General features: G+C 53.8%; 54 protein-coding genes and 3 pseudogenes (2 of these 57 running past the window's edge). 29 read left to right on the forward strand and 28 right to left on the reverse strand.

All coding sequences use genetic code 11. From position 1 onward, the window contains the following. Positions 1-818 carry the 5' portion of a substrate-binding domain-containing protein gene (locus OJ965_RS00275; RefSeq protein ID WP_140029295.1) on the reverse strand. Its footprint begins 199 nt before the window's first position, so the window shows 818 of its 1,017 coding nt (coding positions 1-818); the start codon lies at positions 816-818; its stop codon lies beyond the left edge, outside the window. Between the two features lie 367 nt (positions 819-1,185). On the opposite strand from OJ965_RS00275, the gene OJ965_RS00280 reads away from it, so the two are divergent. Continuing rightward, positions 1,186-1,380, forward strand: coding sequence for a hypothetical protein (locus OJ965_RS00280; RefSeq protein ID WP_009092769.1), 195 nt, complete (start codon positions 1,186-1,188; stop codon positions 1,378-1,380). 431 nt (positions 1,381-1,811) lie between these two features. Here OJ965_RS00280 and OJ965_RS00285 read toward each other — a convergent pair whose 3' ends face one another. The 4 genes from OJ965_RS00285 to OJ965_RS00300 form a co-directional block, all read right to left on the reverse strand. Further along, entirely contained in the window at positions 1,812-2,066 is a 255-nt protein-coding gene (locus OJ965_RS00285) for a biofilm/acid-resistance regulator YmgB/AriR (RefSeq protein ID WP_009092770.1), read from the reverse strand. Between the two features lie 162 nt (positions 2,067-2,228). Further along, the gene (locus OJ965_RS00290) at positions 2,229-2,525 is read right to left on the reverse strand and encodes a hypothetical protein (protein WP_046102816.1); all 297 of its coding nucleotides are present in this window, start codon (positions 2,523-2,525) and stop codon (positions 2,229-2,231) included. 176 nt (positions 2,526-2,701) lie between these two features. After that, positions 2,702-2,947 (reverse strand): regulatory protein YcgZ, encoded by a 246-nt coding sequence (gene ycgZ, locus OJ965_RS00295; protein WP_009092772.1) that lies wholly within the window; start codon positions 2,945-2,947, stop codon positions 2,702-2,704. A gap of 245 nt (positions 2,948-3,192) precedes the next feature. Then, positions 3,193-3,486 carry a hypothetical protein gene (locus OJ965_RS00300; protein WP_009092773.1) on the reverse strand — a complete coding sequence of 98 codons (294 nt, stop codon included), beginning with the start codon at positions 3,484-3,486 and terminating at the stop codon, positions 3,193-3,195. Between the two features lie 458 nt (positions 3,487-3,944). Here OJ965_RS00300 and OJ965_RS00305 point away from each other — a divergent pair, with 458 nt between their 5' ends. From OJ965_RS00305 to OJ965_RS00320, 4 genes are read left to right on the forward strand one after another with little or no spacing between them, the layout of a single operon-like run. Next, entirely contained in the window at positions 3,945-4,859 is a 915-nt protein-coding gene (locus tag OJ965_RS00305) for a metal ABC transporter substrate-binding protein (RefSeq protein ID WP_265135416.1), read from the forward strand. Beyond that, entirely contained in the window at positions 4,856-5,671 is an 816-nt protein-coding gene (locus OJ965_RS00310) for a manganese/iron ABC transporter ATP-binding protein (protein ID WP_265135417.1), read from the forward strand. The genes OJ965_RS00305 and OJ965_RS00310 overlap by 4 nt, the downstream gene beginning before the upstream one ends. 2 nt (positions 5,672-5,673) lie before the next feature. Next, on the forward strand, positions 5,674-6,534 hold the full coding sequence (gene sitC / locus OJ965_RS00315) for an iron/manganese ABC transporter permease subunit SitC (RefSeq protein WP_046102811.1): 861 nt from the start codon (positions 5,674-5,676) through the stop codon (positions 6,532-6,534). Continuing rightward, complete coding sequence (locus OJ965_RS00320; RefSeq protein WP_058957274.1) at positions 6,534-7,394, forward strand: metal ABC transporter permease; 861 nt, start codon at positions 6,534-6,536, stop codon at positions 7,392-7,394. The genes sitC and OJ965_RS00320 overlap by 1 nt, the downstream gene beginning before the upstream one ends. A 132-nt stretch (positions 7,395-7,526) precedes the next feature. Here the strand turns inward: OJ965_RS00320 and OJ965_RS00325 are convergent, their stop codons facing one another. The 5 genes from OJ965_RS00325 to OJ965_RS00345 form a co-directional block, all read right to left on the reverse strand. Continuing rightward, positions 7,527-8,825, reverse strand: coding sequence for a c-type cytochrome (locus OJ965_RS00325; RefSeq protein WP_265135418.1), 1,299 nt, complete (start codon positions 8,823-8,825; stop codon positions 7,527-7,529). A gap of 12 nt (positions 8,826-8,837) precedes the next feature. Beyond that, positions 8,838-10,613, reverse strand: a complete 1,776-nt coding sequence (locus OJ965_RS00330) for a GMC family oxidoreductase (protein WP_265135419.1) — start codon at positions 10,611-10,613, stop codon at positions 8,838-8,840. Then, positions 10,610-11,314, reverse strand: a complete 705-nt coding sequence (locus tag OJ965_RS00335) for a gluconate 2-dehydrogenase subunit 3 family protein (RefSeq protein WP_265135420.1) — start codon at positions 11,312-11,314, stop codon at positions 10,610-10,612. Before OJ965_RS00335 ends, OJ965_RS00330 begins: the two co-directional genes overlap by 4 nt. Positions 11,315-11,718: 404 nt before the next feature. After that, on the reverse strand, positions 11,719-15,750 hold the full coding sequence (locus OJ965_RS00340) for an Ig-like domain-containing protein (protein WP_265135421.1): 4,032 nt from the start codon (positions 15,748-15,750) through the stop codon (positions 11,719-11,721). A gap of 498 nt (positions 15,751-16,248) precedes the next feature. Next, positions 16,249-16,674, reverse strand: coding sequence for a VOC family protein (locus OJ965_RS00345; protein WP_265135422.1), 426 nt, complete (start codon positions 16,672-16,674; stop codon positions 16,249-16,251). Between the two features lie 316 nt (positions 16,675-16,990). Here OJ965_RS00345 and OJ965_RS00350 point away from each other — a divergent pair, with 316 nt between their 5' ends. Next, positions 16,991-18,241 (forward strand): MFS transporter, encoded by a 1,251-nt coding sequence (locus OJ965_RS00350; protein WP_265135423.1) that lies wholly within the window; start codon positions 16,991-16,993, stop codon positions 18,239-18,241. 181 nt (positions 18,242-18,422) lie between these two features. Here the strand turns inward: OJ965_RS00350 and OJ965_RS00355 are convergent, their stop codons facing one another. Then, a complete protein-coding gene (locus OJ965_RS00355; RefSeq protein ID WP_265135424.1) occupies positions 18,423-18,686 on the reverse strand; it encodes a hypothetical protein in 264 nt (87 codons plus the stop codon). Between the two features lie 185 nt (positions 18,687-18,871). Here OJ965_RS00355 and OJ965_RS00360 point away from each other — a divergent pair. Together OJ965_RS00360 and OJ965_RS00365 are read left to right on the forward strand one after the other, a co-directional pair. Beyond that, positions 18,872-19,947: pseudogene (locus OJ965_RS00360) on the forward strand (replication endonuclease); the annotation flags it as partial. 313 nt (positions 19,948-20,260) lie between these two features. Next, positions 20,261-20,422, forward strand: coding sequence for a hypothetical protein (locus tag OJ965_RS00365; RefSeq protein WP_265135606.1), 162 nt, complete (start codon positions 20,261-20,263; stop codon positions 20,420-20,422). Here the strand turns inward: OJ965_RS00365 and OJ965_RS00370 are convergent. Further along, positions 20,407-20,670: a hypothetical protein gene (locus OJ965_RS00370; RefSeq protein WP_265135425.1), complete on the reverse strand. Its 264-nt coding sequence runs from the start codon at positions 20,668-20,670 to the stop codon at positions 20,407-20,409. The two genes, OJ965_RS00365 and OJ965_RS00370, sit on opposite strands and share 16 nt — an antisense overlap. A 434-nt stretch (positions 20,671-21,104) precedes the next feature. On the opposite strand from OJ965_RS00370, the gene OJ965_RS00375 reads away from it, so the two are divergent. The 3 genes from OJ965_RS00375 to OJ965_RS00385 are packed head-to-tail and all read left to right on the forward strand — an operon-like array spanning position 21,105 to position 24,419. Beyond that, complete coding sequence (locus OJ965_RS00375; RefSeq protein WP_265135426.1) at positions 21,105-22,211, forward strand: PP2C family protein-serine/threonine phosphatase; 1,107 nt, start codon at positions 21,105-21,107, stop codon at positions 22,209-22,211. Positions 22,212-22,245: 34 nt separating this feature from the next. After that, the gene (locus tag OJ965_RS00380; RefSeq protein ID WP_265135427.1) at positions 22,246-23,313 is read left to right on the forward strand and encodes a protein kinase family protein; all 1,068 of its coding nucleotides are present in this window, start codon (positions 22,246-22,248) and stop codon (positions 23,311-23,313) included. Beyond that, positions 23,310-24,419, forward strand: coding sequence for a serine/threonine-protein kinase (locus tag OJ965_RS00385; protein ID WP_265135428.1), 1,110 nt, complete (start codon positions 23,310-23,312; stop codon positions 24,417-24,419). The genes OJ965_RS00380 and OJ965_RS00385 overlap by 4 nt, the downstream gene beginning before the upstream one ends. A gap of 42 nt (positions 24,420-24,461) precedes the next feature. Here the strand turns inward: OJ965_RS00385 and OJ965_RS00390 are convergent. After that, positions 24,462-25,377 (reverse strand): annotated as a pseudogene (locus OJ965_RS00390) (phage portal protein). 66 nt (positions 25,378-25,443) lie between these two features. Between OJ965_RS00390 and OJ965_RS00395 the strand changes: the two are divergent. Further along, positions 25,444-25,671, forward strand: coding sequence for a hypothetical protein (locus OJ965_RS00395; RefSeq protein ID WP_186806406.1), 228 nt, complete (start codon positions 25,444-25,446; stop codon positions 25,669-25,671). A 314-nt stretch (positions 25,672-25,985) separates the two neighbouring features. Continuing rightward, positions 25,986-26,150, forward strand: coding sequence for a tail fiber assembly protein (locus tag OJ965_RS00400; protein WP_265135429.1), 165 nt, complete (start codon positions 25,986-25,988; stop codon positions 26,148-26,150). A 64-nt stretch (positions 26,151-26,214) separates the two neighbouring features. Here the strand turns inward: OJ965_RS00400 and OJ965_RS00405 are convergent, their stop codons facing one another. Together OJ965_RS00405 and OJ965_RS00410 are read right to left on the reverse strand one after the other, a co-directional pair. Then, positions 26,215-26,655 (reverse strand): WapI family immunity protein, encoded by a 441-nt coding sequence (locus OJ965_RS00405; protein ID WP_265135430.1) that lies wholly within the window; start codon positions 26,653-26,655, stop codon positions 26,215-26,217. 355 nt (positions 26,656-27,010) lie between these two features. After that, positions 27,011-27,343 carry a hypothetical protein gene (locus tag OJ965_RS00410; protein WP_265135431.1) on the reverse strand — a complete coding sequence of 111 codons (333 nt, stop codon included), beginning with the start codon at positions 27,341-27,343 and terminating at the stop codon, positions 27,011-27,013. A gap of 161 nt (positions 27,344-27,504) precedes the next feature. On the opposite strand from OJ965_RS00410, the pseudogene OJ965_RS00415 reads away from it, so the two are divergent. Together OJ965_RS00415 and OJ965_RS00420 are read left to right on the forward strand one after the other, a co-directional pair. Next, a pseudogene (locus OJ965_RS00415) lies at positions 27,505-27,839 on the forward strand (phage tail protein); the annotation flags it as partial. 385 nt (positions 27,840-28,224) lie between these two features. Further along, on the forward strand, positions 28,225-28,863 hold the full coding sequence (locus tag OJ965_RS00420) for a LysE family translocator (RefSeq protein ID WP_265135432.1): 639 nt from the start codon (positions 28,225-28,227) through the stop codon (positions 28,861-28,863). Here the strand turns inward: OJ965_RS00420 and OJ965_RS00425 are convergent. Then, positions 28,834-29,652, reverse strand: a complete 819-nt coding sequence (locus OJ965_RS00425; protein ID WP_265135433.1) for an AraC family transcriptional regulator — start codon at positions 29,650-29,652, stop codon at positions 28,834-28,836. The genes OJ965_RS00420 and OJ965_RS00425 overlap by 30 nt on opposite strands. A gap of 266 nt (positions 29,653-29,918) precedes the next feature. Next, positions 29,919-30,059: a hypothetical protein gene (locus OJ965_RS21305; RefSeq protein ID WP_420874780.1), complete on the reverse strand. Its 141-nt coding sequence runs from the start codon at positions 30,057-30,059 to the stop codon at positions 29,919-29,921. 176 nt (positions 30,060-30,235) lie between these two features. Here OJ965_RS21305 and OJ965_RS00435 point away from each other — a divergent pair, with 176 nt between their 5' ends. The 4 genes from OJ965_RS00435 to OJ965_RS00450 all read left to right on the forward strand — a co-directional run bounded on the left by OJ965_RS00435 (position 30,236) and on the right by OJ965_RS00450 (position 33,053). Beyond that, positions 30,236-30,556: a transcriptional regulator gene (locus tag OJ965_RS00435; protein WP_150029207.1), complete on the forward strand. Its 321-nt coding sequence runs from the start codon at positions 30,236-30,238 to the stop codon at positions 30,554-30,556. Between the two features lie 43 nt (positions 30,557-30,599). Then, positions 30,600-31,889 carry an arsenic transporter gene (locus OJ965_RS00440; RefSeq protein WP_058957056.1) on the forward strand — a complete coding sequence of 430 codons (1,290 nt, stop codon included), beginning with the start codon at positions 30,600-30,602 and terminating at the stop codon, positions 31,887-31,889. Between the two features lie 12 nt (positions 31,890-31,901). Continuing rightward, positions 31,902-32,327 carry a glutaredoxin-dependent arsenate reductase gene (arsC, locus tag OJ965_RS00445; protein WP_009092793.1) on the forward strand — a complete coding sequence of 142 codons (426 nt, stop codon included), beginning with the start codon at positions 31,902-31,904 and terminating at the stop codon, positions 32,325-32,327. A 159-nt stretch (positions 32,328-32,486) separates the two neighbouring features. Then, complete coding sequence (locus OJ965_RS00450; protein ID WP_265135434.1) at positions 32,487-33,053, forward strand: GNAT family N-acetyltransferase; 567 nt, start codon at positions 32,487-32,489, stop codon at positions 33,051-33,053. A gap of 107 nt (positions 33,054-33,160) precedes the next feature. Here the strand turns inward: OJ965_RS00450 and OJ965_RS00455 are convergent, their stop codons facing one another. From OJ965_RS00455 to OJ965_RS00485, 7 genes are all read right to left on the reverse strand, one after another. Continuing rightward, positions 33,161-33,457 carry a hypothetical protein gene (locus OJ965_RS00455; RefSeq protein ID WP_265135435.1) on the reverse strand — a complete coding sequence of 99 codons (297 nt, stop codon included), beginning with the start codon at positions 33,455-33,457 and terminating at the stop codon, positions 33,161-33,163. Positions 33,458-33,760: 303 nt separating this feature from the next. Then, positions 33,761-34,030, reverse strand: coding sequence for a hypothetical protein (locus OJ965_RS00460; RefSeq protein ID WP_265135436.1), 270 nt, complete (start codon positions 34,028-34,030; stop codon positions 33,761-33,763). 723 nt (positions 34,031-34,753) lie between these two features. Beyond that, a complete protein-coding gene (locus OJ965_RS00465) occupies positions 34,754-36,178 on the reverse strand; it encodes an alpha,alpha-trehalose-phosphate synthase (UDP-forming) (protein WP_265135437.1) in 1,425 nt (474 codons plus the stop codon). 118 nt (positions 36,179-36,296) lie between these two features. Next, positions 36,297-36,845, reverse strand: coding sequence for a GNAT family N-acetyltransferase (locus tag OJ965_RS00470; RefSeq protein WP_150029188.1), 549 nt, complete (start codon positions 36,843-36,845; stop codon positions 36,297-36,299). Positions 36,846-37,024: 179 nt separating this feature from the next. Continuing rightward, positions 37,025-37,711 carry an anti-sigma factor gene (locus tag OJ965_RS00475; RefSeq protein WP_265135438.1) on the reverse strand — a complete coding sequence of 229 codons (687 nt, stop codon included), beginning with the start codon at positions 37,709-37,711 and terminating at the stop codon, positions 37,025-37,027. Beyond that, the gene (locus tag OJ965_RS00480; RefSeq protein WP_265135439.1) at positions 37,708-38,256 is read right to left on the reverse strand and encodes a sigma-70 family RNA polymerase sigma factor; all 549 of its coding nucleotides are present in this window, start codon (positions 38,254-38,256) and stop codon (positions 37,708-37,710) included. The genes OJ965_RS00475 and OJ965_RS00480 overlap by 4 nt, the downstream gene beginning before the upstream one ends. A 61-nt stretch (positions 38,257-38,317) precedes the next feature. Further along, complete coding sequence (locus tag OJ965_RS00485) at positions 38,318-38,878, reverse strand: fasciclin domain-containing protein (RefSeq protein ID WP_265135440.1); 561 nt, start codon at positions 38,876-38,878, stop codon at positions 38,318-38,320. Positions 38,879-39,146: 268 nt separating this feature from the next. On the opposite strand from OJ965_RS00485, the gene OJ965_RS00490 reads away from it, so the two are divergent. The 6 genes from OJ965_RS00490 to OJ965_RS00515 all read left to right on the forward strand — a co-directional run bounded on the left by OJ965_RS00490 (position 39,147) and on the right by OJ965_RS00515 (position 46,020). Next, on the forward strand, positions 39,147-40,061 hold the full coding sequence (locus OJ965_RS00490) for an alpha/beta hydrolase (RefSeq protein ID WP_265135441.1): 915 nt from the start codon (positions 39,147-39,149) through the stop codon (positions 40,059-40,061). A gap of 486 nt (positions 40,062-40,547) precedes the next feature. Then, a complete protein-coding gene (locus tag OJ965_RS00495) occupies positions 40,548-41,012 on the forward strand; it encodes a (2Fe-2S)-binding protein (RefSeq protein ID WP_009092803.1) in 465 nt (154 codons plus the stop codon). Next, complete coding sequence (locus OJ965_RS00500; RefSeq protein ID WP_265135442.1) at positions 41,009-42,001, forward strand: FAD binding domain-containing protein; 993 nt, start codon at positions 41,009-41,011, stop codon at positions 41,999-42,001. Before OJ965_RS00495 ends, OJ965_RS00500 begins: the two co-directional genes overlap by 4 nt. Next, positions 41,998-44,382, forward strand: a complete 2,385-nt coding sequence (locus OJ965_RS00505) for a xanthine dehydrogenase family protein molybdopterin-binding subunit (protein ID WP_265135443.1) — start codon at positions 41,998-42,000, stop codon at positions 44,380-44,382. The genes OJ965_RS00500 and OJ965_RS00505 overlap by 4 nt, the downstream gene beginning before the upstream one ends. Before the next feature lie 91 nt (positions 44,383-44,473). Continuing rightward, entirely contained in the window at positions 44,474-45,040 is a 567-nt protein-coding gene (locus tag OJ965_RS00510) for a nucleotidyltransferase family protein (RefSeq protein ID WP_265135444.1), read from the forward strand. Beyond that, on the forward strand, positions 45,037-46,020 hold the full coding sequence (locus OJ965_RS00515; protein WP_167428548.1) for an XdhC family protein: 984 nt from the start codon (positions 45,037-45,039) through the stop codon (positions 46,018-46,020). The genes OJ965_RS00510 and OJ965_RS00515 overlap by 4 nt, the downstream gene beginning before the upstream one ends. Here OJ965_RS00515 and OJ965_RS00520 read toward each other — a convergent pair. Further along, positions 46,009-47,145 (reverse strand): ABC transporter substrate-binding protein, encoded by a 1,137-nt coding sequence (locus tag OJ965_RS00520; RefSeq protein ID WP_167428549.1) that lies wholly within the window; start codon positions 47,143-47,145, stop codon positions 46,009-46,011. The two genes, OJ965_RS00515 and OJ965_RS00520, sit on opposite strands and share 12 nt — an antisense overlap. Further along, positions 47,132-49,255: a TonB-dependent siderophore receptor gene (locus tag OJ965_RS00525; RefSeq protein ID WP_154928884.1), complete on the reverse strand. Its 2,124-nt coding sequence runs from the start codon at positions 49,253-49,255 to the stop codon at positions 47,132-47,134. The genes OJ965_RS00520 and OJ965_RS00525 overlap by 14 nt, the downstream gene beginning before the upstream one ends. A gap of 469 nt (positions 49,256-49,724) precedes the next feature. On the opposite strand from OJ965_RS00525, the gene OJ965_RS00530 reads away from it, so the two are divergent. Then, on the forward strand, positions 49,725-50,615 hold the full coding sequence (locus tag OJ965_RS00530; protein ID WP_154928883.1) for a MurR/RpiR family transcriptional regulator: 891 nt from the start codon (positions 49,725-49,727) through the stop codon (positions 50,613-50,615). A 176-nt stretch (positions 50,616-50,791) separates the two neighbouring features. Beyond that, entirely contained in the window at positions 50,792-52,765 is a 1,974-nt protein-coding gene (locus OJ965_RS00535) for an autotransporter outer membrane beta-barrel domain-containing protein (protein ID WP_265135445.1), read from the forward strand. Between the two features lie 95 nt (positions 52,766-52,860). Here the strand turns inward: OJ965_RS00535 and sfnG are convergent, their stop codons facing one another. Continuing rightward, positions 52,861-53,949, reverse strand: a complete 1,089-nt coding sequence (gene sfnG, locus OJ965_RS00540; protein ID WP_154928881.1) for a dimethylsulfone monooxygenase SfnG — start codon at positions 53,947-53,949, stop codon at positions 52,861-52,863. 268 nt (positions 53,950-54,217) lie between these two features. On the opposite strand from sfnG, the gene OJ965_RS00545 reads away from it, so the two are divergent. Both OJ965_RS00545 and rluF read left to right on the forward strand, forming a co-directional pair. Further along, entirely contained in the window at positions 54,218-54,688 is a 471-nt protein-coding gene (locus tag OJ965_RS00545; RefSeq protein ID WP_154928880.1) for a GNAT family N-acetyltransferase, read from the forward strand. Between the two features lie 93 nt (positions 54,689-54,781). Then, positions 54,782-55,660, forward strand: coding sequence for a 23S rRNA pseudouridine(2604) synthase RluF (gene rluF / locus OJ965_RS00550; protein ID WP_058957070.1), 879 nt, complete (start codon positions 54,782-54,784; stop codon positions 55,658-55,660). Between the two features lie 61 nt (positions 55,661-55,721). Here the strand turns inward: rluF and OJ965_RS00555 are convergent, their stop codons facing one another. Next, positions 55,722-56,646: the 3' portion of an SDR family oxidoreductase gene (locus tag OJ965_RS00555; protein ID WP_154928879.1), read on the reverse strand. It continues 128 nt past the right edge of the window; only the last 925 of its 1,053 coding nucleotides appear in the window; its start codon lies off the right edge, out of view — the gene reads right to left on this strand; it ends in the stop codon at positions 55,722-55,724.

Here is a 56,646-nt window from a genome sequence, read left to right on the forward strand (position 1 = left end):
ATGAAGGCGTTCAGCGTGCGCTTCTCTCCGGCAAAAGCGCGCAGTATGCCGGGATTCCCGCCGCCCACGGTATAGACCGCATCTGCATCCGGATGCTGCTGCAAAAAGCGCGTCACCGACTGATGCATCCGGTCATCAATCCCATATCCGCCAGCGACCACGCTCACCTGATGCTGAGGAGCAAACTGCGCTATTGCACGCTGAAAACCGTCGATTCGCTCCCTTTCGCCGATGAAGTCATGGCTGCCGGTCACTGCCAGGATGTGCGAACGGGTCACCCGCAGCCATTTTGACATCAGAAAGGCCGCCACCTTTCCGGCATCAAAATTATCCATACCGATGTAGCGCAGGCGCGCGCTGCCGGGCAGATCGCTCATCATGGTGACCACCGGCACACGCTGTTTCAGCAGGGCTTCAAGGGTAGGGTAGAGCGCTTCAGCGCAGGCGGCTTTAAGAATGACCCCGTGACTGTGAAGCGCATTCTTATTCAGCAGCGCGTTAATCCCCTCTGTTGTGAGATTTGCCCCGAGGTGAAAACGCAGCTGAAGTTTAAACGCGGCAAAGCTGGCGATCTGGCTGCTGAGAGCCTCACGGATCAAAGGCTGGAACCGGTCAGGGGTATGCATGATGACGTCAAAATAGATCGTCCGTCCTCTGGCGAGTCCCGCTTTGTGCATCAGTTCCAGGTCGGCTATTGCCTGCTGAATGCGGTGTTCTGTGCGGGCATGCACGTTGCCGCGCTGATGCAGCGCGCGATCGATGGTTGCCAGACTCAGTCCCGACTGGGCAGCGATCTGTTTCAGGGTGAATTTTGCCATGTGCCCGCCCGTTAGCCGGAGAATAAAGTCTGTTTTATCATACTGCATGATATTACCCGAATGGGTTATGTTGAAGTATGAGAGGTGGTGCAGGCTGGCAGGGAAATGAATAAGCCGGAAACGTGTAAATAAGCTGTTCAGCCAGGGCTTTATCGCCTGAATATAAGCAAAGCGCTAACCCTTGTGCCGCCTTTGCTATTCAAAACGCCGTTGTTATCTTAGCCGGAAATAATGGCCGGGAGGTTTCTGATGTTGGCTAAATAATAGACACTCTGCCGCTTCGCTTATATTTCCGCTGTAACGGCTTTTTTGTTTTTTAGTTCTCGCTAATGATAGACTGTACATTCATACACCGTTGGGAGGTCGTGTGAAGTACGACAACGATAGCGAGATCCGTGCACTGGTTGGCGCGGTAGTCAGTGATTTAATCAAGGCGGGAGAGCCGGTTAATTTTCACGACATCACGGACGCGCTGTTTCGCCTGAGCGAAGAGACGCGTGACAGCCGGCTGAAAGCACTGTGTCTGGAAGCAATAAGCTTCTTTACCCGCAAAATGCATTAAGGCTGATGGCACCAGTCAGGGGTGCCATCTCCAGCCTCATTTCTATTCTGACCCCGCCACCTTTACCTGGCCTGAAAATATCCGGCAAAGTATTCAGCGATTAATCTGAAAGGGCAGTCTGACCATTCTCACCTGTTATTAGATATCTGATTATCACGCTGCGGTAACTTTTGCCGCAGAGAGGCTCTATTTCAGGCTACCTGTTCTCTGCATCATTATATTTGCAGCGCTCATAATCATTCATTCTGCCTTACCGGCTTCACAGGATAGGTGAAAGCGATACGATAATTAATATCAATTGTATTTTCATAAAGTCATCCGCTCTGACATGCCGTCAAAGGGAGTAATAATGAAAAGCCAGGAATAATCAATAATCAGCGATGGGGGAGAATGAGATACCCTGCGCTACCGATGCAGCGCAGGGCCGCCTGTCAGATGCCCGCATCGTCAGGTGTGCGGCCTACCACAATTTCCAGTGTCTTACGCAACACATCACCCCTGACTACGTCAGAAGTGCATTCCAGCTCTGCAATCAGATAGAGGATGATGGCTTTATTTGTTACGCGTCCCTGGTCAGCCACAATGTCGCGAATGATTGCGCCCAGCAGTTCAGTTTCCTGAGCAAGCAGATCGCCTTCACTACGGAAATACTCAATGATGGATGAATCTGTTGAAGAGTGTTGCATGGTTATTCTTTCTCTAAAGAAAAGGAGTCAGACGCAATGGTTGAAGTCAAAAACGAGTGTAGACGCTGTTTTCGTTTTGCCCAGCCGGCCTAAAATTTTTTTAATGTGGCTGCCGCTTCGCTTAAAGTCAGCCGCGCACATCAAATACGCAACATTTTTCAATCAGTGTTTTTTGGAGCCGTCAGGCGGCCCGTCACTGTTCATACGATGTGCAGTATTTTCACGTTCGGTAACGTCACTCTTCACACGTTTGCGTGCTGCAACCATACCGTTACGGACTTCAATGATAGCTTTGCGAATAATCGAAACCTTCGCAGCATCATCATTGGCAGCAGCGGCCATCACTTCAAGCTGTGCGATCAGGGCATTGCTGGATACCGGTTTGTCTGACTTGAGTAATGTCAGAACGGCTTCGCCGATCATGACATCTGTCAGTTTCTCGTCTTCACTTCTGTACATACTGGCTTCTCTGATTACGAATCAATGGCCATGCTGCGGGCCCGTATCCGTCAGGAGGTGCGATTGCGGGCACCTGATACGGGGAGGCAGTGCTGGGCTTCTTAACTAAACTGAATCTTCCTGAACGAGGGCTGAAAGCAGACGTCCTGAGTTACTCTGCGGGCCGTGGTAGGGCATTAATCTTCGCGGCGAAAAAGCATCGCGATCAATTCATGCAAATGATTCTCTTGTTCTGGTGTGGCGGCGAACTCGAGGCGACGCAGAAGCTTGCTACAGATCGCTTTGCGACTGAGACTTTGACCTGCGCGCAGAATTTCAACGACAACCGATCCCAGTGTCTCCTGTTGGGAAGGTGAGCTGGCCTGATTGAAGTAACGGGCAATATCGCTGATCGTTTCCGGGCTTTGACCGTTCTGACGCATGTTGATGTCCTCGAGTGATTAAAAATGCCACGCTCTGGATATGCAAATTATACACCTTTCCAAAACTTGTACAGGATTTTGAATTTTTAGCGTTATTTTTTTTGTGCAAAAAATGCTATCGCTTTTAAAACAGCATGTTACGAGGATGTCAGGCGAGGTAAAAATTGTACCAGAATTTTGTATCGATATCACCCCCGGACGCTCCGACCTGTACAAGCAGGCCGGCAGGGAGATAAGTACTATGCTCAGTGTTTAATGACGATGTCATCCGCCGGGGCGGGAATGGCTGACTCTTTACCGAACGATCGGGAAAGCCAGTTTGCCGGGGCATTGCCGCGCGAACCGATGGTTTTAAAGCCCATCAGCCACTGACGCGCACATTTCAGTTTTTCAAGGCGAATCTCATTAACTTCCGAGTTAGCCATGACCTGTAGCTCATTTATCAGCAGTTCAACGTTGACTTCCTGACCGGCAGTAAACAGGTTCATTGCAGCTTCGCCAATGATGACATTTGCTTTTTCATCGCTGGAAAAATACACAATATCCTCCTGGGTGATTGCGGTAAGTAACTTTAACTGTAGCAAAAAAAATTAAGAAACTTAATCAATTCAGCCTATCGATAAGATAATATTAATTGTCCATTTCCTGAACGGATAAAGCGTTCTGACGCTCGTGTCATGACGGGCGATATCCGGCTGAATCGCCTATTCCGAATCAACTTATTTTTGCCGATTCGCTTATCCCGCTCTCCATTTAAAGCGAAACGGCATAAACAGCCTGTTTTCTGCCCGCGTCATTCTCACTGACTGACCCCGGGGTGCAGAAATAAAGCATTGTGTTTCATTATCTTAATCATGATATTTACATAACTTCACATCTGGCACCCGCCGCTGAAGAAACTTCACACAGGTGAGCTTTCGCACAGGTATAGCCTGTGCTATAAAAAATAGCTCAGGCTATTTGTGTTCTGTTTTTCACCACCTCCGGAGAGTGCCGTATGGCCCCATTCAAAAAAATCACCGCGATATTACTGAGTGCGCTGCTGACCACACTGATGGCCACCAGCAGTAATGCTGCAGAAAAATTTAAGGTCGTGACGACGTTCACTGTCATCGCGGATATGGCGAAGAACGTGGCGGGTGAGGCTGCGGAGGTGACCTCAATCACTAAACCGGGGGCTGAGATACATGAGTATCAGCCCACCCCGGGCGATATAAAACGCGCGCAGGGCGCACAGCTCATCATGGCGAACGGCCTCAATCTGGAGCGCTGGTTTGAGCGGTTTTATCAGCACCTGGAGGGGGTGCCGGAGGTGATTGTTTCTGCCGGCATCACGCCAATCGGGATCGGCGAGGGGCCTTATAACGGTAAACCGAATCCACACGCCTGGATGTCACCGGACAATGCGCTGATTTACGTCGATAACATTCGCGATGCGCTGGTGAAATATGATCCGGCGAACGCGGAAACCTATCGCCAGAATGCCGACGCCTACAAGCAGAAAATCAGTGCTGCGATCGCGCCTCTGCGCCAGCAGATAGCCGGGATCCCGGAGAACAAACGCTGGATGGTGACCAGCGAAGGGGCCTTTTCTTACCTGGCTCGCGATCTGGGGATGAAAGAGCTCTACCTGTGGCCGGTCAATTCTGACCAGCAGGGGACGCCGCAGCAGGTCAGAAAAGTGATCGACCAGGTCAGGAAGCAGGGCATCCCCGCAGTGTTCAGTGAGAGTACCGTCTCCGACAAGCCTGCCCGTCAGGTCGCCAGAGAAACCGGCGCACATTATGGTGGGGTGCTTTACGTTGACTCCCTGAGTCAGGCTCAGGGGCCGGTGCCAACCTATCTGGATCTGCTCAGCGTGACGACGGAGACGCTGGTGAAGGGCCTTAAAGCCGGGGAGTCCGCGCAATGAAAGAGACTATCGTGGTGTCCGATGTTACCGTCACCTGGCGCAACGGCCATACCGCGCTGCGGAATGCCAGCTTCAGCGTGCCGGGTGGATCGATTGCGGCGCTGGTGGGTGTGAATGGCTCGGGGAAATCCACCCTGTTTAAAGCGCTGATGGGATTTGTCCGGCTCGCCAGCGGCAGCATCTCGATTCTGGGCATGCCTACCCGCCAGGCGCTGCGTCAGAGTCTGGTGGCCTATGTGCCGCAGTCGGAAGAGGTGGACTGGTCTTTTCCGGTGCTGGTAGAGGATGTGGTGATGATGGGGCGTTACGGTCATATGGGTCTGCTGCGTCGCCCCAAAGCGCACGACCGGCAGAGTGTGACGGAGGCGCTGGCGCGGGTGGATATGCTCGAATACCGGCATCGCCAGATTGGTGAACTTTCCGGTGGCCAGAAGAAGCGGGTCTTTCTGGCGCGCGCTATTGCCCAGCAGGGCAGTGTGATCCTTCTGGACGAGCCTTTTACCGGCGTGGATGTTCAGACCGAGGCCAGAATCATCAGCCTGCTGGGCGAACTGCGCGATGAAGGTAAGACCATGCTGGTTTCCACGCATAATCTGGGGTCGGTGACCGCATTCTGCGACTACACCGTGATGGTAAAAGGCACCATTCTGGCCAGCGGCCCGACGGAGACGACGTTCACGGCGGCTAACCTCGAACGCGCATTCAGCGGCGTGCTGCGTCACGTTATGGTGAAAGGGCTGGATGATCAGATCATCACCGACGATGAGCGTCCCTTTATTGCGCCGCGCGGTGCACACCAGGAGGTGCGCTGACCATGGAACTGTTGCTGGAGCCCTTCAGTTACCACTATATGCTCAATGCGATGTGGGTCTCCGCCATGGTCGGGGGACTCTGCGCTTTTCTCTCCTGTTATCTGATGCTGAAAGGCTGGTCGCTGATCGGTGATGCGCTGTCGCACTCCATCGTCCCGGGCGTGGCGGGCGCCTATATGCTGGGCCTGCCCTTCGCACTGGGGGCGTTTCTCTCCGGTGGCCTGGCGGCGGGCAGCATGCTGTTGCTGAATCAGCGCACCCGCCTGAAGGAGGATGCGATCATCGGTCTGATCTTCTCCTCCTTTTTTGGTCTTGGCCTGTTTATGGTGTCGCTCAACCCGACAGCGGTAAACATTCAGACCATTGTGCTGGGCAATATTCTGGCCATTGCGCCTGCGGATATCCTGCAGCTGGCGCTGATTGGCGGCATCTCGATCGCGGTTCTGCTGGTTAAATGGAAGGATCTGATGGTGACCTTCTTTGATGAGCAGCACGCCCGGGCGATTGGTCTGCAGCCTGAACGGCTGAAAATCCTTTTCTTTATCCTGCTGGCGGTCTCAACCGTGGCGGCACTGCAGACGGTCGGCGCGTTTCTGGTGATCTGTCTGGTGGTGACGCCGGGGGCAACGGCCTGGCTGCTGACCGACCGCTTCCCGCGTCTGCTGGTTATTGCGGTGGCAATTGGCAGCCTTACCAGTTTTCTCGGCGCATGGGCGAGTTACTACCTGGATGGCGCGACGGGCGGCATCATTGTGGTCGCCCAGACGCTGCTCTTTCTGCTGGCATTCATCTTTGCACCGCGACATGGTCTGCTGGCTAACCGGCGCCGTGGCCGGCATCAGGCTAAAAAGGAGGCAGGCTGATGTGGATAGCTGAACCTTTTCAGTTCGCATTTATGAACAATGCGCTGCTCATCGCGCTGGTGGTGTCTATACCCTGTGCGTTGCTGTCGGTGTTTCTGGTGCTGAAAGGCTGGGCGCTGATGGGCGATGCCATGAGTCATGCGGTCTTTCCCGGCATTGTGCTGGCCTGGATGGTGGGGGCACCGCTGGCGGCAGGCGCGTTTGTGGCGGGGCTGTTCTGTGCCGTCGCCAGCGGCTTTTTGCAGGATAACAGTCGTATAAAGCAGGATACGGTGCTGGGGATTGTGTTCTCAGGCATGTTTGCGGTGGGGCTGATTCTTTATGTCGCGGTGAAACCAGAAGTGCATCTCGACCATATTCTGTTCGGGGACATGCTCGGTATTAACAGAGCGGACCTCATTCAGACGCTGATTATCGCCGTGCTTATCGTGCTGGTGATTGTGGTGAAATGGCGCGATTTTATGCTGTTCAGCTTCGACCCGCAGCAGGCACAGGTAAGCGGTCTGCCCGCGCGCTGGCTGCATTACGGCTTACTGTGTATGGTCTCGCTGACCATTGTCGCTACCCTGAAAGCGGTGGGGATTATTCTGTCGATCTCACTGTTGATTGCGCCCGGCGCGATCGCGATTCTGCTGACCCGGCGCTTTTCACATGCCCTGCTGGTGGCAACCGGGGTATCCGTGCTGGTGTCGCTGAGCGGGGTTTATCTCTCGTTCTTCATCGACAGCGCCCCCGCGCCGACCATTGTGGTGCTGTTTGCCGCGGTATTTATCGTGGCGATGGTCGTGACAGGCCGAAAAACACGGCAGCGCGAGCGTCTTAAAGGTCATCATCACGGCAGCGATGCGGAAACGGGCTGATGCTGAACCGGCCAACATCCGGGGGCGAATCTGTTCGGGAGCGTTGTCGGTTGCAGACGGCAGCAGATCAGTGCAGGTGCCTGTAAACAAAAACGTCGCGCCCGGAGGGGACGCGACGTTTTTTATTGCTGCTTACTGATTCCGGTTTTCAGGGGTGGACTTTGACGGTTCGGGCAACTCTTTGCGTAGTTTTTCGACCTGTTCCGCTTTCACCGGTGGTGCCTGATTACCCCAGCTATTGCGGACAAACGTCACCAGGTCAGCCACCTCCTGGTCGCTGAGACGCCAGGCAAAATCTGGCATCGCCAGCCCGGTTACCGCATCCTTTGTAACCGCCATTTTGCCTCCTCGCAGCACAATGCTGATAACCGACGAAGGGTCATCACTCAGGACCGCAGAGTTACCGGCAAGGGAAGGGAAGGTTTTTGCATACCCCCTGCCATCAAGGCGGTGGCAACCAGAACAGTTATCCATATAGAGTCTGGAACCCGGCATGCTGACATCGCCCCTGATGAGTGCGGCGGTTGTCGCATCTTTGCGGGGTGCAGGAGGCGTTTCAGACGCCGATGACCCGATTGATTTCAGATAGGTTGCGACCGCATTGAGATCGGACTGGCTCCAGTATTGCGTACTGTGCTCAATCACGTCGGTCATCGAACCAAAAGCAGCCGAGGTGTTGGTGCGACCTGTTCTCAGGAATAGCGCGATATCCTCCTTCGACCAGCCGCCCAGCCCCGACTTAACACTTCCCGTCAGGTCGGGCGCGTGCCAGCCTTCCAGTGTTCCGCCGGTCAGATAACTTTTCCCCTGCTGATCCAGCGCTTTCTCCTGAAAAGCAATGCCGCGCGGGGTATGACAGGTGCCACAGTGACCCAATCCCTGAACAAGGTAGGCACCCCGGTTCCACGCGTCGCTTTTCGTGGTGTCAGGCGCGTAAACCTTATCGTCGTGAAAAACGCTGTTCCATATGGCCAGAGGCCAGCGCATATTCAGCGGCCAGGGAATGTCGCTTTTTATGTTCTGCTGGTGGACGGGTTGAACGCCATGCAGCATATAGTCATATAAGGCATGCATATCCTCATCATTGATTTTGGCATAGGCCGTGTAGGGCATCGCCGGATAAAGATGACGTCCATCTTTCGCAATGCCCTCGCGTAAGGCCTTGGCAAAATCGTCGTAGGAATAGTCACCGATGCCGGTTTCTTTATCGGGGGTGATATTGGTTGAGTAGATCGCGCCAATTGGCGTCGACATCTTCAGCCCCCCGGTAAAGCTCGCCCTGCCCGCAATGGAGTGACAGGCAACGCAGTCGCCCGCTGTAGCAATATATTTCCCCTTGCTGATGTTATCCGGCGCAGTCTCTTCCGCAGCAGAGGCGAAGCTAAACAATAAAGTTAATAAGGGCAGTAACTTTACACAGGTTATCTTCATCGTCTTATTCCTTTAAGCCTGAACCATCGGGCCGGGGTTCTTCAGGTAGATCGTTTTTATGGCGTTCGCTGAAAAGAGCGTGGTCGCGCCGACGATTCCGGTTGGGTTATAGGCATGGTTTTGCGGGAAGCAGCTTGCGCCGGCCACGAAAACGTTGGAAACGTCCCAGCACTGAAGATATTTATTCACCACGCTGGTCGCCGGGCTGTCTCCCATGATGGCGCCGCCTGTGGTGTGAGTGGACTGATAAGGGCGAACGTCGTAGTGGGCAGAGAGGGACTTGAACCCCATATCGTAAGAGTCAGGTCCGATCGCTTTGACGATATTTTCCGTTTTGCCCGCCATGAACTGGGTCATCCTGAGTTCATTCTGCTGCCAGTCAAAGGTCATCCTTAACAGCGGCAGTCCGTAACCATCTTTGTAGGTCGGATCGAGGTCGAGGTAGCACTGTTTATAGGGCATGACGGAGGAGCTGACGCCAATGCTCATATTGTGTAAATAGCTGTCCCGGATGGCCTTTTTCCAGCCGGTTCCCCACTTGGGCGCGCTCTTTGGCGTGACCGTCTGTTCAATCGGCCGGCCACCGGTCACATGGCCAGAGACGGTGCTGCCGCCGATAAAGCCCACTCCGGGGTGATCGAAGTTTTCACTGTTGTAATTGTCTATATAGGCCCCTGAGGCACCGGTAGCGGCAAAGTGGTTAAACCACGTCTTTTCATTGAAGAAGAGTTTGGCGCCACCCAGCATCTGATAGGCATAATTTTTTCCAACCACGCCTTCGCCGGTTTCCGGATTGTAGGGTTGGCCAATCTTAGAGAGCAAAAGCAGCCGGACGTTATGGAGCTGGAAGGCACTGAGAATGACAACGGACGCGGGCTGCTCGACCTCACGGCCATTTTCATCGATATAGGTGACGCCGGTGGCCAGTTTGCCCGAACTGTCTTTGTTGACGCGTAACACATGCGATTTACAGCGCAGCTCAAAGTTGTCGTACTGCCTGAGCGCCGGAATAATCGTGGTCTGCGGTGACGCTTTTGAATAGTTGTAGCAGCCAAATTTTTCACAAAAACCGCAATAGTTGCAGACGCCCAGTGCGACACCATAGGGGTTGGTGTAGGCTTCGGTGCATATCGCCGCCGGGCCGGGGAAGGGGTTATATCCCATCTCTTTCGCAGTTTTTTCAAACAGCATGGCGGAGTACTGATAAAGCAGCGGTTTGGTCGGGAAAGGATTCGCACGCTGCGCTTCGAACGGGTTACCGCCGTCAATGCGCTCTCCATTAAGATTTCCGGCCTGGCCTGAAGCCCCGCAGATCCGCTCAAACTTATCGAAATAGGGTTCCATTTCACTGTAGGTGAAAGGGTAATCCTGCAGGGTCATATCTCCCGGAATAAAGCTGGCACCATATTTCTCAGTGACGACCGTTTTCAGTCTGAGATCGGCTTCCAGAGGACGCCACAATAACCCATTCCAGTGAACGCCCGCTCCGCCGACACCATCGCCCGGCAGGAAAGAGCCCATACGGCGATAGGGCAGAGCCGTATCTTTAGTGGTATGCCTGACCGTGACACTCTCTTTTGAGATGTTCTGAAAGAGTTTAAGTCTTACGCCGTAGGTTAACTCATCAACGATGCGCGGATAGGCGAAATCAGGATAAGTGTCCCGTTGCTCACCCCGTTCAAGCGCGACAATCTTCAATCCCGTTGACGCCAGTTCCATCGCCATCAGCGAGCCCGCCCAGCCAAAGCCAACAATGACTACATCAACCGGTTCTTTTTTAATTGTCATTTTAATGCACCATACTTACCAGAAATACTGACCGGGCCTAAGGGATAAGGTTTGTCCGGATTCTCCATCACCTGAATAAAATCCGCGCGTGCGCCCGGAAAACCGATCAGTTTCCAGGATGCCATGGTCTGATTACCGCCATGCACGGGATCGGCTAAATAGCCCTCTTTGGTGTTTTGTAATAACTGAGAGAAAAAGAGTTTTCCGGAGAGAGCGTCGAGGCTTAATTTGCCGGCATCCAGGTCATGTAAAATGGCTTCCTGTTTGTCTCTGGCTAAATCGGCAAAATTATGCCGAAGATTATCGCGGCAATATTTATTCAGGCTGGCGATCCCTCTGCGGTAAATATCACGCGGCACCAGATTAGTCTGGTAGCCCATTTCCGGAATCGACTCCTGGAAAGGGGGGCTCATATACCAGAGGTAGCCATGACCGTAGGGGAGTTCCATCTGTCTGTCGATGTAGACCGGGACACCTTCACTTACCGCACCGGGGCCGAACTCATCCTCAGGGATCAGCAGGTCGGTAGCCGCTAAAATGAACCGCCACTCGTCGTTATTAAAAAATACCGGGACGTAATGAAACGTTTCCCCTTTTTCTTTGGCCGATGCGACCGCGCTGACTGCTGTTGTTCCCGCGACCGCGGCAATGGGAATGAGTGAAAATGTTTTCCGAAGAAATGATCGTCTGGATGACTTCATCTGGCGCTCTTTTAAAATTTAACCCGATTCTTCCTGAGCACAGAGATATTCCTTTCTGTACCCGTTTCCTTTGCTCGCCCTTATCTGAAAAAGGACATAATTAATAACGTTGCGTAATTTTTGTTGTGCAATCATCAACTTCAGATTGTGTCTGAGCCTTCCTGGCGGACATAAAAATGAATCCCTGCTGTTTCCATTGATTTTATCCAGTAAAACACCGTTTCGCCTAGTGAAACAGGTGAGTTTTGTTATACACAAGTTTAACAAAGATGTTTTTTTGTTATTAATGTTGTCATTTTGTTGCGGAGGCTTGACGGCAGGCGTGATTTTTCACAACACCACCAGCCGCCTGACAGCAAAAGGCCAGGGCAGAAAATCCACCCTGGCCTGCTGGATCAGATCAGTTAAGCGTACAGATTATGCTGAATGAGGAGATCAGCCAGCGAACCCTCATGGCTGGCAGAGGGGGTGTGATAAAGATCGTATTGATGGCCTTCAATGTTGCGCTGCCCATCCTCACTCCAGACACCGCCTTCAGTGGTACTCAGCGTGACCGCATTGCCCTCTGCCTCTTTTATCGTCATCAACTCACGGGTATCGCCAGTCAGCGGTAACTGCTCTTTTTGCTCCGGCGTAACGCTGTTGCTGCTGAAGGCATTCAGGTCGATGATCCCGCTATTGCTGACTGACAGCCCGAGCGAGGCAAAGTCCAGCGCCTCGTGCGAGCCATTCGGCATCAGGGTGTCGTGACCGGTAACGCTGTCCAGATGGGTAAGCAGATTTAACAGAGAAGGCGAGGGCGTTTCACCGCTTTGTGTCTCTGGTGTATCGCTAAGGCCATCACTGTTGTGATGAAAGGAAGTGCTATCCATCGCGCGCGCAAGTGCTGGCTGTGGATCGGAGGTATAAAGCTCGACGACGTGCGAAACGTGATTAACATTACCTGCCGCATCGCGAATGCTTGCGGTTAGCATATACTCGCCCGGTTCAGCGGTGTGCGCATTCAGCGCCTCAGGCTGAACGGTCCATTTGCCTTTGCTGGTGACGGTGGTTTGCCACTGGTGGTCACCCAGGCTGACTGTGACGATATCGCCCGCTTCACCTGTGCCAGATATCCGCTGCTGCAGGCTGCCAGCATTAAGATCGATTTTATGTCCTTCTGTCAGATGGGTAAAAGCGATCCTGGGTGCGCAGGCATCTGCCTGATAGGTCGTGGTTATCGTAGCCGTGTGGCCTGTTGCGTCAGTCGCGGTCACGACAATGTCGTGCTGACCATGACCGAACCCTTTTTTCATTGTCTCCGGCGTCAGGGACAGGTTCCAGTGGCCATCGTCACTTACCTCAGCAAGGTGATGTTTGCCGCCAGTCATCACGGTGACCGTCTGACCACTACCGGTTGCGCCAGTAGTGCCGGTCAGCGTTGCGCCCTCTTTTTTCTCTGCACGATTGAGCCAGCCGTCACCAAATGGGGTATCAATGACAGGATCAGGCTCGCCGGGGTGATCCACCACGGGCGGGGTACTGCCGCCGTCGGTGGGATTATCGGGCACGGACGGCACCGGGTCGCCGCTGTTGTCACTGACCGGTGAAGTCAGGTCGACCGTGACGTAGCCACCCTGTTCAAACCAGTTTCCCGCGCCATCCAGCACGCCAAACGACAGGCTGTTGCCGCCCTGAGAGAGCTCCGACGCGCTGATTTCTGCCCGCCAGCTGCCATCAGGCTGGATCACCGCATAATTCCAGTGAAAGGTATCATCAACCTGTACCGCAAAGGTCTGGAGCGGCAGCGGCGCTTCAAGCGTGCCGCTGATGACGTACCAGGTCTCACCGTCATGCTCTGTCTGATTTGCCTGAGTGATGTCGTTGACCGTCACCTTTGGGTTGCTGCTGTTGTAATGCGTAATCAGCAGCAGATCCTGGCTGAGGCTGGTACTGTTACCATTCTGATCCGTTGCGCTGACGTTAATGAGGTAGTTCCCGTCCTGGATAGTCCTGACGTCGCTGTCAGAGAGCTGAACCTGCCACTTATCCTGATAGACGCTGCCCTGCCAGGTTCTGCCGTCCAGGATCAGTTCAACCGGGGTACCGGAGGGGAGATGGGCAGCCGTACCGGAGAAGATAATGCCGTACATCCCCTCCTGATAACTCACCGCATTGTCGCCGGTGACCGGATCCAGCGTCAGCTGCGGTAACGCATCAGACGCATAGATTTGCACGCCTGCTGAGGCAGAGCGGCTGTTACCCGCTTCATCGGTTGCTTTGGCCACGACAGAGTAACTGCCTTCCTCCATCCCCTGCAGCGTTTCTGCAGGCACCGGGAACTGCCATTGACCGTTCTGATCGACGATGCCACTCCAGTGCAGGGCGCCAAAGGTAACCTCAATCGTGCTGCCCGCCTCACTGCTCCCGGCGATCACCAGCGCGCTGTTGATTTCCTGACTATCGATCACTCCATCCCCGGCCAGCGGATCAATCCTGACAAGCGGATCCTGCGTATCGGTAATAAAGGTTGCCTCACTGGTTCCATACTGGCCCCAGCGATCGGTAGCGGTCACCGTGATGGTATGGTTCCCCTCTGCTAACTCTGCGTCTGCCAGCTGGAGGGCAGAAAGCGAGACTGACCAGTTGCCCAGGCTGTCCACGGTGCCCGCATAGTTAACCCCATCCACGTCCAGGGTGATCTTCTGGCCCGCCCCGGTCACGCCGGTAGAGCCGCTCAGCGTTATGGGCTCAAAGCGCTCACTGGCGTTCATCAGTCCATCGCCAAACGGCGTGTCGATGGTCGGCTGTGGCGGGGTTGCATCAGACGGCGGAACTGACGGCTCGACGGTGATCGCTTTGCTGGCGGTAGTCGTACCGCCAGCGCTGTTTTCAAAGGTGACGCTGATGCGGTTAGATCCGACCGGCAGTGCCTGCAGATCGGCAGCCGGCAGGATGACGCTCCAGCTGCCATCCGCTGCCAGGGTTGTCGTATAGGACTGACCATTCAGCATAATGGTCAGCGTGCTCTCTGCGGCAAGATTTTCTGTGGTGCCGCTGAACGTTTGTGATGTGAGTTTCTCTTCGGCGCTTAATACGCCGTCACCGGTAAAGCTGTTAATGGTTAAAGATGGCGGGGCACTCACGGGCGGAACCGGCGTGCCACCGTCGGCTGGTGGAGTATTGCCGCCATCCGCTGGATTGTCGTCGGTGATCGGCGGAACGCCACCCCCGCCCTCAACCGGCGTGGTGAGGTCGGCTGTGACATAACCACTCTGTTCAAACCAGTTTCCCGCACCATCCAGCACGCCAAACGACAGGCTATTGCCACCCTGAGAAAGCTCCGACGCGCTGATTTCCGCCCGCCAGCTGCCATCCGGCTGGATCACCGCATAATTCCAGTGGAAGGTATCATCAACCTGCACCGCAAAGGTTTTGAGCGGCAGAGATGTTTCCAGGGTGCCGCTAAGGAGATACCAGGTGTCTCCGTCATGCTGTACCGCATCCGCCAGTGTGATGTTATTAACGGTGACTTTTGGATTGCTGCCATTGTAGTGGGTGATCAGCAGCAGATTCTGACTAAGGCTGGTACTGTTACCCTCCGGGTCTGTTGCGCTGACTTTTATAAGGTGGTTGCCGTCCTGGATAGTCCTGACGTCGCTGTCAGAAAGCTGAACCTGCCACTTATCCTGATAGACACTGCCCTGCCAGGTTCTGCCGTCCAGCGTCAGTTCAATCGGAGTGCCGGAGGCAAGGTGCGCGGCGGTGCCGGTGAAGAGAATGCCGTAGATCCCCTCCTGGTAACTCACTGCATTGTCGCCGGTAACGGGATCCAGTGTCAGCGCCGGTAACGGAATCGCGGCAGGGGTTGCCTTCACGTCGTCAGACGCAGCGGGCGCGCTTAAAGTGGAAGTTTCAGCAGCGGGCGCCAGCGTTAAGGTGGCGTTTTTTTCGCTGCTGCTAACCTCCGGAGTGACAGTTGCACCGTTCAACGGCGGATCTGTCGGAGCCAGGTAGAGGCTTTCTGTGGTTTTCACCGTTGATAAAGCGAACTCAGACTCTGCCACAGGCTGGGTCGGGAGGGGCGTTAAGGATTTCGCATGGTCAGAAGAATGCCACTCTGGCGTAAGCGTGGCGACACTCTGCGTATCGGCTGTGAAATCCCGGCCAAATCGCGCCTGATGCAGTAAATTTCCCTCCTGAAAACGCAGCGTACTCTGCTGGCCTGCAAAATCAGTGAAGAAGTTCTGATAGCGAAGCGAGTCGTTTTCCTGCAGGTTGAGAATGAGGTCCTGCCCCTGTTTCTGATAAGAGGAAACCTGAGACGGCGGGCCCTGAAGCGTAATAATCGCGGGTTCATTCAGAACAGAGTGTAATTTGTCTGCATTAAACTGAGACAGTGTCTGACCGTTTGTCAGCGAAACAACCGTGACGCGGCCCGTGCCTGAAAATGCCATGGAAATCTCCGTATATACCAGGTTGTGAGTAGGCGGTGCCTTTAAAATAAAGCGCGACTTTATTTATTTCAGGCACGCAACGGCCAGCGCCCAATAAAGTTATAGAGCCGGGCCCGGTACTCAACGGATCAGACATCATCCGCAGCAAGGATAAGGGTTAAAATCAGAGCCAGATTAACTATTCCGTTTGGAAGAGAGAATTTATCTGCTGGCAAGATAAAATAGCACCACTCATTGCAAGAGGTCGGGCGTCGGCTCATTTAAGCTTTATAGACTTTAACGACTTCTCGTCATTAAAAACGTGAACGGTTGACGCTGGGTAGAGATAAACTAATCCCCGTCTGCATGCGTGGCTATTAGGGAAAGTCTGGAATTTTCCCGTTTTGCGTTAATGCTTCAGGGTGGTTTAAATATTCTTTGAAAAATTAGCCGGAAGCTTTTCATTTCACGGCTGAATTTCCCGGACGTTAAAACCATAAAATCTTATCCGTCCTGTGACTATTCTTCCGCTGTAGGGTTATCTTTTTCAGGAGAATAGTGCTGATAAACGCATGCCAGCTTATGTCCGTCAGGATCGCGCAGATAGGCAACATAGAAATCGGGTCCGTACGCGGTTCGTGTTCCTGGCTCGCCTTCATCCTTTCCTCCCGCAAGGAGGCCAGCGGCATGAAACCGTCTGACAATGTCGGCATTATCGGCGCTGAAAGCGAACATTGTTCCGTTTCCCGCCGTTGCGGGCTGACCGTCAAAGGGAAGACAGAGGCAGAAGCTGAATCCTTCATCCGGATTATTTCCTTTCCCCCACATTGCCCAGCCTTCTGTCCAGGCAGGCTGCCGTTCATAGCCCAGGACGTCAAACAGAGCGTTATAGAAGTCAACGGAGCGCTGAAAGTTATTGGTTCCTGTCGTGATATAAGCCAGCATTTTCTTGCCTCCTGTTACCGGTTGTGAGCAGACCTTTTACCTTTCAGAGTAGCAATCAATAATTTCCCCTGATATGCCTGTTAACGGTTTGGGGTGAGGGCTGACCTGATATCAGCAGTAATGTCGGCTTTCTGTTATCTGCTTTGCGCATTCCCTTACATTGCTCTCAGATAAAGAGTCTTTGCTTTATAAGATGGCGAATAAAACCTTTCTTTAACATTTGTATTGCACGACATGTGAAATAATTTTATTACTATTTAATCACTTATGCGCTGCTGCGCGCGGGATGCATCCATAAAACAGAATAAGGAGATTTATGACAACTAAACCCGTCGCAGAGGAGGGCGCGGCGCCAGGATTAATTCAGACGCTGAAATCTTTTCCGGCAACAGTTCATGCGCTGCTCTTTTTTACGCTGGTCATCCGCTTCAGCTATTTCATGGCCTGGCCTTTTATCTCCGTGATCATGGCACAGCATTATCATATGTCACCGATTACGATTGGCGTGGCGATGACCAGCAGCGCACTGTTTTCAGTGGTGCTGGGTATGTATGGCGGGCAGATCTCAGACAGGCTGGGTCGACGCGTCATTCTCCTCATGGGCTGTGGTTTTTCTGCACTGGGCTATATCATTCTTGCTCAGGCCGCCGGCATCGGGCTGTTTTTCATTGGCCTGATGATCATCGGCATTTCCTTTGCCTGGGTTGACCCTCCTCTGCGTGCACTCATGAGTGATTTGCTGGTGGACCGCCGCCGCAGAGCGCTTGCCCTGCAAATGCGCTACTACCTTATCAACGTCGCCGCGGTATTTGGTCCGCTGACCGGAATTGCGTTCGGGCTTACCTCTCAGAAGGGCACATTCCTGATTACGAGTTTGTCGTATATCCCTTTTTTCGTTTACGTCCTGCTATTTGTGCCTGCGGGCAAATTGCTGAAAGCGTCACAGGCTGCCAGTGAGGTTTCGTTAAAACTGCATCAGGTCGTACGTATTATTGCCAGGGACAAAATCTATATTGCCGCGCTGCTGTGCAGCATTTTGTGCAGTATTGTATTCATCCATTACGAAGCCATCCTGCCCCAGTATCTCCTTTTACTGGATGGGGATGCCGCCATAAAACTGGTAACTCTGATACTGGTGACGAATGCCTGCACCGTGCTGCTCTTTCAGACGTTTATCATGCGGTTTCTGGCACCCGTTTCCCTGCCAAAACGCATTCTTCTGGGCGGATTAATTTTCGCACTTTCGCAAATCTGCTTTTTTTGTACGCGTTCGACGGAGATCTGGCTCTGGCTGACAGTGACCTGTGTGTTCAGTGTCGGAGAAGCGATCCTGATGCCGAACCTGAACATCCTGCTTGATCAACTGGCACCGGCAGCGCATCGGGGGGCTTATCTGGGTGCCTCAATGCTGTCGTCTCTGGGAATTTCTGTCGGGCCGTTAATCGGTGGGGTAATGCTGGCGACAACCGGCGCGGGTGTCTTTATCTGCACGGCTTTGCTTAGCCTGCTGATATGCGCGATTATTTATACTTACAGAGGCAAAATGCTGGCGCGTCTGACGGAGTGATCTCAACAGGCGTCGGCGGCCCGCGCGGTCCCTGGGTTATGCAAAAGCGCACTGGGGCAGTATCTTCTGATCAGAGTGAAATAACCGACCACGTTCGGCATCGGGTGAGGTTTTTTATTGCTGACAGGGGCGTTCGCAGGCGGGGTGGTGCGGTAAATAAATTCCCCGCCAGAGGTTATTCTTAGTGGAGGTTTCCTTTCACTTCGGCACAGGCCGGGGGACGCTGAGAATAGAGGTACTCGTATAAGAGCAGCATTCCTACCGGATTATCATCCAGATTTTCGAAATCCACATGAAGCTTATCCAGAAGATACTTCCTCAGATCGTCCGGGGTCATGTTTTTATGGGCAGCCAGTGCCCGGCACAACTGGGTCACGATCTCGCACTTCACTGTGTACGGCACATCAGGATTATAAATTTCCGGAACGGAGTGGGTCTGATTCATTTCGATACCCCCTATAAACGCATGGTCTGACTGAGAGGACAGGGTGCCCGTTGATTTGAGATAAGATATAGCAAGGATGAGACCTGGTGTAAATTGAGAACCCTATTGCGGTTATGCACAGGGATTCGGGTTCGGGAAGGCTGTAGAAGAGATCCTGACAGCAATTTTATTTTTGAATTTTCAGCGTCTGGCAGAAAATCCGCGCCAGGCTGCACTGTGAAGAAATCCGCATTTTCAGGATCCGCGTTGCTGAGCTTCATCATGATGCGACCCCTCACTGGCACATGCTCATCTTCATGCGCCTGGAGCAGGCTGAGCGCGCGCGAGATGATGAGTGACTACGCCTGTAAGGAAGGTAGCGGCGAGCTGACAAGCGACAAGGCCCGCTTTCACGCCGAGGCTATCGATCCGTAGAAGGGCAGCGCGACAGGCTACGTCGCTAAGTACATTTCCAAAAATATCGACGGCTACGCCCTGGACAGCGAAACGAGCGACGAAAGCGGCAAAGACCTGAAGCAAACCGCCTCGGCCGTTTCTGCCTGGGCAGCAGGCTGGCACATCCGGCAATTCCATTTTGTGGGCGGTGCGCCGGTCACGGTTTACTGCGAGCTGCGACGCATGGCAGACAGCGAAACCGCGCACGGCCTGAGCGTTGAGTTTGCGGCCGCGCATGACACCGCTGACGCAGGAGACTGGGCCGGATACGTTAACGCGCAGGGCGGGCCGTTCGTGCGCCGCGACGATCTGGCCGTGCGCACCTGGTATCAGGCAAGCGAGGACGTGAACGAGTGCGGCGAGGAAACCGTGCGCATCAAGGGAGTATATGCAACTGAAGTAGGCGACGACACCCCGATCTTAACTCGCCTGGCTCAGTGGAAGATTGTGCCGAAGCGTGCCGTTGAATTGGGTTTTGAATTTAAGGACGCGTCCGCGTCCTATCGGAGTTCGAGTTCTGTCAATAACTGTACGGGAGGTTTGAGATAAAAGGATTCGAACCCGCCGGAGAGTTTCGAAAAAAATCGACTTAGACGGGATGAGCAGGAAGGAACGGCGGCGGCTTTTAAGCCGCATCAGGGCGGAAAAGCCAGAAAGGAGGCATATAAAGCTGAGGCGGCCGGATAAAACCGAAGCTGCGTGCGAAAAACTAATAGGCCAGGTGAGAGATTTAAGCGGTGAAACCATCAGTTGCGGCCTGCCTATGCGACTGATTGGCGGCATGCAGACAAAAATTGGCGGTCATTTTTATCCGCAGCCTGCCTGATGGCGAACTGCCCACCCAATACTGGAACCGAAAAGGACTTTCGTACTAGAGCGATTTAGGCGTTTAGTGGAAAAGCAACGTTCAAAAGCAAACATTGATGGGCGAAAGTTAACGTTATTAAAACGGCTGATAGTTTAAATATTATATGCTGCGGTTTTGCGCACACTGCTCAGTTACACAACGAAAGTTCTTTATTATCAGTCAGATAAAAATGTTATCTGGCATGGACATTTTTCTTCATCTCCTTGTAAATGCTGCTATACTGTATGAATACACAGTTAAAATGGGGGTGGCGGCTCAGGAATCAAGCCAGATGCATAAAAAAATGGCGTGCGTGCAGTTTATAGAAGAGGTTTCACTCATTGCTAACTGTAAGCCGTCTGAGCTGAAACTGGCACTCACCATTATTGCCGAATTGACATACTCAGAAACTCGTCAGGATGCTGATGAGGTGATTTTTTATTCTACTGAATAGAGATGGTGCGGCAGGGCAGTTACACCAAAATTGAAATGACCGGTGTAAATTTTGATGAAGACTGGCGTAGGCTGAATCTTCTGCACTTGAACTTCTGGAAAGATAACAGCTGGCACGGTTAAACAACGAGTATTGCGAGGCGTTAATAAATGGTGGGAAGTGACGCCAATTACCAGATAGTTTACCGGGGCGATGACCTCGAATGCTTTCATTCCGGCGGTTGGGTTTTCTTCCAGCGGCCTAAACATGCGGGCGGAGGCTTCTGGCTCGCAGGACGTATGATTTCGTTTTCATGATCGATTTGCCGCGACCGGTTCACTTCATGAAGGTATTATTTACTTGCAACAGCTCAAATTTGAAAGCGCTTCGCCCTCCAGATTTCACGCTATCTGATCTGTAAAAGAGCCATGCATGCATAACGTGCATGGCTCTGCATTAACTTCTGAGGCACTCAGACACCCCGCAGGGCCAGTAGCGGCGCTGTTTTTCTATGTGTATGCAACTGCATGAAAAGCGATGTACAAAGCGGGCAGGCGTGGCGGGGATAGCACTGCGCGCTAAGGCAAATCTAAGCATTAACATCTTCTTGATTTTGTAAAGACTCAGGTTTAGATTAGTTAGATAGTCCCTAACAAATATCAAAAAAATCTAGCTCGCAATCATATAGCTAATAGGCATGAATATGTTGATAGGAAACAAAGATATTTCTAAGATGTTAAATGATCCTCTTCATGCACAAGTATTTAATGAAATTATTAATGCTTCTTTTAATCAGGGCTTTACCATCAAGGATGATGATTTCAATTTGTTTTTCTCTACACACCCTGGGTTAATTAGAAAGCGGAATGAAGATAGGCTTGCATTAAGTATTATAAATTTTAGTAATAAAGAGTACTACTTTTGTGCTTTATTGTGCGATGGAGTCGGTGGCTCAGAGTTTGGTGATATTGCGGCATCATTAGCCATAAGTACTATATTAACCAAACTCAGTTATTCTTATGATAGAAGCTCACTTAGTGAAAAATTAACAAAGATAGTGCAAGAATCTGATAAATTAATCAGGGAAGTTTTGTCAGGTAGAGGAGCCACTACTCTTAGCTTATTTCTCGCATCTTCATCTGGAGAGACTATTGCATTAAATATTGGCGATAGCAGAGTTTATTCTTGGCAGCCTTCCTTAAAGGAGTTAAATCAAATAAGCATTGATGATACTCTCGAGAATGAACTAGCACATCTTAAGATAAAGGATGCGTCTGCTCTTAACGAAATGAAGTTAGGAGGAGCTTTAAGCCAAGCATTGGGCGAAAGAAATAGATCAGAACTTGACTTGAGTTTTAATTTCCATCATAAGGAGAATTTCCCCGAAGGTTTTATTTTAGCTAGTGATGGTACATGGAAGGAATCAGAAGAGGTCTTTTTGAAGATTATAAAAAATTCTCCGCCTAATGAGGTTGCTAGAAGAGTTGTAATTTCTTCTAATTGGCTAGGAGGTGGTGATAATTCTTCTGTGATTGCCGTTCCTTCATTGCCAGCTCTCCAACAAAAAATTGAATCTATTAAAGATTCTTATTTTTACAATACTATTTCACTGTGGTGTGGTGATTGTAAAACTAAATTCGGCCTGATATCTCAAGAGAAGAATGCCCAAGTTAAAAAAAACAATTATAAAAAAAGTATTAAAAAAATAAGCAGTGGTGATTTAAAGAAAAAGGAAGATCAAAAAGTAGAGAGAAATAAGGAAGATATCATTATTGAGGAGTTCCATCTCAAAAGTGACACTAAACCCTAACAATAATCTCAGGATAAGTATAAAGGATTAAAAATTGAAAAGGTACACACCTATTAAAGGAAAAACTTTCTCGGGTGGGTTCGGAAATCTCCAGTTAGTAAGAGATACCTACTTGGACAGAGAGGTTCTTTACAAGAAAATGAGTCGGCCTAAAGATAACGATCAGTTAGTTAACGAAATACAATCGTTATCCAAGGCAAGGTCTCGCCATGTAATTGAGATTTATGACTTGATAAAAAATCCTGAGTCGGGGTTTCTTGAAGGTATAATAATTGAGTATCTCAAAGGCCGGGATTATCTGAGCTATCATAAAGAAATTCCTTTTGATTCTTATTCTTATCTGATTATATTATATCAAATAAGTCAGGCTTTATTCGACCTGCATAGCTCTAATATAGTGCATCGTGATCTAAAACTTGAGAATATAAAGTCTACCGAAACAGGTGTGTTAAAAATTTTTGATTTTGGACTTTCTTCTACGGATGAGGATTATCTAACTAAGTTGAATAGAGGGACGGTTATTTACGCAGCCCCTGAATTATATAGAGATAATGCAAAAATAACTTCTGAAATGGACATTTATGCTTTTGGTATATGTGCTTGGAATTTAGTTTCTTCATTCAAAGGCTTTTGCACAGCTTTACTTGAGAGACCTCCAATGTCTTATAGTGCGTATACATCTATAGGAAACATCTTACGTGGTAAACTTGATGCTGAAATAATTAACCTAATAGATTCATGTTTAAGTTATGACCCAAGTTTGCGACCGAGCGCAGAGAGTTTGGTTTCAACCATTTACAAACATCTTTTGTATAATAAACATAAAGGGTTATTTGTTGAAGGATCCAGCAGTATTTATGAGTTATCCCACTCAAAAACTGGTGTTAGAATCAAACTTAGTCATGGTGAGATTGTAGTAAATTATACCGGTTTTGATTTTATAATTAATGGAGTTATTGGGGATGTATATATTAATAACTCACCAGCTCAAGTAGGGAGCTCTCTTCCTAATGCTTGTTTGATAACATTTGGGAGGCCAGATCTTGGCTCCAATCGACGATTTGTAACTTTCTTATCTTCTCATCCGGAACTTGTTATATGATTACTACAAAATTTAACGAAGGTGATATTTTAATCGATAGATATACCATAGTTGAATATCTAGCTGCGGGAGGGATGCAAGAGGTTTATTATTCACATGACATTGTTTTAGATAGGTTTGTTGTTTTAAAAACCCCCAAGCAAGGTGTTAAAGACAGGCGGTTTAAGCGTGGGGCAGAAATGGGAGCTAAAATACATCATTCTAACGTTGCTTCTACCTTAGATTATTATGAAGATGACGAACTAACGTTCATGATTGAAGAGTATATTGAGGGTAAAGATTTAGGTAAGAGGCTAGAAGAGGATTTTTATTATCTAGATCCTCACCTTGCATCACATGTAATAAAGAATCTTACGAAATCATTGGTGGAAGCTCATGGGAATGGTATATGTCATCGAGACTTGAAACCTAGTAATATTATGGTTTCCAATGATTTAAATATGTCTAAAATAAAGCTTACCGACTTTGGCATTTCAAAACTTGCAGAAAATGAAATGGCAAGGGAGATTGAGTTGTTTGAGAAGGATAATAATACTCTGACAACGTCTCAAACTCTTTTTGGAGCCGTACCATACATGGCGCCCGAATGTTGGGATGATTGGAAGAATGCTGGTCAACCTATGGATATATGGGCTCTGGGTTGCATTGCTTATCATCTTCTAAATGGCGAGCCTCCGTTCGGCACAGGTAGAAGGGCAATTCGAGACGTTGCTAGGTATCAAGATGGTATATTCAAGTTAAAAAAACCTGCCACTTTTGGAAGACACAAATCTGTGGAAGCTCTTGAAGATGAGTTATGGCATCTAATTCAAGAATGTTTAAATCCTGATGCAAGTGTTCGTCCAACTGCAGATGATGTTTTAGCTCGTTTCGACGAAATTTGTTATTCAAATGATGAAAGATTCAGGGGTGTCATAGAATCATATGGTATTCCATTTGATTCAACAGGATTTATAAGAGATATTGATACTGCCGAGAAGTGGTTTTATCATTCCTCTGAAGTATATGGGAAATCATCTTTCGAGGCAGGTGAAGAGGTTTGTTTTAATACTTTTCCTGGATATCCACGAGGGCGATGTGCAACCGTACTTATCTTAAAAAATTGACTAATATTTTGGCCTGATGTATGTGACACATCAGGCCTTAGTTTAGAATGCATAACTTTCAAAATTGAATATTTCTAAGTTTAAATGTTCATTTAATTCTTTAAATCTTCCCGAAGTGCAACAACTTGATTTCTGATAAAAAATTTTGATGCCTTTTCTACATAACCAAACCCACCCGTATTATCCGGGATAATCCCCATCATTTGCGGCGGTACGCGGTGCGCGCTTAACAGGTCATCGCGGCTGGCCTTCTTAATGTTAAAAAAATCGTCTTTCGTCGCCACTTCACTAAGCGGCAGGATCTTGATGCCGTCCGGCTTACCGTTCGGCGCGTACATGAACAGGTTGCGGAAGTTACTCAGGCCTTTCGTGTCCCGCATCGCCTGGCGCATCCGGTCAACGTCGCTGCTGCTCTGCGCCGTGTCGGTCATATACTGGATGTACCGGCGTGCGCGCCGTTCTGGTAATATTTGCGACGGAACAGCGCCACTGCCTGATTCAGCCAGGCGGAGTTAAGCGCGCTGAGGTATTCCGGCAGGCCGTACAGCTCCTGATTGATATCCGGCTCCAGCAGGTGAAACACGCTGCCGGCCGAAAACTCATGCGGCTTTTTCCCGTCATTCACAAACCAGTAAACGTTGTCCTTCACGCCCCTGCGGATGAATTTAGCCAGGGTGGTTTCAAGGCGCGGCGACTTACCCAGAATGTTGCGCTTTACCTAAATCGGCGAGCTGTGATGCACGGCCGAGCGCAGGCTTTTAGCCAGCCCGATAAAGCTGACCGGCAGCTCAAACCAGCGCCCGTTACCGATGCACTCGGCATAATCCAGAATGTCGCGCTTATCCATAACCGGCGTCGGATCGCCAAAGGTAAAAGCCTCTGTGTGCTGCTGCGGTGCGATTGCCTGTACTGGCTGCGCGTTGGTGGTGTGAGCCTTGCGACCTCTGCGTTTGCTCATCAGTAAAATTCCAGAATTGAGGGATTAGAGCCGCCGAGCGCGGTCACGCTAAAAATCGATCCAGCGGTGGTGCTGGCAACGCGGCAGTATCTGGATAATGTGGTGATTGAGGTGAAGGCTAACGCCGACAAGGCGCTGGTCGCGCACATTGCCGCCGCCAGTCCGCACAAGCCGTATCTGCAAACGGCTAACGCACTCGCGGAAATTAAGGACGGCGGATTGGTTACGAAAGCGCTGGCCGCGCTGGGCCTGGGCGACGGATCGGCGGCACCGCCCCTGCTGGCTAAAGTGTAACGGCGCATCGTTCAGCGCCGCTACCTATTCACTATTGGCAAAGATTTATCCATCGCTGAAACAAAACGCGTCCGCGCAACATCGCATTTAACTAAATCGCGAGGGCCGCATAATGGCAAAGATTACCCTGGATAAAAGCGGCCGGCATGCTGACAGTTAGAACAACGACAGCATTACCCGCGAGTTTACCGGCGTGCGCTTGCAGCAGCGCGCCGCTTTCTGCAGAGTCAGGCCTTGGGGCAGTTTACCGCGACGGCGGCTGTCAGAATGTGGTCGATCATCGTAGCGAAACAGTCTGGTTCACGGCAGACGGTATGGCGATAGCAATCACCGCGTCGCGCGACTCTCCCTCAGGCATTATCACGCAGACGCAACCGCGGATCGACATTATCACCGATGCGGATAAGGCGTCGCTTACCGTATGGATGAAGTACATGCAGGCCGTTGATACTGCCGCGCCGATATTATCTGACCGATAAAGCTTACATAAAAATCCCCACAACAGCAGGGATTGTCAGAGGAATATTTTAGAGGCTGGATTGCTTAGTTCTGCCATTCAATCATTTCATCCAGCCGTTTTAAAATATCAGGAAAGTAGCTTTCGTTGATACCGAAATCGCCTTTAACCTGAACACTGTCCGAATGCGCTTCAGGCCGAAGGTCATATTCAATAATTACACCATCGCCGCCAGTGATTTTCCTGATCACCATATTCAGTTGATGGCTCTGGCTTTGAAACTCGAAAGGCTCTATCTCATGCTGCGCAATCAAAGCCTTATGGTGTGCTGCAATCTGGTCGTGTAGTACCAAAAGCTCGCCTACTGTAAATTCAGTTTGAAACTGTACTTTCAGGCCAGGAACAGATAATTCAACAAAAGATTTTATCCAGTCCCAGCGATGATGCTCGGGGTCAATGTCGTTATCAACTACTCTTTCAAAAGGAGAAACTGAAAATGTGAATTTCTCATCTTTTATATCAAACATTGATGCGTTCCTGTCGGGTTTTTAAAAATACATAAAGTGGGTGATTGTCCAGTCGGACTCTCTTACCACAACTTCCAGTGTGTATTTTTTTATATTCAGTGGTGGCCTTTCTACGATACAGCTTGTACATCTCAACTTCATATCTGTACAGTCCCTTAACTTTCCGGGGATCGGCAGTTCGCTTGCCGTAGCGAATAGCTTTTTCCTGAATATGTAAAGGAACGTATCGACCGGTTTCGTACATGTGCCTGGCAGCCGTTTCGGTCATTTTAAGGTTGCGGGCAGATAAGCCGAGTTTGAATCGGGCGCGCAAAAATGAAATGGTTCCCTGGCTAAGCTTTGCTGTAATGGCCGTTCACGTACCAGCTTCAAATAAAGCACGTCCAGTGCGGAGGATGCGGAAAACACCAAAAGCAATCAGTGCAATATCTGTCGGATCGATTAAAGGTGTTTCAAGCGGAGCTTCTTCAAGGCGGACAAAATGGCCGTTAGCATCATAAATTTGCCAGAGGCCTGGGGCCTGCGCCACGCTATAGCCAATACACATGCCGCTTGTTTCATCAAGCACTGGCTGAGCATTGCGCGGGAGATGTTGTGGCCGAATCTCAAAAAACTCGCCGGGAGGCAATCTTGACTCAAAGGTGTAATGCCGCCCTGGTTCTTGTCTTTCTGCGGTCCCTGAAATCATTCTCGTTCCCTCTTTTTAGTGATGGCCTTTAATAGTGCCACAGGAAGACAAAACGATCATTCCCCGGTAAATGCCCGTTCCTCCCATACCAAACCTCAATCGAAAACATCGACACGCCTGACCTGATAATCTGCGTACACCCATATAATGGGGTGCATTAGATGTCCGATTATCATCACAGTGTCCGCGTCGTCGAAATTAACGACGCCACGTGCACTATTTCCATCGTCTTTACGGCAACTTTCGGTCTGGTATGTACCGCCGACGACGCAGACGCGACCGCATTCTCTCTGAACACGCTGGTACTCCTGACCAATGTGCAGGGGGTATCGATAAAGCCGATAAAAAAGGCACGCTGGCCGCCGCAATGCAGGCGATTGCCGACCAAAACGGCTAGTACACCGGCATGAAGGCGCTATTAAGCGCGCAGACCCAGCCCGACGTCAAGCCGCGCATTCTCGGCATGCCGGGCCTCGATTCGCTGGAGGCGGGCACGCTGTCGATTGACTACGCCTACACTCCAGTGCCGCCGCTGGAAGATCTAACTCTGCGCCAGCGTATTACCGATCCCTATCTGGCGAAATTCGCCGCGTCGGTTAACAGCTGAGGAGCCGGATAAATGGTACTGCCAGGAAAACTAAAGGGAATGAATCTTTTCAAGGACGCCAACAGCTATCGCTTCCCGTCCGGAAAAGATAGGAGAGGGGGGCGACCAGACGTGCGAACCGATTAAACATTACGGCTCAGCTAAGTCGTTGATGAAGGATACGATGTGTCCTTCGTTCTGCCTCTTCGCGCAATTTCTTCCAATACGAATTACCGATCGGCTGCTTAACTGGTCGGGTAAACGGGGATGTTAAGACGATTAGAGGCTTTACATTATGATCGAGTTTTCGAATGGCTTCTTACTGAGCCTTTCATTGTGTCTTGATATCGGGATTGCCAATATTGCGATGATCACCCTTGCCATGCAACGCGGATATTTTCATGGTTTCTGGCTGGGAATGGGGACGTGTGTGGGTGATCTGGCATATGCATTACTGGCGCTGGCGGGCATGGCCGTACTGCTTCAGTATGAAGTCGTTCGCTGGATACTGTGGATCGGGGGTGGCGCGATGCTTCTCTGGTTCGCAGGCAAAATGCTGATAGCTGCTTTCAGAAACGCTTCGGAGCCTGACGTGAGCGAAACGCATCACTCCCGTCCGCTCATACGTGAATTCGGGCGTGGTGTAGTGCTTGCCATGTCCTCTCCCTCGGCCATTCTCTGGTTTGCGACCGTGGGCGGTGCGCTGATCTCCCGGATGGGTCCGCACAATGTTGCCGCTACCTCCTGGTTTCTGGGAGGATTTTTCATCGCGGGCATGTTCTGGACGTGTGTCCTGTGCCTGGTGGGTAGTTTTGGCGGCAAACTGCTGGGTCAACGCCTGCTTAAATATTCCTTTATCGCCTCGGCGATCATATTCAGCTATTTTGCGGTTTACGTGATTGTCTCAGGGTACCGGGAATTTATAGTGGCCTGATCTGACCTGCGAAGCATAGTGATGGGGGGTAATTCCCATCACTTTGCGAAATGCATTAATGAAATGACTCTGATCGTAAAATCCCAGCACGAGAGCTGCATCAAGCGGATGCACATTTCTGCGAAGCAGGTCGCGGGCATGGTGCAGACGAAGCTGCATGTGATATTGCAGAGGCGGCATACCAGTGTGCCGGGTGAAGACGCGAACAAGATGATATTTACTCATCCCTGCCAGCTGAGCGAGCATCTCAAGCTGCGGTCTTACGCTAAGGTGCTCCCGCAGGTAGCCAATAACAAGGTTGATTTTCTGTTCATCCCCCTGCTGAAGCAGAGCTGGCGACTCAAGCAGTTCACCACAAAGTAAAACCAGTTCCTGCTCCTCATCCATGCCCCCATTAAGCCGGGCCGATGATGCAAAACGGGTCAGCGCGTCAAACAGGCGGGTGTTATTGATTATGCCTTCGCGCAGAACCGGGGCTTCGTGAGCGCTATTGAGATTCTCCTCCTCAGCCAGCTTTTTTATCAGAGCCTGAGGTATGTGTACGCTGATAAATTCAACTGCGTGAGTATCAAAACGTGAAGCCTGAATCGTTCCCGGATTGTATAAGGTAACCTGCCCACTTTTGACATAAGCGGTTTTTCCCGCCAGCCAGATTTCCTCTACCCCCGTCAGGTTTGCACTGATGACATATTCATCGTGGAGATGTTTCGGAAAGCCAGAGTTACGGGCTCTGACCCGTGAACACTCTATGCCATTCCGGCTAAACCACTCTGCGGATTCTAATGACAATGCTTATGGCCTTATTCAGCATTCATGAATAGTTATTGATAAAACCATTTACTGAGTGCCTTATCAACAGATGTAATGCCAGTAAAACATTTCCTTCAGGCACGGTCTCTGGTGTCAGGAAATTGTCAGCTCTGGACGACTGCCCAGGATTAGATACGTCTGTCGATAGTCAGTCCCGAATGGAAGAATGTTTAATGCATCGACGAAGCGGTCATGCCATGAAGAAGGTCTCATTCGTCCTTTTTTGTCGAACTTTTGCCACGCTTTTACCACCTGACCAGACTGCGCACCCCGGTAACGCTGGGTTGCGATTCCGGCGCATCATCAGGCAGGGGTAAATCAGAGGGATTCAGGATTTCCACCATCGCGCCCATGCCGTCAGCAGCGACCGGCTTACTCTGCGGCATAGCTGAGCCATAAAAGATCAGGATTGATGGTGGCTCCCGCTTCAGCAATGCGCTGAACAAAGCATTCAGTGTTCAGGGCTGAAAATTGTTCCATTTTCTTCTGCGGAGGAATTGGGTGGTTTTAAACTCAATACATATGAACTAACATATATGTTTTCGAAGGCGCGGAGTGGAAAATGCTACAGCCTGTTCAGCTTTTTAAAATCCTGTCTGATGAAACACGGCTCGCCATCGTGATGCTTCTGCGGGAATCCGGAGAACTGTGTGTATGCGATATCTGTGCAGCCACGTCCGAATCACAGCCCAAAATATCACGCCATATGGCGCTTCTTCGCGAGGCGAAGCTTGTGCTTGATCGTCGTGAGGGTAAGTGGGTCCACTATCGTCTGTCACCGCATATACCAGCGTGGGCCGCTGAGACAATCACGACGTCCTGGCAGTGCCTGCGGGAAGAGGTGCGAGAATGGCTGGTAAAATCGGCCTGCACCTCCTGCTAACGCAGGTAACATATTCACGTAATCATATGTAATGGAGTCTGAAATGTTACTGGCTGGAGGGATATTTTTACTGACGCTGATACTGGTGATCTGGCAACCCAGAGGGCTGAGTATTGGCTGGAGCGCAAGTATCGGAGCTGCGCTGGCGCTCGGAACCGGCGTCATCCATATCGCTGATATTCCCGTTGTCTGGAATATCGTCTGGAATGCGACAGCGGCTTTCATTGCAGTCATCATCATCAGCCTGCTGCTCGATGAGTCCGGCTTCTTTGAATGGGCCGCTCTGCATGTCTCCCGCTGGGGTAACGGACGTGGCCGCCTTTTATTTACCTGGATAGTCCTGCTGGGTGCCGCTGTTGCTGCATTGTTTGCCAATGACGGTGCCGCGCTGATCCTGACGCCAATTGTCATTGCGATGCTGCTCGCGCTGGGATTCAGCCAGGGCACAACACTGGCCTTTATCATGGCGGCAGGATTTATTGCAGATACGGCCAGTCTGCCGCTCATTGTTTCTAACCTGGTCAATATCGTTTCGGCAGACTTCTTTGACCTGGGCTTTACGCAGTACGCCTCCGTGATGGTGCCCGTGAATCTGGCAGCGATTGTGGCCACGCTGGTCATGCTGCATCTCTTCTTCCGCAGGGATATTCCGGCGACCTATGACGTTTCGCTGCTGAAGACGCCAGCCAGTGCGATAAAAGATCTGGCAACCTTCAGGGCGGGCTGGATTGTGCTGTTATTGTTGCTTGTCGGTTTCTTTGTTCTGGAACCGCTGGGGATCCCGGTCAGTGCGATAGCAGCGGCTGGCGCAGCAGTGCTGTTTGTGGTGGCGAAAAGAGGCCATGCCATTAACACCGGGAAAGTCCTGCGCGGCGCACCCTGGCAGATCGTTATTTTCTCGCTTGGCATGTATCTGGTCGTCTATGGCCTGCGCAATGCAGGGCTTACGGAGTATCTGTCTGGCGTGCTGGATCTGCTGGCAGACAAGGGTTTATGGACAGCGGCGTTCGGTACCGGCTTCCTGACGGCGTTTCTCTCATCAGTGATGAACAATATGCCGACAGTTCTGATTGGCGCGCTGTCGATTGACAGCAGCACGGCGACCGGTGTCGTCAAAGAGGCAATGATTTATGCCAACGTGATTGGCTGCGATTTAGGGCCGAAAATCACCCCGATTGGCAGTCTGGCTACCCTGCTGTGGCTGCACGTGCTTGCCCGGAAAAATATCACGATTACCTGGGGTTATTACGTGCGAACCGGCATTGTCATGACTGTGCCCGTTCTGTTTGTCACTCTGGCGGCGCTGGCGTGGCGGCTCTCTGTCACTTTGTAATGAGATACTGATATGAGCAACATAACCATCTATCACAACCCGGCCTGTGGCACCTCACGCAACACGCTGGAAATGATCCGCAACAGCGGTAACGAACCTGCAATAATTTATTATCTCGACACGCCCCCGACCCGTGATGAGCTTATCAAACTTATTGCAGATATGAGGATTACGGTGCGCGCCTTGCTGCGTAAAAACGTTGAGCCTTATGAACGTCTGGGTCTTGATGAAGAGACATTCAGTGATGAGCAGTTGATTGATTTCATGCTTCAATATCCGATTCTGATTAATCGACCGATAGTGGTTTCGCCGCTGGGCACTCGTCTTTGCCGCCCTTCAGAGATCGTGCTGGATATTCTGCCGGAAGGTCAGAAAGGCGCGTTTACAAAAGAGGATGGCGAGAAGGTTATTGACGAAACGGGGAAGCGGGTAAAGTAATCCGTCCACTTCAGGTGAACGGACGCCTGGTAACGCTATAGGGCGTCCGCTTTTCGCTCAAGGCTAAGCTCATTTATATATGGGGCCAAAGAGTCAAGGGCTGTGGTTGGGCTAAACCCCGGCTCGACTGTGGCATTTTTTCAGTGAAAGGGAGTAAACATGGAAGTAACAGTAGAAATATGTCCGCCAGATGAATGGGAATCCATGGTGAAAATTTTTACCGAGATGGAAGAGCACTACTATGGTAAGGGCATTATTCAGGAAGCACTGTTGAAGCATTATCTCAGTAACCGACTCTTCAGTCCGCTCTCCGCTACGCTGGTGCTCAGGGCGCGTCGCGATGCTGAAATCACTGGGCTGGCGTGTTGCACTATTCTCTATCCCTCGCCGCGGTACAGTGGCGAAATGCACATTAAAGAGCTGTATGTCTCCCGGCGTGAGAGAGGTAAGGGTACAGGTAAATCCCTCATGCGTTTTATGGCGAAACTCGCTCTGAAGCATGAGTGTCGTAGCCTCAGCTGGAATGCCGAGAAATCAAACGCTGAAGCAAACGGTTTTTATCAGTCATTAGGGGGCAAAATAAATAGCGATATCGTGAGTTATTATCTCCATGGTCACCTCCTCAGTGAACTGGCTTCCGGCAGTCCGGCACTGTCTGGCGATTCTGCCGGTCAGGCTGTCGCACCGATTTGGCCTGCGAGCAGGGCAGAGGGGCCTGCGGAATAGTGATGTCGGGTCAGGAGTGCCTGAAGCGGGCCAGTCGCCTGCACGCTGCCTGAGTAAGCATTCACGGCCAGGGGCGTGTATGTATGCTGGCTGAGAAAATCGCGAAGTCAGAAAAGGGCTTCTTTAATGCTGATTTCCTCTACCCGGAGGATTGAGGACATGTCGAAACCTTTCATGTCAGACCTGAAGGCCTCGCTGGTCATATACTCCTGATTTATAGCCTGTATGTCGGCTCCCTCCTGATAGGTCACGGTGGCAATGACCTGACACTCATCACTCAGATAGACATTATTGACATATATATTAAAAGCGGGAAGAGAAATCATATGCCGGGGCCAGTGTGTACGGAAATAAATTTTTGCTGACTGTCTGTCTTTGAGTATGTAAATCCTGACCTGTTTCATCTCATCCATCCTGTTGTGGTAGTTTTCATTAAAACGACCCGCCAAAGCATACTCACATTATTTTTTAGTAAACTAGCAAAAGACCACTTTCCGCCAGGATATGACATTTATAGCGAGGATTTTTTTAACATCGCTGATGACGTTTCTTCTCTGAGCACCTCTGAAATAACACTCAGTACGAATTTAAGATGCTGACAAGGCCGGCGTAAATGATGGAGTGAGGCGATGGGGCCGAAGGCAGAATGTTTTATCTGATGCACATCAGTGCAGACACCTCTGCAAGGTGTCTGCACTTTTCAGATGTTATGCGTCGCCATCTCCGCAACCCACACCCAGTGACGGATCGTCACAGCTTTTGTTAATCTCCAGATGGTGATGCCAGGCGGCCAGTTTTACCGCGCTTGCATCAACAGTAGCCCCCGGTTTTTTTACAGATACGCTTCCGGCTGAAGCTGAATCAGGGATTATCTGAGAAGGCTGCTCTTTGGCAAACGAAGCGCCCTGTAAACCGGCCATGACGACTGCTGCTAAAGCTGTCGTTTTAAGCACGTTTTTAATCACAGATGCCGACATAATAAATCCTCTTAGCTTGAGTAATGGGACGCTGTCAGCTCTGAGTTGAGCGCAGCGCGTGGGAAAAGCAATCATAAATCTGAGCGCAGAACACGCAATATAAGCCATAGTCGGCAGGCCTCTGTTAATAAGCATTTCTGCCATAAAATTTTATTACGTCATTTACGATGTACGGTTATTCAGATTATATGACTGGCGCGGTCAGGGTCATCACTGACAAAGCGGGCACCTTCCTTTTTCAGAATAATCCCGAACGCATTAACAGAACCGGAAACGCATTGCGTAAAGCAGGTAATAATTCGTTGCGACTTAAACTACCGTAAGTCACGTCTGGAAATATACTCATAAAAGCTGAGTTTGATGTTTCATTCATTTTTATAGCGTGTAGTGTTATTTCCAGGTGTTACATGAAACACAACCATGATACTTAAATGACAGCCAGCGACTCAATCAGCGGAAAAAAATAAAGCCTCATATCAATAACCTGATAATAATTAGCCGCTTAATCTTTAAAAAAGATATTCTCCATGCAGCATTTATAATTCATCATGTATAAAGAACCGCGAAGCTGTCACATAAGCTCAGTCTGGTTTCAGAGGCCAACCCGTGAAGAGCAGGATAACGTTGCGCATAAAAGCGGTTAAAAGCCTGCTCTGCTTCTATTCCGGCGACAGGCGTTGATGCATACAGGCGCATCATCCCGGACGTGGAGATAGCGCTGATTCAGTACCTCGCCCGGCTGCTGCTCAGGCGTGGAAAAACCGTTGGTGGCGGCAGTGACGCCGGTTCATCCGGCACGTTAATCAGCATGCGCAGAAAGGACCCGGCCCAGGCATGGCTGTTGTGTATATGCAGGATGTTCATCAGACGGGCATGCAGATTTCGCCGTTCGCGTAACGGCATCTGCAATGCAGTATGTACCGCACTGGCCATGCCGTCAGGATCGTAAGGGTTAACGATGATGGCACCCTCCAGCTGCTCGGCTGCACCGGCAAACTGGGAGAGGATCAGCACGCCGGGATTATTCGGGTCCTGCAGAGCGACATACATTTTGGCCATCAGGCTCATGCCCGCCATTAATGGCGTCACCAGCGCCACGCGTGAGGCTCGATAGATCCCGGCCTGTTCCTCGCGGCTGTAAGCCTGCGTCAGATAGTTCACCGGATACCAGTTCATGGCGCCATGTACCCCGTTAAACTCTCCGCAGCGCGCCTCCAGTGCCTGGCCCACTGCGGACGCATCATGTTCGTGTCCGGCTGCCGGTGAGGCCAGCTGCAGCAGCGTAATGTTTTTCTGATAGCAGTCATGTCTGCGCAGCAGCACTTCAAGGGTGCTGATTCGGTAAGGCAGGCCTGAACTCTCATCAAGATGGCCGCCGCTGAGCACCCTGTTTTCCGGCAGGCTGTCGCGGCACTGCATCTCCATAAAGGCACAGCTGTTGCTCTCGCGCAGAGCCTGGACATCATCCAGGTCAATCCCCACCGGAAATACGCCCACCCTGATAATCCGGCCGTGAATACGAAAACAGTGCGACTCCAGGCGTTCAGTCCGGAATTCCCCCTCCAGCCAGACGATAAAGTTATTCATATCCTGCACGGTCTGAAAGCCAATCAGATCGCAACACAACAGCGATTCCGTCAGCCAGCGCCATTCAGGAATGGTTTCAAATATCCTGCCCGCGGGGAAAGGCTGATGCAGGAAAAAACCCACGGGCTGGATCAGTCCCTCTTCACGGAGAAAAGCGGCACAGCCAAGCAGGTGATAATCCTGAATCCAGATAACATCATCGGGCGTGATGTTTTCACAAATCGCGCGCGCAAAGGCTTTGTTAAGACTTTTATACGCCTGGAAGCCGCTGGCGGAAAACCGGGCCATGTCGGGGCGCTGATGAAAAACGGGCCAGAGCCCTTTGTGAATATAATGGCGATACCCTTCATTCAGCTCGCCCGGCGTCATCGGGAAGGTAACGGTTTCATACTGGCCTGTCTGCTGCACGGCGCAGGGTCTTGATGCATCGTCAGGGATGACGCTGCTTTTGCCATCCCAGCTAATCCAGAGTCCTCCCTGTCGGGAAAGAATGCCGTCATAGATAGCTGTAAGCGTCGAACGTTGACACTGATTATGAGAAACAAGGATCAGGCCTGACATGATGTATTCCTTAAGGGCCGGCTGCAGGCAGGCAAAAGCGCCGCGCAGCCTGTCGCTGTTAATCGGAGGTCGGAGAATAAACTGAAGAAAACCGCTCATGCGTGTGCGCCCCGACGGCTTAATGCCTGCTGGCGCTGTTTGTGCAAACCGGGGTGTGATTCCCGTCATGCAGCGTCGTCACGTAGACGCCGGGTAATGAGGGAAAAGCCATAAATCCGTTGCGTTCGAAAAAGTCCGGAACGGGCTCGCCCATGGCGATGATATTACGGCAGCCTCTGGCGCCGGGATGTGACAGGCAACAGTGCAGCAGCCATGAGCCGAGCCCGACGAAACGATACTCGGGCGAAATGAACAGATTCCTGATCACCCAGGTTTCCACCATGTCGGTCACGACCCGGGCAAAACCGATTTGCCGGCCATTGCGGTAAAGACCAAAACAGAGGCTGCTGTTCAGCGCCAGCGTCAGTGAGCGGGCATCCGGGAGGGTTGCGCCCAGCCACTGCGCAATCAGGCGCGTGTTCAGCAGCGCCGGATCCGTATTCACCTCAATGGCATCTCTGAACCATTTGCGGGGTGAGATAAGACGCAGGCGCTGTTGTTCAGCAAGCTCAGCCACGGCAGCATCGCTGCCTCCTGCTATGGAATAGGGCTTAGTAAAACATTTCATCCACGACTTCCCTGAACATGGGCGCAGAGGCGCCCGGAGTCGCTAATTAAAACGTTCAGCCCGTAAAAAAGGCGTAAAAAGAAACGGATGAAGTGTAAAAACGCTGCAAATCAGTTACCAGACTTAAGGAATCGAAAATCGGGCGTGCAGCAGCGACCTCTGATCCTGGCCTTATCACCTCATGCGCCTGGCGATGAAGGCCGCGTGACCTTGCCCTGGAAAATGACCGGTCCGGACGGTCCGCTTAACGTTGATCCTCCAACCGGTTCCAGGCTTATCGCCAGGACCGTCTGATGATCTAACGTACCAGGAGGAAGCGGGAAAACGTTATGGTCAGGGTGCGTAATGAGGCCCAGCGATCGCGGCGGGGCACTGCCTCTGATCAGCCACAGCTGCAGGTTCTTGTTTTGCGGCAGCGTAATGTTAAGCGCAGAAAGCTGAAGGTGTGAAGCGGCCCTGTCCAGCGTCACCACAAATTGTGCATCGGGCTGCGTGCCACTGAGAACCGCAATCGGCTGCTGCGTCTCGGGGATCTCCGGCTTGTCCAGGTAAGTAAAAAGGAGCAGACCCGAGAGTGCCGCAGCAAGGCCCCAGCCCAGCCAGACGCCGGGATGGCGGAGCGGCAGTTTTGTGTTGGCAGCGTGCCGATTAATATCCCGCTCAATCTGCCGCCAGACAGCCGCGCGAGGTGTGGCCTCCGGGGTGATCAGATCGATACCGCTGAACGCTTTCTGCCAGTGCAGCACCTCCGCGGCAAAGGCGTCATCTTCAGTCAGGCGTTTATCCAGCCTGAGACGGGTTTCCGGGTCGCTGAGTCCCAGGACATATTCTGCCGCCATCAGATCGTCGTGTTCGGGACCATTCATAGGCCTATGCACTCCCGAAGGTGAGTTAACGCGCGCCGGATCCAGCTTTTTACCGTTCCTTCAGGCTGCCTCATGGAGAGGGCAATCTCACTCTGGGACAGGCCACGGTAGTAGGCGAGCGAGAGGCTTTGTCGCTCTTCAGCAGGTAAGTGTGCCATACAGTGCTGAAGCCGCCGCGCCTCTGCTTGACTCTCATCGGCGGGAAGAGATATCTGAAAACCCGCTTCCGCTTCGCCAATCTCTTCCATAGAGCAGCACCGGTTCTCATGTTTACGCAGGAAATCGATCGCCCGATTACGGGCAATGTGACTCAGCCAGATCTGCGGTTCACTGCGCCGCTCATCGTAATAGGTTGCTGACTGCCAGATTTGAATAAAGGTATCGTGCAGGATCTCTTCTGCCCAGTCCCGCCGTCTGACCATCCGCAGAATAATGCCGTAAAGTCGGGGCGAGAGGACGCGGTAAAGCTGCGCGAGTGCCGCTTTGTCGCCGCAGGCTATCCGGTTCATTAAGTCGCCCTGAATCGGGGGCACATTTTTTGTCATCGGCTTCCCTGTGAAAGGTGTGGCCACCGTGCTGGTGGCCACACACAGTATAGGTAATGCGTTATGGCATCAGCACGGTGTCGATCACATCGATAACGCCGTTACTCTGGTTGACATCATACGTTGTAATGCTGGCAATATTGCCCTGCGCATCTTTGAGCTGGATGTTATGCGGGCCATTTGCCATCACCCACAGCGACGCACCATTCACCGTTTTCAGCTCGGCCTTGCCGCCACCCGCTTTGATCTTCTTCTCCAGCGCTTGCATATCCAGTTTTCCTGAGACCACATGGTAGGTCAGGATGCTGGTGAGTTTCTCTTTGTTCTCAGGTTTCAGCAGAGAGTCGACCGTGCCCTGCGGCAGTTTTTCAAACGCCTCATTGGTGGGTGCAAAAACAGTGAACGGGCCTTTGCTTTCGAGCGTCGGAACCAGCCCGGCGGCTTTAACGGCGGCCACCAGCGTGGTGTGGTCCTTTGAGTTAACGGCATTCTGTACGATATTTTTCGACGGGTACATGGCGGCACCGCCGACCATCACCGTGTCGCTGCTCATGCTCGCCGCGTAAGTGGCACTGCTGAAAACTAAAGCTGAAAAAATCAGAGTTGGCAGGAATGCTTTCATTTTCACTTCCCTCATTGAGTTTGCAGACAGGGCCAGATTGCCCCTGTCTGTTAATACGAATGAGCAGGGAAAACGGATGAAAGAAATTTAAAATATTTTTCTGTTACCCGGATGTCGCGTCAGCTCCCTGGACATCTGCCGTTTTACTGCGGTGCGGGAAACAGCATGCTGATAGATGTAAAGTGAGTGGAAAATGTAGTGACGAGGATTTTTCACAAAAAATAGGGCATTCTTCATCACCTGCATCCGGCGGGCTTAACTATCAGAAATGGATTTTGATGTGATTGACTTTATGGGTTTCAACAATCGCTATAAACAGCTTAATTCGGCATTGCCCGGTGCTGAAGAGGGTATTGCACGCAGGATAGACGGGATTCAGATCCGGACCTGGGAACCCGCAGGCGAAGTTGACGATGTTCTGGTGATTTATCACGGTGGCGGCGTAAATTCAGACGCCGGATACGATATCCCGGCCCGTCAGATAAGCCAGCGTGAATCCGTGTGTGTCTGCCTTGTCGATATTCGGGGACACGGCGAGTCATCAGGTCCGGAAGGCCACATTTCCCATCCTGAACAAATCTGGCGTGATGTTGACACGGTGATTGAGTTGCTGGCAGACACCTTTCCCTCAGCCAGAATTCATCTTCTGGGTCATTCCAGCGGAGGAGGCATGCTGATTAATTACTTCACGCGCCATACGCCTTGTCAGAAAACCGACAGCCTGATTCTGCTTGCCCCCGAGTTAGGCCCCTTCGCACCAGCAAACCTATTCAGAAAAACCGCCTCACCTTTTGCCTCGATCAACAAGTGGCCATTCATCCTGAATGCGCTCAGCAGGGGGATGATCTGTGGTGCCAGCTTAGCCGTTAAGCTTAACTTTCCTGAGACAGTGCTGTCAGTAAGGCCAGATTTTGTCAGGAGATATAGCGTCAATATGGCAAACGCCCTGACACCGCGTCAGCCTGCCAGACAGATTTCAGCCCTGACAATACCCGTTTCTCTTCTGTTTGCAGAACAAGATGAATTAACAGATGCCTGGGAGATGAAATCATTTATTGAAGAATGTGGTAACCCGAACCTGTTCTGCAGCATCATCAGGCAATGCAATCACTTAGAGTCTATTTTTGAAGCCAGTGACAGTATTGAACAGCATTTTGCCCGCTTCGATCGCCTTCGTGCATAAGTTTCCAGCAGCTTACTGATTCACTCCGGACACCACATCCTGCGGCCGTCCCAAAGCCAGCCCTACACAGGCAGATTGTCCAGGTGGGGTGCAACGTCGCTTTGCAGCCTGCCACTACACCTGAAAATCGCCCCGGGATAGATGTTACCGGAAAATCTTATCGAAAAAGTCATACAGGCCGCCGTTAGGGTTGTATTCAAAAGACGTCCTGATAAAAAACTAAAAATCAATGCATTAGAATATTTTAAGCCATGCGGCTATATCCATTTCAGCCGCTCAGCGCTTCGGATAACGCTGACTTTCCCCAATCCTTCCGCCAGATTGCGAAAAAGCTGCTAAACCTTAAGTCAGAGATACGCGCGTAAAGATTAGGGTTATCACGCTATTCCCCGATTCAGATCCCGTCAGCAGTAAGCCAATAAAAACTATATCTTTCAGCCCGCCAACAATGGGAAGCAAACAATGTCGGAAAAAATATCGCTAACAATGCAGGTCAATGGCCAGCCGCAACAGATGCAGGTCGACCCGCGGGTCACGCTACTCGACGCACTGCGCGAGCATCTTAATCTGACCGGCACGAAAAAAGGGTGCGACCAGGGACAGTGCGGAGCCTGCACGGTGCTGATAAATGGTGAAAGGGTGCTGAGTTGTCTGACCCTGGCAGTTCAGGCAAACAACGCGCAGGTGACCAGCATCGAAGGGCTGGCCTCCGCCGAAGGTGAACTGCACCCGGTGCAGCGCTGCTTTATGGAAAATGATGCCTTTCAGTGTGGCTACTGCACGCCGGGCCAGATTATGTCTGCCGTCGCCTGTATCAAAGAGGGCCATGCCGGGTCAGAGGATGAGATCCGTGAATATATGAGCGGCAACCTCTGCCGCTGCGGCGCCTATCCCCACATCGTGGATGCGATTAAACAGGCCGCCGCCGAAATGGCGAAGGAGTCGGCATGAATGAATTCAGCTGGAAAGTAGCGCAGTCGCCTGAAGACGCCGCTGCACTGAAACAGCAGGCTGGCAGCCAGTTGCTGGCGGGGGGCACCACGCAGCTCGATCTGATGAAGTGTGGGGTTTTCACGCCACCGCAGCTAATTGGCATTACCGGACTGACCACACTTAAAACCCTGCAGTTTGATGAAAACCGCATCACGGCGGGAGCGCTGGTCACCATGAGCCAGCTGGCCGATCATCCCGAGTGTCAGCAGAGGGCACCAGCCATTTACGGCAGCCTCTGGCAGGCCGCATCGCCGCAGATCCGCAACATGGCGACGCTGGGAGGCAACCTGCGTCAGCGCACCCGCTGCGCCTACTACCGCGACCCGGCGACCTTCTCTGCCTGTAATAAGCGCAACCCCGGCTCCGGCTGTGCCGCACGGGATGGCGTCAACAGCAACCACGCTATTCTGGGTGCCAGTGACAGCTGTATTGCCGTCTATCCGGGCGATCTGGCGGTCGCGCTGGTGGCGTTTGACGCTATTGTGGTGGTGCAGAATCAGCAGGGTGAGACCCGCCGCATCGCGATTGATGACTTCTTCCTGCTGCCCGGCGATTCGCCCGATCGTGAGCACGACCTGCGCGAGGATGAGATCATTGTGGCGATCGAAGTGCCGCAGACCACGTCCCTTCGTCACTCACACTACCTGAAAGTCCGGGATCGCAGCTCCTACGAATTTGCCGCCGCCAGTGCCGCCGCGGGCTTTACGCTGGAGAATGGGGTCATGCGCCAGGTGCATATTGCGCTGGGTGGCGTGGCGACCAAACCCTGGCGGGTCAGGTCGGTTGAGCAGGCGCTGGAGGGACAGCCGTTCAATGAAGAGACGGTGTTCCAGGCCGCAGAGCTGATCACGCAGGAGACGCAGGCGCTGGCTCACAACGCCTATAAAGTAAAACTGGCGCCGCGGGTCATTGCCCGCGCGCTGATGGCAGCAGGAGAAACCGCATGAGTGACGTGAATGACAAGGTGCGTCGGGATTTATTAAAGGCCACGGCGGCGATCTCAGCGGCGGGCAGCCTGGGTCTGCACATGCAGAGTGTCAGCGCCAGCGACAGCGCCACGGCTATGCCAGAAACGGCCAATCCGGTTCAGGGATTAGGCGCAGCACGCTCCCGGGGTGACGGCAAAGTGAAAGTCACCGGTGAAGCGCGCTACGCGGTCGAGCATCAGCCGGAAAATCCGCTGTATGGTGTGGTCATCCAGTCCACCGTCGCCAGCGGTCGTATCAGCCGGATGTCCGTGGAAAAAGCGCAGCAGGCCACAGGCGTGCTGGCGGTCTACACCCACCTGAACCCTCTGAAGATTAACAAGCCCACCGCCATCGCAGACGGTGGCGCAGCGCAGTCAACCTATACCCCGATTCAGGACGACAAGATCATCCACAATGGTCAGAACATCGGGCTGGTGGTGGCAGAAACCTTTGAACAGGCTACCTGGGCCGCCTCGCTGGTTGAGATTGAGTATGAAACGTCCAGAGGCCTGATTTTCGCCACCGATGAGGGCGTGGAGCCGAAACCGGTGTCGAAGCAGGATATCGATATGGGTGACGCAGAGCAGGCGATGCAGCAGGCCGACGTGCGTCTGAGCGAGCGTTACACCACCCCGCGCGAATACAACATGCCGATGGAGCCGCACGCCTGCGTGGCACACTGGCAGGAGGGCAGGATCACCGTCTGGGAGCCCAGTCAGTGGGTGGCGGGCGCGCAGGTGGAGATCGCCGAGTGGATGGGCATTGAAACCGAAGCCGTGCGGATTATCTCGCCTTACGTCGGCGGCGGCTTTGGTTCAAAACCGGTGCCTTACACCCACGTTGCACTGGCGTGCGTGGCGTCACGCGCGCTGAAGCGCCCGATCAAAGTGTCGCTGACCCGCCCGCAGACCTTTACCGGCCTGGGCGGTCGTCCGGCTACCTCGCAGCAGCTGGAGCTGGGCGCCTCGCGTGACGGTAAAATTCAGGCGATTATCCAGCGCAGCTTCAGTGAAACGTCACTGATTGACGTCTTCGCCGAGAACTGCAGCAAGGTGACCGCCCGCATGTATGCGGTGGAGAACGTCTCCGCTCAGCATCAGGTGCGCCCGATCAACACCGTTACGCCTGGCTGGATGCGCGCGCCGGGTGAAAATCCCAGCGCCTTTGGCCTTGAAGTAGCCATGGATGAGATGGCCTATGCCCTGAACATCGACCCGCTGGAACTGCGGCTGCGCAACTGGGCCGATAAAGATTACCAGCTGGATCTCCCCTGGAGTTCGCGCCGTCTGAAAGAGGCGTATCAGAAAGGAGCAGAGGCGTTTGGCTGGGACAGGCGGATTATGACGCCGCGCTCAATGCGGGAAGGACGCGAACTGATTGGCTGGGGCATGGCCTCCGGCACCTATCCGGTCAACAAACTGCCGGCGGAGGCGAAAATCATCCTGACGCCGCAGGGCCGGTTTGTGGTGCAGTGTGCAGGCGCAGATATCGGTACCGGCACCTACACAATTCTGGCGCAGACCGCCGCCGACATTCTGGGCGTCGACTCCACCACCATTGAGGTTGAGCTGGGTGACACCCGCTTACCGCGCGCCGGCGTCGCGGGCGGTTCGCAGCTGGCAGGTAACGTCACCGCCGCAGTGAACGACACCGCTAAAAGAATGCGCGCGCAGCTTCTGAAGCTGGCCAGCGAGCTGCCACAGTCACCGCTCAATGGCACCCCCGCCTCTCAGCTCACGCTGAAAGGCGACGCCGTGCAGCACACTCTGCGCAGCGGGCTGGCGGTTTCACTGGCACAGCTGGCGACGCTGGCACCGGCAGAGAGCCTCACGGTCACTGGCGGCACCTTCCCGGATGATATGTCGCAAAGCGAGCGCGACAAAATGGTGCGCAACCTGAACGACATGAGCCGGCCCGAAGCGTTTTCGGCGCACAGCTGGAGCGCGCAGTTTGTGGAAGTGCGGGTTGATGAGGATTTCGGCACCATCCGGGTAAAACGCATGGTGGCCGCGCTCGACAGTGGCCGTCTCTACAATCCGAAACTGGCACGCAGCCAGTGGATTGGCGGGATGATCATGGGGGTCGGTCAGGCGCTGATGGAAGAGGGCATTATCGATCCGCGCAATGGCCGGGTGATCAATAACAACCTGGCGGACTACCTGGTGCCGGTCAACGGCGACATCCCGAGCATTACCACGATCAACGTCGGGGAGCCCGATTTTGAGGCGACCACGATGGGCGGGAAAGCCGTCGGTGAACTGGGGATTGTCGGCGTGGCGGCGGCGATCAGTAATGCCGTGTTCCACGCGACCGGCAAGCGCGTGCGCGATCTGCCGATTACGCTCGACAAAATCATCTGAGACGGTTCCTGACCTGCTCCGGCAGGCCGGACAGAGGTCAGGCGGGCGCAGGCTGAGGGCTGCGCCCGTTTTTACGCTGCAGGGAGAGAGAGTGAAGATAGCGTTAATTGTGCTGGCTGCCGGACTGAGCCGCCGTTTTCGTCAGCAGGCGGGCGAGCATAAGTTACTGGCCCGCCTTGATGGCAAACCGCTGCTGCAACATACGCTGGAGCAGGCCGCGTCCAGTGGACTTGACCTGTTCGTGGTGACGCGTCCCGACGCCGCTGCGCTTCAGGCGCTCTGCACCTCCGCCACGCTGGTATTGTGTGACAGCGGCGGACTGGGGGAGTCGATCGCGGCAGGCGTTAACGCCACGCGCGACTATGACGGCTGGCTGATTGCGCTGGGAGATATGCCGTTTGTGTCAGCCGCGAGTTACCGCGCCGTCAGCACGGCGCTGGCAAACGCGCCTGTCGTCCGACCCTGGGTGACGGGCAGGCCGGGGCATCCGGTGGGCTTTCAGCGTCACTGTTATCCGGTCCTGAGCAGCCTGCAGGGCGACAGCGGGCCGCAGGCGCTGGTGAACGCCGCCGCCGTCCGCCTGCCGCTGCACGATCGCGGCTGTCTGTGTGACATCGATTTTCCTGCCGATCTGCAGTTAATAAAGGAATTTTCATGATAACGCTGGATCAACGCGTCATTAATGCCGCCCTCCGCCACTCTCAGGCGGGGCGGGCAGTGTGGCTCTGCACGGTGCTGCGCACCTACGGCTCCTCCCCGCGCGCACCGGGAACACTCATGACGGTCAGTGAGACCGGAGAGAGTTGCGGCTCGCTGTCGGGCGGCTGTATCGAAGAGGATTTTCTGGCGCAGCTGGCTACCGGGGCTTACCGCAATAGCAGTCAGCGGGTGCGTTACGGCGAGGGCGGGATGCGGCCTGATGTCAGCCTGCCCTGTGGCGGCAGTCTGGAGATCGTTATTGAGTTTCTGCCGCCCGATGAGGCCACGCTGGCCCTGCTGACGGCGATGCAGCGGGCGCTGAGCGGGCAGCAGCCGCTGGTGAAAATGATACGCCCCGGTGAACGGGCGCAGTGGGAGGCCATCGCCGCCAGTCGGGTATTACCCGCACTGGATGCCAGCGAGCAGCAGATCGTGCTGCCGGTGGGGGCGATTCCGGAACTGCTGGTCGCGGGCTATTCCAGCGTAGCCTATGAGTGCATCCGGCTCGGCCAGATACTGGGTTTTCATGTGCGGGTCTGTGAGCACCGTCCGGAGATGCTGACGGAGCTGGAGAGCCATTTCGGCGGCGCAGACAACGTGACGCTGGTGTCACAGCATCCGGCGCGCTGGCTGGAACTCAACGGGGCGCATGCGGCGGTGGCGATTGTGGCGCTGACCCACGATCCGCGCATCGACGATTTGACCATGATGGAGGCGATCGCCACCCCTGCCTTCTACATCGGCATTATGGGCTCAGCAAAAAACAGTGAGAAGCGGCGGGCGCGTCTGCAACAGATCGGCGGTATGGATCGTGCCGAACTGGATCGCATCCATGCGCCCATCGGTCTGCCTATCGGCAGCAAAACCCCGGCAGAGATTGCGCTGTCGGTAATGGCCGATATTGTCTGCATCAAAAACGGCGGCCAGTCAGCCGCCTGACCGCGCCGTGTCCGGTGCCAGCCGGTAGAGGTAAGTGCCGGAGAAGGGGATCGGCAGAAATCGCTGGAACAGTTCACGCAACGTCTGCTCCGGGTCAACATCGCTGAACAGCTGCGGATAGAGCGTGGTGGCAAAGAACTCGGTTGCCACCACGTGCCACGGACTGAGGTAAAAGTTGTGCCAGATCGCCCCGGTGTGGCCGTCCCGCAGTGCGGTCAGCTGCTTCAGGGCGTGCTGCTGACCGGTCAGTGCCAGCAGGCTCTGCCGGGTCTGCGCGGCGGAGACGTCGGGTCCGAGTTGAAGTGCCCCAGCCTCATCCGCGCTGCCGGTGCCGGTGGCAAAGTAGAAGTCGGGCCGGGCGGCGATGACGCTCTCCTCGCTCAGTCGCCCGAACACCCCGTTGACCTGCTGGCTGGCGATGTTATCCCCGCCGGCAAAGCGCAGCAGGTCGCCCAGATTACCCTTTACCGAGGTCACGCAGCATTCATTTCGTCGGCCAAGATGCAACTGCAACAGCACGCGGGGCCGGGGGCCAGGATAATCAGCCAGCCGCGTTTCAATGCGCTGCATATGGGTGCGGTAAAAATGATTAAACTCAGCAGCCCGCTGAGGCTGATTCAGCACGTCCCCCAGCAGCGTCATGCTGCGTTCCGTATTGTTCAGCAGGTCAACCCGCAGGTCGATCTTCACCACCGGGATATGCGCCGCGCTGAGCATCTTCTCCAGCAGGGCGCCGTTTTCACCGTCACGCGCCAGCTGCGGCAGGACAACCACGTCGGGTCTGAGTGCAATCACCTGTTCAGGGTTCATGTCATTGACCCCATCCAGCCCCAGGGGTGTAATCTCGCGCATCTGCGGAAACTGGCGGGCAAAAGCCTGCCAGGTCTGAGGATCATACTTTTTCAGGTCGAGCGGCCACCCCACGATATGCTGCAGCGGATTGCCTGGGGTCAGCAGCGCGACGCTGTAGAGCATCCGGCTTTCACCCAGCACGATGCGTTGCGGATGATCGGGCAGCGTCACCTGGCGACCGGTGATGTCGGTCAGCGTCCGCGCGCCTGCGCCGACGCTGATGCAGAGCAGGCCGAGCAGCAGCCCGGCACGCAGCGATTTAAAATTCCACACGGGCCTGTACCATCAGGTTACGGGTTTCACCTTCACGGACGCGCAGATTGCCGCCGCTTGAACTGTAGTAGTGCTGGTTGAACAGGTTATTCAGGTTCAGACGCAGCTGGGTTTTTTCACCAAACAGGTGATTGTTCCACGCCACAAAGGTGTCTGCCACCACATAGTCGGGCAGGGTAAAGCTGTTATCAGGATCGCCTGCACGGGTGCCGACATAGCGGGCACCGCCGCCGAGTCGCAGTGAGCCTGGCAACCCGCTGACCTGCATCTCATGACTCAGATAGAGCGCACCGGACTGGCGAGGCGCATTCTGCAGCCGGTTGCCGTTGTTGTCCGGATTAACCCGGTCGCTGACGATCTCCGCCTGGTCATAGCTGTAGCTGGCGCTGAGATCCCAGCCGGGAGAAATCTCGCCGTTCAGTTCAAACTCCGCGCCGGTAGATCGCGCCTTATCAATCGCCCGCGTGCTGCCATTGATATTCAGCGACATCGCCTTTTCATCAATGCGATAGAGAGCCACGGTCGCCAGGAGTGTCGGCGACAGCTGCCATTTACTGCCGACCTCCCAGCTGGTGCCCTGTTCCGGCCTGCCGACGTTGCCATTGTCATCCACGTCGGTGGAAGGGGTAAACGACTTGCTCACGCTGGTGTAGAACGAGAGATCGGGCGTCAGTTTGTAGATCACCCCTGCCTGCGGCAGAAATTTATTTCCCTCATCGTTCAGGGTTTCCACCTGCGGATTCACACCACGAGAGGCCCGCTGTTCGTAGTGCTGATAACGGCCGCCCAGCACCACAATCCAGTCGGGCGAGAGCGAAATGCTGTCCTTGAGATAGAGTGAACGGCTATGAATGCGGTTCAGGTTATTGGCCGCGGTTCTGTTTTCCGTGCTGGCATCGGTCACCGGAGAGAGCATGTCATAGTCGGGACTGAAGTAGCTGAACTGACGGTTGACCCTGCCCTGATACTGATGCGCGCGGTAGGTCTGGTTCATCTCATAATCTGTCCCGGCCACCAGCGCGTGCGACATGCCGAGGATTTCTGTATTCCCCAGCAGATCCCAGCTGACATATTTGGTTTTATGGTTAAAACCACGATTGGCATCGGCACGGCGCGTGACCACGCCGCTGCTGGCATTCACCGCCGTCACCCGCACTTCATTATTGTCATAGCGCCGCTGGTTCCAGCCCAGGGTCAGACGGGTTGTCCACTCGTCGTTAAACTGCCAGTCGTAGTGCGCGTTCAGGGTTTTGTTATGTCCCCAGGCGTGATTGGCTTTGTCATCCAGACGATCTTTATAGCCGATATCAATCGGCCGGCCATTGATAAAGGCGGTGCCGCGATCGTAGGGGATATCATAACGGTAGTCGGCATAGCTGATCAGAAAGCTGGCCTGCTCACCAAACCATTGCAGTGAGGGGGCCACCAGCGTGTGCTCCTCACGGCCGAAGTTGCGCCAGTAATCCTGATTCTGTTTCTCGGCAATCAGCCGGAAGGCGAAACCCTTGCCCAGCGGCCCGGTGACGTCCAGCGTACCTGCTCCGCCGCCTTCGCTGGCGTAGCGTCCGCTGACGCTGGAGTGCCAGTTGTACTGCGGCTTTTTGCTGACCACATTGATGATGCCGCCCGGATTCTGAATGCCATAGAGCAGGGAGGAGGAGCCTTTCAGCACCTCCACCCGCTCCGTGGTGGCATCGACGTTAAGGCCCTGACTGCTGCGGATCCCATCGCGGTAGATCGACCCGTCGGCATTGCTGCCGAAGCCGCGTCGCACAAAGCCATCCTCGGTACCGGCCAGGGTGTTCGCTTCGCTCACCCCGCTGACGAAACGCATCGCTTCTGCCAGCGAGCTGACCTGATAATCCTCCAGCTGCTGCTGTGTCACCACGCTGACCGACTGCGCTTCATCAAGCCGGGCAGTGGGCATTTTGCTGGCAACGCTGCTCTGGCTGGCGCTGTAATTTCCCTTCGGATTCGCCTCTGCGGTGACGGTGATATCCGGTGCGCTGTCGGTTGCTGCTTCGGCCTGCGGCAGCAGGATGCTGCCGCAGATCGCCACGACCAGAGCAGAGTGCCGGGCCGGATAACGGGAGTCTGAACTGTTTTTCATTTTTCTTTTCGTTTCTGAAGCTGAGGTCAATAACGCCCGGCATGACCTTCTGTCGGTCACACAGGGCTTCCCTGGAGGTCTTCTGCAACATGCAGTGTGTTAAACAGCGAAGCGTTAAGCCGGAAGGGGGAAAGAACCTCTCACCGCCCCGACGACAATGCTTCTCATCTGTAATTGAGAATCATTCAATCATCAGCCGGTGTAGTAGTAAATATAATTTAATCGTAAAATACTACATTTCGGCTGAAGCAAATTTTCAGCGGAAGGCTAAGTGAGGCTCTGTTTATCTATCTGTAATTTAATTAAATTATTTATTTTTAGTCTGAGTGGTGACGCTTAATCCACAGCGTTAACAGGTGAATAATCAGATACTCCGGCTCGTTCACTACATCTTTTTCGCCGATCTGGCCGTGAAAATGAGAGCAGGAGTGAGAGACGAAAAATTAATTTCCCCTCAATCAGGTGAAGCATGAAATCGATCCGGACAGTAAAGAACAGAACCGATGTGCTGGCAGAGCGCCTGCGCGCCAGGGAAAAGCAGCTCTCGCCGCGTCTGCTTGCCGTAGCCCGTTACCTCGATCAACAGCGCGAAACGGTGCTGGAGAGCACGGCGATGGAGATCGCCCTGGCAAATCAGACCTCAGATGCCACCGTCATCCGCGCGATTCAGGCCCTGGGTTTCAGCGGCCTGCGCGACCTGAAAGAGACGCTGAAAGTCTGGTTCGGCCCGGCGCTGACCTCCGAAGATAAGATGGTGACGACCGTCAGTGAGGTGACCAGCGACGTGAGCAGCGCCATCGACTTTGTGCTGTCGGGCCACCGCCACGCCTGTGAGGTGCTCTCTCAGCCGCAGAACCGCGTGGCGGTCGCGGATGCGGTCACGCTGCTGAGCGAAGCGCGCGCCGTCGCGATTTTTGGCATCAACGCATCGGGCATTCTGGCGGACTATAGCGTGCGGCTGCTTAACCGCATCGGCCTGCCAGCCTTTTCACTTAACCGTTCCGGTGTGGCGCTGGCTGAACAGATGCTGGCGATGCAGCGGGGCGATGTACTGGTGATGATGGCGCAGCAGTCGGCGCACCGGGAGGGGACAACGGTCGTGCGTGAGGCGAAAAGGCTCGGCATTCCGCTTATCCTGCTGACCAACGCCACCGACTCCTTTTTTGCCCGCGAAGCGGATGTGGTGATCAACGTGCCTCGCGGCGGTGAAAAAGGGCGCATTCCGCTGCATGGCACCATCATGGTCTGTCTGGAGATGCTGATCCTGTCGGTGGCTTCTGCGATGCCGCAGCGCACGGTCAAAACCATGAAACGTCTGCAGGATTTCTATCGTGGCCTGAAGCCCGCCACTAAAAAGTAGCCGCGCTGACACCGCTGCAACTGGTGCGGCCGCAGACCGCTTTCACGCCAGATTTTTCCCGCTTTGCGAGCCAGATCTCGCCTTTTTCTCAGCCTCTTTCGCCGGACGACTACGCTTACTGCTAACCGTGCCATCGGGTGCGGTTCGTCCTCCTTTACCCCTGTGCGGAGCTGCTGATGAAACCCCTTCACGCGCAAACCCTTTTCTGCTGTGCGATCCTGAGTCTGCTGTCACCGTTGCCCGCCGCGGCATGGAGCCACCTCACCGTCTTTGGCGACAGCCTGAGCGATGGCGGGAACGTAGGGCGCTTTACCTATGATGGCGCAACCCACCCGCTCTATGACGAGATCGTCGCGCAGTCGCTGGGCGATACCTTACGTCCTTCATCGCAGGGCGGAAACAACTATGCCGAGGGCGGCGCCGTCGCGGTACCGGCGATCAATCCCCTGTTTAATACCCAGGATCAGCTGCAAAGTTATCTGGCATCCCGCGGCGGGCGGGCCGATCCCGATGGCCTCTATATCCACTGGATCGGCGGCAATGACTTAGCGGCGGCGGCGCTCTCCCCCCTGATTGCCCGGCAGCTGGTCGATAACAGCGCCGGTGCGGCGGCCTCACAGGTTAGCCGGTTGCTGGATGCCGGTGCCGGAACGGTGATTGTGCCGACGGTGCCCAACGTGGGGGCCACCCCCGCGTTGTTGCAGGCGATTCTGCAGACGCTCGGACCCGCCGCGCAACCGGCCACGGCGGCGCTGTTTCAGTCGCTGAGCACCCGCACCACGCCAGACCGGGCCGCGCGCGAGCAGGCGATTGAAACGGCCCTGGGTGAGGCGGCGGGGCAGCTTTCTGCGATTCCGCCGATCCGTGAGGCGCTCGCGCAGCAGCTGATTGCTGCCTGGCGGTTGCTGAGTGAGGCCGCCTCGGCGCTGACCGACCGTTACAATCAGGCCGAAGAGGAGGGGCTGCTGGCGGCCCGCGGCAACATCGCCCGGGTAGATATCAATGGCCTGTTTAATGAGGTGATCGATAATCCGGGCGGTTATGGACTCACCAACACCGCCGGCATGGCCTGCCCGCCCGGCGTGTCATCAATGGACTGCACCACTTCCACGCCGGGATTTTCATCCTCGCAACAGTATCTGTTTGCCGACCGGCTGCATCCCAGCCCGGCCGTCCATGCGCTGATCGCCGATTACATTCAGTCAGTGCTGAACGCACCGCTGCAGGTGGCGGCGCTGAGCCGTGCCCCCTCAATGCTGGTGGGCGATGCGCAGAATACGCTGGATGGGCATCTGCAGCAGCAGCGTCAGCAGCCCGCAGAGGCGGGCACGTTAACCGTTTTTGGCGGTTACGCCGGGCAGCAGCGGGATTTTCGTGGCGACAGTCTGCTGGATGGGGATGCCACCAGCGCCACCGGCACCGTGGGAGTGGGCTATCAGCTGACCGATGCGTGGCAGGCCGGCGCGATGCTCTCCACCACCTCGCAGCGCCAGCAGCCCTCGTCGCGCTTCGATTACCGCCTGCGCGGTAATCTGGTGGCGATCTGGAGCCAGCTGAACTACCTCGACCACGGCTGGATAAACGCGGACGCCCACTATGCCGACCTGGATTTCGACGATATTAAACGCCAGGTGAAACTGGGGCCTGCGACCCGTACCGAACAGGGTAACAGTGGCGGGAAAGTGCTGGGGATGCGGGTGCAGACCGGCTGGGATCTTCCCGTTGGCCGTTACGTCACGACCGGACCGGTGGCGAGCTATGCGCTCGACTACACGCGGGTCGGCGGCTATCAGGAAGAGGGCAACAGCAGCACCTCTATGCGCTTTGGCGACCAGACGCTGCACGCCCAGGTCGGCTCCCTGGGCTGGCGTATCGACAGCAAAGATTTGCCGGTCAATCCCTGGGCGCAGATCAGTTACAACCATCAGTTTGGTGACAGTGATTCTGCGGTAACGGCCGGACTGAAATCGACCCGCACCGCCTTTACCCGCAGCAGTGATGGCAGGGATGACAACTGGATCAACATGGCCGTGGGAGCCAGCGTGCCGCTGGGTGCCGCAGTGAATGCTTTTGCGGGTGTTTCGGCCGTGGCGGGTAACAGTGAGACGCATCAGGTGACGTGGAACGTGGGAGTGAATGCCCGTTTTTAACCGGGCAGATCAACGGCGCTGACGTCCTGAACCTGCCGCCCCGCCAGCGCGGAGCGGCAGGTAACCTGCAGCAGATCCAGCAAAGAAAGCGGCAGCTATGCGCGGATCAGCGCTTCCTGCGCCTCCAGCTCACGCACCCGGGGTATGACCTCACGTCCGAAGAATTCCACTTCTTCATGAAAGTGCAGAAACGCCAGCAGCAGCAGATCCACACCGGCCCGCTTCAGCGCGATAATCCGTTCGGCAATCTGCTGCGGTGTTCCGATCAGGTTGGTTTTAAAGCCATCGTTATACTGCACCAGATCCTCAAACGACGATTTCGCCCAGTTTCCCTCGCCCTCCGGTGATGCGCTGCCCGCATTTCTGACCTCATGCTGAAAGCCTTTGACCGCATCCGGGTTAGCTTTGCGGATGATCTCCTGCAGCACCGCCTGCGCCTCCTGTTCACTGTCACGGGCAATCACAAAACCGTTCAGGCCGATCCGCACCTTGTGCTGGTTAACGCTGGCTTTCGCCCTGATGTCGGCCACCTGCTGACGCACCCCCTCCGGGGTATTGCCGTTGGTAAAGTACCAGTCTGACACCCGGGCGGCCATATCCCGCGCCGCCCGTGAACTGCCGCCCTGAAAAATTTCCGGCAGCGGTGACAGCGGTTTCGGTTTCATGGCGTAGTCGCGAAAGCGATAAAAATCCCCGGCAAAGGTAAAGCTCTCTTCGCGCCAGATGCCGCGCAGGCAGCGGATAAACTCTTCCGAGCGCAGGTAGCGCTCTTCATGATCGAGCCAGGGCTCGCCGATCGCCTTAAATTCGCCCCGGAACCAGCCGCTGACAATGTTCACGGCGATGCGCGGCCCATAGAGATGACTGATGGTGGCGATCTGCTTCGCCGCGAGCACCGGATTCCACGGGCCGGGCAGCAGAGCCGCAATCACTTTCAATCGCGACGTCTGGCTGAGCAGATCCTGAGAAAAGGTGACCGACTCATGCTGATTGTCCGCGCCGTAACCGGCGGTAAAACGGATCTGCGTCAGCGCGTAGTCAAAGCCCGCCTCTTCGGCAATCTGTGCCAGTTTCCGGTTATATCCGGCATCCCAGCGGGTACGCTGCTCTATCTGACTGATCACCAATCCGCCTGAGACATTCGGCACCCAGTAGGCGAACTGCAGGGGTTGAGTTTCTGACATCGTTGCTCTCCTGATATAGCTGAATCACTGGTAACGTACATTTATCCAAACTTTCAGATATAAAAGAAAAGGCTAAGCAGTAACCATGCCAGTCAGTAAACCGCTGTTTTAACAACAGTGAACCCGGATTGACGCCGCCGGTGCTGTTGCAGATGCAGCAGGATGAAAACAGCCTGTTTGCCAATGCAACAGCCTTGTTCAGCAGCTAGCAGAGTGCGCCACAACGTGGTGTGATAGCGAACCGGGTATTCAGCAAAAGGAGGGCAGTATGATAGTCAGAGAAGCCTCGCCTGAAGAGGCGCATCGTTTATGGGAGATCAGAAATCGGGCGATCCGCCACGGCTGCCAGCATGCCTATCCGCCAGAGGTGCTGACCGCCTGGACGCCAGATCGGATGCCCGCCAGCTTTCCGGCGATGATCCGCGAGAACCCCTTTTTTGTGATTGATGGCCCGGACGGCGAGCCGGTTGCGACCGGGTTACTGGATCTCAGCGCGGCCAGCGTGGAGGCGATTTTTACGCTGCCTGAATTTACCGGACAGGGCCTGGCGGGCCGGATTATCGACAGAATCAAAGCGGAGGCGCTGCAGCGTGGCTATCACCGTCTGACGCTGGCTTCGACGCCCAACGCCGCCGGCTTTTATCAGCAGCATGGTTTCCGGGTTCTGGGCGAAAGCCTCTATCCTTCGAAGCTGGCGGGCTGTGCGTTACGCTGTGTGGAGATGGCGATTACCCTCTGACGCTCTGCTGCGCGGGGCGTGCCACAAGTTTCCCGCGCAAAGACTTCGCAAGCTCACGCCGGTAAGGTATAGTCCGCGTTTTTTGGAGGAACCATGCTGACTGACTCATCAACTCGTCTCAATAAATACATCAGCGAGAGCGGTATCTGCTCCCGCCGCGACGCCGATCGATACATCGAGCAGGGCAACGTTTTCATTAACGGCAAACGCGCCACTGTGGGCGCGCAGGTATTTGCAGGCGATGTGGTGAAGGTGAATGGTCAGCTGATTGAGCCGCGTGATGAAGAGGATCTGGTGCTGATCGCGCTGAACAAGCCGGTGGGGATTATCACCACGATGGAAGAGGGCGAGCGCGATAACATCAGCGACTTCGTTAATCACAGTAAGCGCGTCTTCCCGATTGGCCGTCTTGATAAAGATTCTCAGGGCCTGATTTTCCTGACCAACCACGGCGATCTGGTCAATAAAATCCTGCGCGCCGGTAACAACCACGAGAAAGAGTATGTGGTGACCGTCGACAAACCGATCACCGATGAGTTCATTGCCGGTATGGGCGCGGGCGTGCCCATGCTCGGCACCGTCACCAAAAAGTGCAAAGTGAAAAAGGAAGCGCCGTTTGTCTTCCGTATCACGCTGGTGCAGGGGCTGAATCGCCAGATCCGCCGTATGTGTAAGCACTTTGGCTATGAAGTGACGAAGCTTGAGCGAACCCGCATCATGAACGTTAATCTCAAAGGCATACCGCTGGGCGAGTGGCGCGATCTGACTGACGACGAACTCATTGAGCTGTTTAAACTGCTGGAAAATTCTTCGTCTGAAGAAAAACCGGCAAAGAAAGCCAAAACGCCTGCTAAACCTGCGGCGGGGAAAAAACCGCAGAAAGGCCCGGCGAAACCGGCTGAAAAAGCGGATGCCGGTGGTGCCTCACGCAAGCGCTTTACCCAGCCGGGCCGCAAGAAGAAAGGGCGCTGAGGTCTTGCCGTCGCAGAGCGCCACCCCTGCGCGCTCTGCCTCATGTCTCTGATCCGGGCCCTCACGGGATGAGGCGGGCCGCTCTGAAGCGACTGAACAGATCGCAAAACATCTGATCCGTCGCGCGATAGTGGTGAAACCCCGCCCGCCGCAGTTTGCTGCCATCACCAAACATGTCGTAATCCCAGCTAAAGACAAAATCCGCGAACGTTCCATCACTCAGGGCCAGAATGTCGGGCTGCACCAGGGCGTTCTCTTCCGCAATCTCCCGCCAGAGCCCACGGTAATCCTGAAAAAGCTGCCGGAAGGAGAGAGCAACTGGCGGCGCGATCGCCAGTTCAAACCAGGCGGCGATGACCGGCCACAGTTCACTCCAGCGCCAGAGATCGCCATTGTTGATATTAAAGGCCTGGTTGGCCGCCGCGGGCGCACGCGCAGCCCAGAGCGTCGCATCGGCAAGCAGTGAGGCGTCGGTAAAATCGACCATGCTGTGCCAGGTTGCCAGCGAACCTGGAAAGCGTAACGGCAGCCGCGCCGCCCGGCAGAGGGAAGCGTACAGCGCCAGACTCAGGGCCAGATTCATGCTGTTGCCCGGCCGGTCGCTGCCCACCACGCCGGGTCGCAGGGCGCTCCAGTGCCAGGCTTTACCCTGCTGCTGTGCGCTCAGCCAGGCCAGCTGTGCGGCGTTAAATTCGGCGCCCGGCACACCGGGATCGCTCTCGCGCGCCGGGGTTTTAAACCGGCCCAGATGCGCGCCGTAGACTTTGTATCCCTGCATCAGGCTGACATGCTCAAGCGGCGCGATAGCCTCAATGATCCGCACCAGATTCTGCAGCATCACCAGATTAGGCTCCACCATCGCCTGCCAGTCAGCGGCGCTGAGCCAGGCACTGTAGAAGAGATGCGTGACGTCAGTCAGCGAAGCGAGCTGCTGCGCACTCTGCTCTGGATCCCGCAAATCGACCCGGAAGGTTTCAATCCCGCTC

This window comes from Pantoea anthophila, from assembly GCF_026104315.1.
Taxonomy (GTDB): domain Bacteria; phylum Pseudomonadota; class Gammaproteobacteria; order Enterobacterales; family Enterobacteriaceae; genus Pantoea; species Pantoea anthophila.

Excerpts from the sequence above, each read along its gene's own strand:
- OJ965_RS00285 (WP_009092770.1), bottom strand. The coding sequence starts at position 2,066 with ATGCAACACTCTTCAACAGATTCATCCATCATTGAGTATTTCCGTAGT.
- OJ965_RS00290 (WP_046102816.1), bottom strand. The coding sequence starts at position 2,525 with ATGTACAGAAGTGAAGACGAGAAACTGACAGATGTCATGATCGGCGAA.
- ycgZ (WP_009092772.1), bottom strand. The coding sequence starts at position 2,947 with ATGCGTCAGAACGGTCAAAGCCCGGAAACGATCAGCGATATTGCCCGT.
- OJ965_RS00305 (WP_265135416.1), top strand. The coding sequence starts at position 3,945 with ATGGCCCCATTCAAAAAAATCACCGCGATATTACTGAGTGCGCTGCTG.
- OJ965_RS00310 (WP_265135417.1), top strand. The coding sequence starts at position 4,856 with ATGAAAGAGACTATCGTGGTGTCCGATGTTACCGTCACCTGGCGCAAC.
- sitC (WP_046102811.1), top strand. The coding sequence starts at position 5,674 with ATGGAACTGTTGCTGGAGCCCTTCAGTTACCACTATATGCTCAATGCG.
- OJ965_RS00320 (WP_058957274.1), top strand. The coding sequence starts at position 6,534 with ATGTGGATAGCTGAACCTTTTCAGTTCGCATTTATGAACAATGCGCTG.
- OJ965_RS00325 (WP_265135418.1), bottom strand. The coding sequence starts at position 8,825 with ATGAAGATAACCTGTGTAAAGTTACTGCCCTTATTAACTTTATTGTTT.
- OJ965_RS00330 (WP_265135419.1), bottom strand. The coding sequence starts at position 10,613 with ATGACAATTAAAAAAGAACCGGTTGATGTAGTCATTGTTGGCTTTGGC.
- OJ965_RS00335 (WP_265135420.1), bottom strand. The coding sequence starts at position 11,314 with ATGAAGTCATCCAGACGATCATTTCTTCGGAAAACATTTTCACTCATT.
- OJ965_RS00340 (WP_265135421.1), bottom strand. The coding sequence starts at position 15,750 with ATGGCATTTTCAGGCACGGGCCGCGTCACGGTTGTTTCGCTGACAAAC.
- OJ965_RS00345 (WP_265135422.1), bottom strand. The coding sequence starts at position 16,674 with ATGCTGGCTTATATCACGACAGGAACCAATAACTTTCAGCGCTCCGTT.
- OJ965_RS00350 (WP_265135423.1), top strand. The coding sequence starts at position 16,991 with ATGACAACTAAACCCGTCGCAGAGGAGGGCGCGGCGCCAGGATTAATT.
- OJ965_RS00355 (WP_265135424.1), bottom strand. The coding sequence starts at position 18,686 with ATGAATCAGACCCACTCCGTTCCGGAAATTTATAATCCTGATGTGCCG.
- OJ965_RS00365 (WP_265135606.1), top strand. The coding sequence starts at position 20,261 with ATGCATAAAAAAATGGCGTGCGTGCAGTTTATAGAAGAGGTTTCACTC.
- OJ965_RS00370 (WP_265135425.1), bottom strand. The coding sequence starts at position 20,670 with ATGTTTAGGCCGCTGGAAGAAAACCCAACCGCCGGAATGAAAGCATTC.
- OJ965_RS00375 (WP_265135426.1), top strand. The coding sequence starts at position 21,105 with ATGTTGATAGGAAACAAAGATATTTCTAAGATGTTAAATGATCCTCTT.
- OJ965_RS00385 (WP_265135428.1), top strand. The coding sequence starts at position 23,310 with ATGATTACTACAAAATTTAACGAAGGTGATATTTTAATCGATAGATAT.
- OJ965_RS00400 (WP_265135429.1), top strand. The coding sequence starts at position 25,986 with ATGGCGATAGCAATCACCGCGTCGCGCGACTCTCCCTCAGGCATTATC.
- OJ965_RS00405 (WP_265135430.1), bottom strand. The coding sequence starts at position 26,655 with ATGTTTGATATAAAAGATGAGAAATTCACATTTTCAGTTTCTCCTTTT.
- OJ965_RS00410 (WP_265135431.1), bottom strand. The coding sequence starts at position 27,343 with ATGATTTCAGGGACCGCAGAAAGACAAGAACCAGGGCGGCATTACACC.
- OJ965_RS00420 (WP_265135432.1), top strand. The coding sequence starts at position 28,225 with ATGATCGAGTTTTCGAATGGCTTCTTACTGAGCCTTTCATTGTGTCTT.
- OJ965_RS21305 (WP_420874780.1), bottom strand. The coding sequence starts at position 30,059 with ATGCCGCAGAGTAAGCCGGTCGCTGCTGACGGCATGGGCGCGATGGTG.
- OJ965_RS00435 (WP_150029207.1), top strand. The coding sequence starts at position 30,236 with ATGCTACAGCCTGTTCAGCTTTTTAAAATCCTGTCTGATGAAACACGG.
- OJ965_RS00440 (WP_058957056.1), top strand. The coding sequence starts at position 30,600 with ATGTTACTGGCTGGAGGGATATTTTTACTGACGCTGATACTGGTGATC.
- arsC (WP_009092793.1), top strand. The coding sequence starts at position 31,902 with ATGAGCAACATAACCATCTATCACAACCCGGCCTGTGGCACCTCACGC.
- OJ965_RS00450 (WP_265135434.1), top strand. The coding sequence starts at position 32,487 with ATGGAAGTAACAGTAGAAATATGTCCGCCAGATGAATGGGAATCCATG.
- OJ965_RS00455 (WP_265135435.1), bottom strand. The coding sequence starts at position 33,457 with ATGAAACAGGTCAGGATTTACATACTCAAAGACAGACAGTCAGCAAAA.
- OJ965_RS00460 (WP_265135436.1), bottom strand. The coding sequence starts at position 34,030 with ATGTCGGCATCTGTGATTAAAAACGTGCTTAAAACGACAGCTTTAGCA.
- OJ965_RS00465 (WP_265135437.1), bottom strand. The coding sequence starts at position 36,178 with ATGTCAGGCCTGATCCTTGTTTCTCATAATCAGTGTCAACGTTCGACG.
- OJ965_RS00470 (WP_150029188.1), bottom strand. The coding sequence starts at position 36,845 with ATGAAATGTTTTACTAAGCCCTATTCCATAGCAGGAGGCAGCGATGCT.
- OJ965_RS00475 (WP_265135438.1), bottom strand. The coding sequence starts at position 37,711 with ATGAATGGTCCCGAACACGACGATCTGATGGCGGCAGAATATGTCCTG.
- OJ965_RS00480 (WP_265135439.1), bottom strand. The coding sequence starts at position 38,256 with ATGACAAAAAATGTGCCCCCGATTCAGGGCGACTTAATGAACCGGATA.
- OJ965_RS00485 (WP_265135440.1), bottom strand. The coding sequence starts at position 38,878 with ATGAAAGCATTCCTGCCAACTCTGATTTTTTCAGCTTTAGTTTTCAGC.
- OJ965_RS00490 (WP_265135441.1), top strand. The coding sequence starts at position 39,147 with ATGGATTTTGATGTGATTGACTTTATGGGTTTCAACAATCGCTATAAA.
- OJ965_RS00495 (WP_009092803.1), top strand. The coding sequence starts at position 40,548 with ATGCAGGTCAATGGCCAGCCGCAACAGATGCAGGTCGACCCGCGGGTC.
- OJ965_RS00500 (WP_265135442.1), top strand. The coding sequence starts at position 41,009 with ATGAATGAATTCAGCTGGAAAGTAGCGCAGTCGCCTGAAGACGCCGCT.
- OJ965_RS00505 (WP_265135443.1), top strand. The coding sequence starts at position 41,998 with ATGAGTGACGTGAATGACAAGGTGCGTCGGGATTTATTAAAGGCCACG.
- OJ965_RS00515 (WP_167428548.1), top strand. The coding sequence starts at position 45,037 with ATGATAACGCTGGATCAACGCGTCATTAATGCCGCCCTCCGCCACTCT.
- OJ965_RS00525 (WP_154928884.1), bottom strand. The coding sequence starts at position 49,255 with ATGAAAAACAGTTCAGACTCCCGTTATCCGGCCCGGCACTCTGCTCTG.
- OJ965_RS00530 (WP_154928883.1), top strand. The coding sequence starts at position 49,725 with ATGAAATCGATCCGGACAGTAAAGAACAGAACCGATGTGCTGGCAGAG.
- OJ965_RS00535 (WP_265135445.1), top strand. The coding sequence starts at position 50,792 with ATGAAACCCCTTCACGCGCAAACCCTTTTCTGCTGTGCGATCCTGAGT.
- sfnG (WP_154928881.1), bottom strand. The coding sequence starts at position 53,949 with ATGTCAGAAACTCAACCCCTGCAGTTCGCCTACTGGGTGCCGAATGTC.
- OJ965_RS00545 (WP_154928880.1), top strand. The coding sequence starts at position 54,218 with ATGATAGTCAGAGAAGCCTCGCCTGAAGAGGCGCATCGTTTATGGGAG.
- rluF (WP_058957070.1), top strand. The coding sequence starts at position 54,782 with ATGCTGACTGACTCATCAACTCGTCTCAATAAATACATCAGCGAGAGC.